A 54910-nucleotide genomic window follows, 5' to 3' on the forward strand; every position below is an offset into this window, starting at 1 on the left:
CCCGCGGAGCGGGTCCCTCCGGGCTTCGCCCGGAGCAAGCGAACGGTCGCGCTGCGCGCAACCGTTGCGCGCCCGCTCCGCGAGCGCGCCAGCCATGCCACTGCGTGGCATGGCGTCAACTCACGGGCTGCGCCCGCGAGTTAGGCGCGAGCCGCTGCGCGCCACGCGCCAGCGGCCGCGCTGCGGCCGCTCGAGCCCGAGCCCGGAACGGGGCCTCCGCTCCGCTCCAGCCCCAACCCACCCGGCCCGTAGGGGAACTGAGGAGAAAAGCGGCAGCAGTGAGAGGGGGAGGTGCGGCCGGGTCAATCCCGGGCGGGGTGAAGGGAGGTGAGGGGGCATCGGGGTCCCGAGCCTCTGAAGCTGACCTACTCCCATCGAGTGATCGGCAGCGATTCGCGTGCATCACTTTGAGGCGCTAGATAGAGTCTGGAACCGATAGGGCGCACCGCTGCACCCGATAAAGGCCGCTGGATTTCGCCATTGCATTTCACAGAAAGCCAGCACAGATAGATGCTAAAGAATTCACCTTCGCTGGACTGACCTTAGCCACAGAACGGAACCTCAGAAATGGGAACCTCGAAATTCGGTGTGCGGAGGTACCGGAGCCGAACGGCCCCTCGGGCCGGGCGGCGGAACCCACCGGTGGCGCTTGCCACGCCCTTGCTGCTGCTTGTCCGTCACGGTCGGCACCACCCGAGACTCAGAGCCGTTGATGCCGCCTACGGTCTGCGCGGACCCACGGGCCCGCACGCGAAGCCGCCCCAGCCACAGAGGGTCCGGCCCGCGCCTGCGCGAAGACCTCAACCACTTGATACTTACCGAGATCAAGAATCCGCAGGTCAGCGCGTTGCGGATAGCGCGATGTGTACCGGGTGACGGGACATATCGCGGTCGATCTGTCTCGACTGAGGGGGCACATCGGCCGGTCAATGTCAACTAGAGGCGACACGTTCCGAGCGCCTGTGTCAAGTACAGGCAACATCTGGGACGGATGTGTCTGGCGGGCCGACCGCCGGGCGGGCAGGGGGGAGATCTGTCCCCCCTGGGGGGACACAACTTGCGCGGCATGTCGTGTCGGAGCGACATCGGTTTCAAGCAGAGCTGACATACTGCTGCGCGTCCGGAGATCAACAACGTGGGAGCAGCTTCGTGTCGAGTGAGCCGCAGCGCCGCCGTCCGAGCGCCAAGGGGGCGCCGCAGCCGAAGTTGCCGCTGGACGATCCCTCCGAGGCCTGGGACCGGCCCCTACGGCCCGTCAAGGACCTGGACGACGTCGCGCGGCAGTACCCGGGCCGGAAGCTCTCGCTGGGCGAGCAGCGCAAGCCGATGGAGTTCTACGGGACGCCGGAGCAGCCGAACGCGTTCTCCATGGACAGCCTGGAGTTCTTCCTGGTGATCGCGCAGTTCTTCCGCGAGGCGCTGCCGCTGCGGCTGATCCTGCTGATGATCGCCTGCCAGAAGGCCGGCGGGCGGATCCCCCTGACGCAGGAGGAGATGGCGACCGTCCTGGACGTGGCGCGCACGAAGGTGACCGAGGCGCTGGGCGAGGTCATGTCGCACGGCATCGTCTTCCGGGTGAAGCGCGGGGTCTACCAGTTCAACCCGCCCTACAGCTACCGCGTAGCGGAGTTCATCCCGGGCACCGAGACCACGGAGCCCGAGTACATCAAGGTCGACCAGCACGTCACCCTGAAGCAGATCCGCGCGGACCAGAGCCTGCCCGAGTTGGTGCGCTTCCCTTCACTGGAGAAGATGAGGCAGGAGATCGAGCGGCTGCGTAAGGAACGGGCAGACGAGCGAGCTCGCCGGCGCCGGGAGCGGGCGCAGCTGAAGGAGAAGGGGGCCGAACAGTGAGCGGTCTGCATTTCGCCGCCGTCAACGCGGAAGGCATCGTTGCCGATCTCGATCTGCTGCCCGCGGCTTACCGCGTGCTGCTGAAGCTGCGCGCCCACAGCGAGCCGGGCGGCCGTATCGAGATCGACCAGGGCACCATCGCCCAGATGCTGAACCTGAGCCGGACGGCCGTCAACGCGGCCCTGCGCGACCTGGACCTGGCGCTGCTGGTGAAAAAGCAGCGCGCCGGCGTCTACCAGCTCAACGCCATGCTCGCCGCCTACGCCTCCCCCGAGGACGCCATCGCGGCCGTCAAGGCGATGCCGAAGGACGAGCGCCTCAACTCCACCGACTTCGTCGACCGCTACCGCAGGGCCGTCACCGCCTACCAGGACCAGCTCGCAGAGAAGCGCCGGCGCCGGGAAGACGCCAAGCGTCGCCAGAACCTCAAAGCCGTCTCCTGACCCGGCCGCCCGGCCCGGCCGGGATGGCACTACGGCGCTGCACCCCACGGTGCAGCGCCGTTCGTGTGTCTGGTGTCGGTGTCGACACCAGAGGTCCCTGCCTGGAGGGACAAAGGTCCCCGCGCGCAGGGACAACCGGGGGCGCGGCGCCGCTTTCGTGTGCGGGCAGCGAGTCTCAGATTCGTACGCACGGTTCCCGTGGGCGGGAAACGCCCAGGTCGGGAGCGGGGCGAAAAGAATCATGAGTGGCCCCCTTCCCTAGGTGTATGAAGTTCCATACAGTCTGTATTGAAGTTCATACAGCTGCGGGAGGACTCTCCGTGTTAGTCACCCTCGTCACCGCCGCCCTCGCCATCGTCGCCACCCTGCTGGGCGCGATCGTCTCCGGCCGGTTCCAGGAGCGCGCTGCCGAACGCGGCGTCCGCGCCAGCCACGGCGAGGCGATCCGCCGTGACCGCCTGGAGGCCGTCACCACCCTTGCCTGTGCCATCAGCAACCACCGCCGGGCGATGTGGATGCGAGGCGACGCCGTCCTCAAGGAGGCCGGCACCGAGCGGATCGAGGCCCTGCGCGGCGAGAGCCACATGACCCGATCCGCGGTCACCCGCCCGCTGGTCGCGCTGCGCGTCCTCATCGAGGACCAGGCCGTGCGCGCCGCCGCCGACCACATGGTCACGCTGACCTACGCGATGCGCGACGCCTACGCCACCACCCAGGAGCTGACCGCCGCCCGCGAGGCCGCGAAGGTCGCCCACGACACCTTCGTCGACGCCGCCGCCGGCTACCTCGCCCGAACCGCCTGACCGCGCCGCACCCGCGTGCCGTCGGGGCCATCGACTCGGAATGTCATCGCTCTCCGGCGGCCCCACTCACCACAGCCTCCCCCTCGCATCGACGCACCAGATCGGAGTCCTCATGGAGCAGCAGTCGAAGGCCCTCGCCCGGATCAGCAGTGTCGAGACGTCGGCCGAACGGACCGCCGGCACTTCCGGCGGCGAGGACCTGGCCGTGCTCGCCCCGGCTGCGGCCGCCGCGCTCAACCTGCTCGCCGACGCCGTCCGGCGCGGCGGCGCCGACCACGACGACATCGTCCAGGCCCTCAAGGCCGCCGGTGTCCACGAGGCGTTCGCCAGCGTCTTCGACGCCGCCTCCGAGCGCGTCATGGCAGCGGTCGACGACCCGTACGACTTCGACGACCGGCTGCACGCCGACAACCTCGCCGGGGCCGCGGGCGACGTCCGCCGCGCCTTCGAATGGCTCTAGACCCCGCCAGCACCCGCCACCGCCCCACGGGAAGGCCACCGATGACCACCGAGCCCGAGCACCCCGACGACCACCAGGAGCAGCTCCTGGTCCCGCTCGCCGCCGAGGACGTCGCCGTGCTCGGCAGCGACGGCGAGCAGCTGGCCGCGCTGCTCGCCACCGCGTTGCACGGCCTGGCGCTGCTGCGCAGGGGCCGCGCGAGCTCCGCCGAACTCGCAGCCGCCATCGACGGCACCACCGCCCTGCTGGAGCGGCTGGAGGCCGTACGGGACGCCTCCTTGCGCCAGCCGACGGCCAAGGACATCTCGCACACCGAACTGGCAAGGGCGATGCACCTGGAGAGCCGGGCGACCGCGCAGTCCCGTCGGCGCACGCTGCTGAACAAGCCGGTGAGCGACCTGGAACGGTGGGCCACCGACCCGGCAGAGTGACCCAAGCAGCAACGGGCCCGTTGCCCGAGCAGCACCCTTGTGCCGCCTGGCCCGAGGGCCGGAGTGCCAACAGCCCTCCGGCATCACGAGCAGCACTCCCCTCGCCCCCGAGCAGCAGCCGACAACACCGAGCAGCGGCCCCCACTGCAACCGGCGCTGCACCGTGCAGCACAAGCAGCAGCGCCCCGGACGAGGGTGGTGTCCGGGGCGCTGCTGCGGGGTGCTCGGGAGGCCCTACGCCTCAACGTACGCGACGATCGTGATCGACCCCAGGGCCGTCACGTAGTAGATCACCCGCACGCCGTCGATCTCGTCGACGTAGTCGCGCAGCAGGGTGCCGGGCACCTCGGTGCCGAGCGCGGGGTTGACGCTGATCGCGACGATCGCACGGTCCAAGCGGTGCGTCTCGTTGGCGGTGAGCTTCGCCAGCTGCGTGAGCGCGGGCTCCACCAGGATGACCCGGGAGCGCCGCGCGCCGTGCTCAGGCGACACGGGCCTGCCCGTCGGCAAGGCGGGCGAGGTGGGCGTCGCGGGCGACCTCCCACGGCACGCCGGCCTCCGGCGAGGGGTAGCCGTTCTCAGCGATGTCCTCGAGCACGGAGGCGAGGACGTCGACCCGCGCGCGCTGGTCGGCCGCGTACTTGCGGACCGATTCGGCGGCGGCTTCGTCGATCGGCTGGCGGTCGGGCGCGGCGGCCGGCTCCTGGCTCATCGAGGGCTCCCGGGGCGTCTCTGGCGTGTGGTCTCACGGTATCGCCGGGGCGCGGCGCCGGTCTGCGGTACGGACGAAACCCCCGCCCGATGACACAGATGAACAGTGACACAGATGGTCACGACCACCTGGGAAAACAGGGGGTTGATGACACAGGTCGGCGCCGATGACACAGATCCGCGGCCCCCGGCTGGACCCAGGACCCAGGGACCCAGGTTCGACGGCGCTGCTGGGTCCCGTCGGGCGGGTCAGGCCGGGGTCATTGGCCGGACTGCGACAGGCCTTCCACGAGCTGGGTGACGACGTCCAGGATCGACTTCCCGAACGCGGTCGGGGCGATCAGCACGCCGAACGTGAGGCAGATGACCACGGTCATCTTCTCGTCGAACCGGCTCCGGGCGTGCGTACGGCGGCGCAGCCGCACCACGATGATGATGGCGAGCAGCACCGCCACGTTGATGGTCACGATCACGTGCCCGGACCTCCCGTAAGTCCACAACTGCCCTGCGAGCACCGCGCGTTCACTCCGGTGTTCTTGTGTAGCGCGAAAGGACCACGACCGCTCCGAGGTTGACCTCGGTTGGCGGCAAAGCGGGCCCTCCTGGCTTGAATGCGCAGGTCAGGGACGCGGCGGGCGGGGGTGAGCGAGGCCTGCGGGCGCGAATACGGACCGTGACTCGCGGGTGGTCCGGCGGGGGCGCCCTGTCACGCTGTCACGTTGTCACGCGGATCCGCCCTGGAGGGGGGTGCAGGCCCGATCCACGCCCAGAAAATCGGACATTAGCGGGCATTCTCGCGGGCACTGTCACGCTCCAACCGGGGAGCGTGACAGTGGCGTTGGAGGTGCGTGACAGCAAATCCCGTCACGTTCGGTGAGCGTGACGGGTGCCGGGCGCTGTCATGTCACAGGGTTACAGGTCACCTCACATGAACCTGTCCACCTGGGAAAACGAGGGTTCGACCTCACAGGTGAATAGGGCATTCGGGCTCACAGGTTCCCGCTTGTGTCACAGGTGGGCCGGGAACCTGTGAGGTCGACTCTCCGTGATCAGATCCGGGCCGAGGGCCAGATGTGCGGGCCGCGGCACTGCCCGCAGGCGGCGCAGCCGGCGCACTCCGTGCAGAACTGCTTCGGGACGCGCGGGCACCAGCAGATCGGGTTGTAGTCGGGGTCGTCCTCGCCCTCGAACCAGGGCTCGCCCAGCGGGGGCCGGTAGTCGACGTGGACCTCGCCGTCGGCCGTCAGGTCTTCGTACCGGGTGCCGCAGCCGGTCGACGTCACCCACGTGGCGATCACGTGGTCGGCGGCGCTCACCGGCTGCTCCGGCCGCGGGCCTCGATCCAGGCGGCGAGCGCGAGCACGGCGTCCGGGTCGGCCTGCGCCAGGCGCACCGCGTGACCCGCGTCGAAGTCCTCCAGCGTTCCGGTCCGCGCCATGGCCCGCAGCAGCGCGCTGTGCGCCCGCACCGACGCGGGGACGGCGTCCAGGTCGCTCGGAGGAGCCATGCTGTGGCCCTCCAGGATGCGGAACATGCCGTAGAACTCGCCGTACTCGTTCAGGTAGTCGAGGGCGTGGCGGTCCTCGGGCTCGTGCAGTACGAGCGGGCCTTCGGCGCCGTAGCGCCCCTCGGTCCTGCCGAGCAGGCCGGCCTTCTCCAGGGCCATCAGCATGTGGGCGCGTTCGGGCAGCCCGTTGGAGTGCAGCCACTCCTGCCGCTCCTGCTCCAGCTGCAGCTCCCGGTCTTCGGCTTCGGCGGCCGCGCGGGCTTCGGCTTCGGCGGCGAGCTCGTCCTGGACGACGGCGTCGGCCTTCGGGTCGTACGTCCCGCCGGTGGTGGCGAGCAGCTGCGCGATGCGTTCCCACTCCGCGACTTCGGCCGGGCCGCGTGCGTCGTCGGCCAGGTCCTCGCGGTCGCGGTCGATGTGCTGCTGCAGCCGGGCGTCCTCGAGCGCGGCCGCGGCCTCCGCGGCGGTCATGCCGGTGGCGCGCCGGCGGACCCAGCTGCGGCCGACCTTCGCCCGGTCGACCGGCTGGCGGGGCGCGGCCGCGCCGGGCGCGGGTACGCGGGGACGCCGGGTGGATCGGGGAACAGGGGTGCTCACACGAGCCTCCCAATCGTTGCGGAAACGGTGACGGGAAATCCGGCTGCCGCGCGGTGGGCGCGGCAGCCGTAGACAGGTTTATAGCAGCCCTGAATTCGGCGTGCCTAAAACTTGATATCGAGCCACTCCACGTCCGCGAATTGCACCTCTATGCCCGCGCGCCCGCCACCGCCTTGGCGGAAATAGGCGTCCGCTATGGCCTCCGCAACCAGTGCATGCAGATCCTTGTCCGTCGCTCCGGACTCCTGTGCCGCCAGGATGGCGCGGGCGTGGGAGGACGAGACGGCCACCATGATGTCCCGCACCCGGCCCGCATCCGAGGTTCCCTCGGGGCCGAATCCGAAGTGGGCGCGGCAGGAGATGACGAACCCGGCAGAACTGCCCGCGCGCTGCCTCGCCTGTGCCCTGACCTGCGGTTGCCACTGTGACTCGGTCTCCTGTACCAGAGCCTTCTGGAGGCGCTTCTGCGGCTTCCTGATCGCACCCGAGCGGTAGCGCTCCACCGTGCGGCGGGAGACGCCCAGGCGCTCGGCTACGGCCTTCGTGGAGCCCTTCGCGCGCGTGAGGAGGAATTTCATCTGAGCTTGCGCGGATTTCGGTGCCGGACGGGTGAACAGGGCCCGTTCGGCGCGTCCGAGGCCGTCGAAGAGCTTGTGCCGGAGCAGGGCCGACGCCCTGGCGCGTTGCTGATCATCCATACCGAGCAGCGTCGGGCCGGTCGCCTGTGGACAGAGGCCAGCGGCTGAACGAACTCTCGCTGCATGTCGGAGGGGTTGACGCCGCAGGTCAGCGGGTCTTGGGTGGAGGGTCACGTCCAGAGCAAGGGGGCTGGCCATGGAACTGCTCAGGTTGTCCGACCGACTGCCGCAGTGTTCACGCTGCCGGGGCGATCTCATCATGAGCGGTGTGGCGCCCCAGGACGACGAACACGGACGTCCTATCCATCTGGAGCTGTGCCCGGTCTGCGACATCGGCGGCGTCGACCGCCCGGCGGCCGGCCTTCTCGTCCAGTGGTTCGCGAACGACGGCGGTCATGACGTGAGCCGCGTCCAGGAGGGCGCGCACCTGCTGATGGAGTTCACGAAGGAGTGCATGGCCGCACACGGCTGGTACTGGCAGGAGACGCCGCCCGAGCAGGGCTGAGCCGTCGGTCGGCGGAGCGGCCGCCGGATCGAACTACTGTTGGGCCGTGGCGTACGACTATCCCGACGATCTCCTGACCGCGCAGCGGGACCTCAACCAGGTGCGGGCCGACCTCGCGGCCTTGTACGAGCGGCTGCCGTACTCGGTGGAGCCGATGCAGGCCTGGCAGCGTCCCGAGGGCTACTGGCTCGCCACGTCCCGCGCGTATCCGGACTCGCCGGGCTGGTCGGAGCAGGAGCAGCAGGAGGTTGCCGCGCTGCGGGAGCGGGAACGCGACCTCACCGCCGTGATCCTCACGCACGCCTTCTGGAACGACGTGGCCGGCCCCGAGCGTCCCGACGCCCGCAGCAAGCTCAGGCACGCCCTCGAGGCGGCCGCGGACCGCCAGGAGCAGGAGGCGTAGCTGTGGCGGACACGCCGTCCGAGCCGCCGCCCATCACGGTGGTACTCCCGGACGGCCAGGAGGTCACAGGACGCCTCCACGAGCGCCAGCAGACGCCCGAGGGCTGGCTGTTCCGTATCTCGGTCCCGGCCTGGCAGAACACCGCTGAGGGGACCGTGGAGCCCGCCTGGTACACCGTGTGGGTGCAGGCTCCCGCCCACGTGAAGCGCGTTGAGGGAGCCTCGTACGACGACGTGCCCACGACGTACCTGAAGACACCGCCGTCGCGGTCAGTGCGTGACGTCCTCGGGCCGCGCCGGCCGACGGGCTGGGTGCTGCAGAAGCTGGACGCCCCCGGGCCCGACCGTGGCGTCCTGCACACCACTGACTGTGCAGAGGCACCGGAAGGCGCGCCGGTGCTCAATCTGGAGCGCGCCCTGGACACTGCCGAGAAGGCCGGCGTGAGGCTGTGCTCGCTGTGCGGTGCCGCTCAGGAGTTTGAGCCGTTGCTGAGCGGATTCGACCGGGGCTTCGATCCAGACAACTGAGCCTCCCTCGAGTGGGCCCACTGGCACGGCTGCCCGCAGCACGTGGTTCTCGGAGACGTGTGCCGGTTCGGCGAAGCCGAGAACGGGGGCACGGCACGCCGCCGGCAAAGAGATCAGCAGCCGACTTGCCGTTGGCGAACGGCGGGTTGTTGAGGAGAAGGCGGGCCTGCCCCAGGGCAGGCCCGCCAGGGTCTCAGTGCCGGGTCTCCCACCACAGGATGATCAGGGTCACGGCGCCGCTGCCGAGCTTGTACGCCGCGCCCTGTAGGAACTCACCCGGGACATTCCGTCCCTGCTGGACCGCCCATTTCCCCAGGTGGCGGATGGTTTCGATACATCGCCTGTCCCAGCGGGACGGGTGCTTGGGCTGGCGTTTCGCGTTACTCTCGTCCATACGGAGTTCCTCTCGTTTTCGGGCGTGCTGGAACACCGCGCAAGGAGCCCTCCCAACTCAGAGGCCTAGGAAACCTGTTGGGATGCAGGGCTCCTTTTGCGTGGAACAGCAGTCTAGTGATGCGGCACGGACACTCGGGTCAACGAAGTCACCTGGCAGGTGGGCTCGTTGACTCTGGTTGCCTCTGGTTGTCACTAGTTGACTCACTGACCCTCAGTGCCTAGAAAATCGCTGGTCAGGAGACTGCAAGCATGAGGCTGTGAGATCCGCCATACATGCTTCGGATTGCTGAGGCCGCGGAAGGTACGACTCCTCGTCTGGATACGCAAACCGTCGCAGCTTCTGGGTGTGCACCAAGCCGTGGCGGTGCCCGCTGAGTTCAGCGTCGGGTGAAGTCGTGCAGCTGGTCGGCGAGGCGCCGGTCGGGGCGCCGGACGATGATGCACGAGCCCGTCTTGTTGGTGGCCAGGCGGTCGACTTCCATCTCCAGGACCCCGGTGGGGGCGTTGGTGCGGCTGGAGCCGGTCTTGCGTACGTACGTCGCGACGGCTTCGAGGGTGGCGAGGAAGGTGCTGTCGGGGGCCTCGGAGTCGAGGACGTCGTCGGTGACCTCGTGCAGCCAGTGCCGTGCCTCGCGGGTCTCGCCGAGGGCGAGGTGGTGCAGGTGCAGGCAGTAGGCGGCGGCCCGGTGGCCGGCCCCGGCGGCGAGCTGCCACCAGAACTGGGCGCTCTCGCGGTGGTCGGTCAGGTGCAGGAGGCACGCGAAGACAAGGGCGCCGTCGACGTCCAGTTGGCGGTCGTCCGTGAGTGTCTCGGGTTCCTGGGCGAGGCGGTCGACGTGGTCGGCGGCGTCGGGCTTGTTGAGGATCCAGCGGCACACGACGGACAGCCGTTGCCCGGCCTGGGCGGCGCGGACGGTGTCCGGGTGCGGCTTGGCGGTGGCCGCGGCCGCGTCGGCGGCGAGGCGGCGCAGGGCGGCGCCGACGTCGAAGCCGTCCCGCGGCCCGGTGGGGATGCGGGCGTCGGCCAGGAGTTCATCGATGGCGGTCACTGTCCTGCCCCCTTCTTGTTCTTGCTGGGTGCCGCGGGCAGGCCGAGCCGGATGCGCAGGCGTTCCTTGCCCTTGCGGCCGTGGTAGTCGACGGTGCGGGTGTCCAGGCCCATGTAGCGGGCGATCCGCTTGGTGGGGTAGCCGAGCAGGTGGCGCAGGACGATGACGGTGAACTGGCGGGTGGGCAGTTCCAGGATCGCCTCGTACAGGCCGCCGGCGCTGCTGTTGAGCTCCAGTTGGCTGCGGACCGCCTCGAGGTTCTTGGCTATCGGGCCGTTGATGAGGAAGGCCGGCGGGCGTCCGTCCTCTTCGAGGTGGCGGGTGACGCCGCGGTGCAGCACGGCGAGTGTCTGCTGTTCGAGGTCGCCCTGCTGCAGTAGCTCGTCCCAGCCTCCGAGGATCTCCAGGAACACCTGGTGGACCACGCGTTCGGCGGTGCGCCGGCTGCCGAGGTGGATCTCCGCGAAGTCGTGGAAGAACTCCTGGTGCCCCAGGTAGAAGCCCTCGAAGTCGAGGGGCAGATCGGGGGGCGGGGCCTGGACGGGCTGGCCGTGGCCGCCGTCCTGGGGCGATACGTCAGTGGTGACGTCGCCGTTGCCCATGCAGTCCTCCAGGCGGTGAGCACCGGTTCCTCTCCGTTGAGGCCGGTGGGTTTGGACGCGGGCCAACTGGCCTGCGTGAGCCCCTCGTTGGGTGGGGCTCTCACGCACCACCCTGTCGTTTTTGGGGTCCTGAAACTCATGCGACCCTCGGAAATTGTGACTCTGCGATCTTCTCCATAAACGGAACGTGATTACTATGCTGGCTTACGTGTTCGAGAATGGGGCCTGAGCTGCAGTGATGCAGAAAGCCGCGAAAGTTCTCATTTCAAGAATCGTCGGACTCGTGGCATAGCTCACACTGTGCTCGCTACTGCGCGGACATCTCGTGAAGCGCAAGCCGTCACAGGCGGCCGTGTGTGCGCACAACCGATCCGCCGTCACCCGTTCGAGTAGGGGTGTCGCTGCTGACGACCCGGCGCTGGTGAGGCCTCGTCGAAGGGCGCCGGGCGATGATGTGACTTACCGCCCGAGCGGGTGAGCCAACCGCCAAAGCCCCCGCTGGAGGAGACCGCGCCCGATACGAAGATCGCGAACCTGTTGGTGATCTTCGAGAGGAACCCCGCCCGTGCGTCTCCCCCGCGCCATCGGCACCGCGGCCGCCGTCGTCTCCACGCTCGCCGTTCTGCTCACCCCAGGCGCCGCGCACGCCGCTCCCGGCGACAGGATCGCTCTGCCCGTCCGCGACGCCCTCACCGCACTCACTGTCCGGGACGAGGACCGCACCGGCTACGAGCGGACCAAGTTCCGCCACTGGACCGACGCCGACCGCGACGGCTGCAATACCCGCTCGGAGGTGCTGATCGAGGAAGCCGTCACTGCCCCCGAACAGGGCGCGAACTGCGCACTGACCGGCGGCTCCTGGTACTCGCCCTACGACGACACCTACTTCACCCAGGCCCGCGCCCTCGACATCGACCACCTGGTCCCTCTCGCGGAAGCCTGGGACTCCGGCGCCTCCACCTGGACCGCCTCCGAACGCCAGGCGTACGCGAACGACCTCGACGACGCCCGCGCCCTGATCGCGGTGTCCGCCGCCAGCAACCGGTCCAAGGCCGACCAGGACCCCAACACCTGGCAGCCGCCGGCCACCGGCTACCGCTGCACGTACGCCACCGACTGGGTCGCCATCAAGACTCGTTGGGGCCTTGCCGTCGACCCCGCTGAACAGACGGCGATCTCCGAGATCCTCGATGCCTGCCCCAACGCCCCCATCGAGGTCACTCTCGCCCGCTGACCGTGCAGATACGCGCTCGAGGGTTCCGAACCCGTGGCTCGGGACCCTTTCGGCGTCTGCTCCGCGCATGGGCTTCAGTCTTGGCTCGACACCGGCGAGTAGGCCCCGCCCAGGGCCGACTTCGGACGAACGCACGGGAAGTCGCTCACGCGTGCGGATGCGGGCTGGGCGGTGTCAGACCCCGCTGCCACCATCCGGCCATGGCCCAGATCAGCCCCAAGCTCGCCCGCACCTTCTTCGCGGACATCTCCGCCGGCTCCCCTGTTCCGCTGGACCCTGACGACCTCCTGCACATGGTTCATGTGCGCCGTCACGGCCACGTCGTCTTCGGCGACATCGCGGTGCGCTGCTTCAAGCACAGGTCGAAGTGGACGTACGACGAACGCGAGATCCGCCGCGCGGCCCAAACGTTCGCGGACTTCCGCCTGGACGTCGACGACGTGGTGGAGGTGCCACTGCCCACCTTCTTCGACGCCGATGACGGCGACGACCATGGCTTGGGGTACCGCGGCCCGGCCTCCTGGCGGTCCCGGATCGCGTCGTGGCTGTTCTGGGAGGCCCGCCGCAAGGATCAGGAGGGGCGGCCGTATGAAGAGTGGAACGACAACTGGAAGCGCCTCGGGGCCAACGGGCTGCCCGGAACGCTGACGTGGGGCGAGTTCGTCGCGGCGCGCAGCGGGATCCGGCTCCGGGAGAACATCGCCAACACCCGGCCGCTGGATCTGATGACCTGCTCCGGCGGCAGCCTGTTTCTGCCGCGGGCCTACTCCGAGCTCCTGGACCGCTGGGAGCAGGTGGACGAGGACCTGGTCGGCCGGGCCCGGACCTGCTCCCGATGCAGCGAGCAGGGCCCGCGCTGGGGCGGCTGGCGCACGCAGACTCCACTCGGCTACGTCACCCTGTGCCCGCCGTGCTCGGGTGCCACCTTCCAGCGGTACACCGGACACCTGCGCGGCGTCATGTACGACTCGCGCCGCATGCGCAGCATCCGCGCCGACGACTACCTGTGCCGGCTGTGCGCCGAACGCCGGGCGGCCGCGTGGGATCACTGCCACGACCACGGCTACCTACGCGGGCCTTTGTGCGGCAGCTGCAACACCTTCGAGGGCAAGAGCGACCCGCGCCACTTCCTCGAGGAGAAGGAGGGGGCCGCCCTGCACCTCCTGGAGTGCCAAGGCTGCCTCGAAGGGCGGATCCTGCCCGGCCGATACCACGTCGGCCTCGTCCAGAAGCATCTGGAGGCAACCGAGCGCCACCGCCACCGCAGCCGCCCGTGCCGACGCCAGCCGTGGGCCCGGCACGTGGAACTCGCCCACGGGGCACACCACTTCGAGCTGGAATGCTGGCAGCACAGCACGACGTGGACGAAGGACGTCACGGTGCCCGACATCCTGGCCCTCGTACGGGACTTCGTCGACCAGGCGCTCGCCGCGTGGCCGGGCACCGTAACCGTGCCTGCACAAGCCGCGTTGGGCACACAGACGCGTGCATGAACATCCGACCCCCCGCGGATACGCGTGTGAGGCCCCAAACCAGCGCAGCAGCGCGGTGCGGGGCCTCACGGGCATCCGGCGGTCAAGATCGCAGTACGGTCAGCGGCGCGTCTCCCACCACAGGATCAGCAGCGTCACGGCGCCGCTGCCCAGCTTGTAGGCGACGCCCTGGAGGAAGTGGTGGTGGACACCGTGTCCACGGCTCCCACCCCATTTCCGCAGGTGAGTGCTGATGGACGAGAGCCATCTGTCCACACGGCGTGGGTGCTTCGGATCTAAATTCGCGCTAGGCTCGGGCATGCGGTTCCTTGCGTCAGCGTGCGTTTAGGGACACCGCGAGAGGAGCCCTCCCAACTCAGAGGCCTGAGAAACCCGTTGGGACGCAGGGCTCCTTTCACGTTCTGCGGAGTCTATAGGCGAGACGCTGATCGGTGTAGTTGCTCATGCGGGAATGCCCGCACAAGACAACACTCTGCCTACACTCTGCCTACCTTCTCCCGCACCAGCGACACATCCATACCGGAAAAACCGCAGCTCACAGATGTTGATGTGATCCCGGTCACCATCAAGCAGTGAAACGGCATTCGCCAGTCTTCCCTCCTGCGGGAAACGCAGGAAAACGCAGACTCCAATGCGCTCCAACGTAATCCATTGCATTCCATTTCATTGCGTCGCGATGGGATGTAATGAAATGGATTACAGAGGGTTACGACAGGGGCACCGGACTGGAGGCCGCCTCGAAGCCGAGGCCTCACGGTCAGGTCCTCGCAGGAATATGAAACGCCTCGTCCCCGGCAGCTTCAATGCCGGGGACGAGGCGTCTTGGCGAGCTCAACTACAGCTCGATCTGGATGTGCTCCACGTCGGTGAACTCCACGCCCAGGCCCGAGGCCCGGGTGTTGCCCGCGCGGAAGTACATCTCCGCCAGGCCCTCAGCGGCGATGCGCTGAAGCTGCTGCTCGTTGGCGCCGGCGTCGCGGGCCTCGAACAACCGGTCCGCCCAGCGCGGCGGCAGGGCCTGGGTGATGTCGCGGATTCGGGCGTCGTCGGTCGTGCCCGGCGCGGCGGTGAACCCGAACCGCGCGCGGGTGTAGACGACCAGGCCGCCCGTGGACGCGGCCTGCTTCTTGGCCTTCGCGCGGATCTGCGGCTGCCACCGCCGCTTGACCTCACGCTCTATGCGGTCGCGCAGGTCGCGTCGGGGCCGCTTGAACTTGCCCGCGACGTACCGCTCCACGGTGCGCTGGGACACCCCGAGGGCGTCCGCGGCCGCCTTGGTGCCCTTGAGCTGCTTGACCAGGTACTTCATCTGCGCCTGGGCGCTCTGCGGGATGCGGCGGGTGAACGCCCCCTCCAGCGCGGCGTCCAGGCTGTCCCCGATCGAGTCGGCCATGACCTGCTACTCCCCTTCTCCGGCGCTCTGGTCGGTCTTGATGAGGTTGGCGAGGTTGAACACGGCGCCCGCCTCTTCGAACTGGGCTTCCGCCCACAGCACGGTCTGGGTGCCCTGGTGCTTGACCATGCCCGGCGAGACACCGAGCCGGAACGTGCCCGGCACCGGCTTGCCCTCGTCCGTGTACGGCAGGACGTCCAGCGGGGACGGCCCGGTGGAGGGGTAGACGATGCAGTCCGTGCCGATCGCGACCGGGTAGCGGCCGGTCGCCACGGCGGTCTTGAGGATCTTGCGGTGCATCCCGATCCGGACGGTCGCGAGCACGGCGGCCCGGATGTCGGGGCGCCACGTCTCCCGCTTCAGCGCCGGCCATTCCTCGTAGTACGGCACCGCTCCCCGGCTGCGCTGCCGCAGCTTGCCGATGCCGCCCTTCGCGGTCGACTTGATGGCGTTGAGCAGCAGGGCCATGGTCGGGTCGGCCTGCTTGTGCACGGCCATCGCGTCCAGGAACTCCTGGCCGCCCATCTTCGTGGTGACACCGAGGTCGGCCATGGTCTCCACGTAGGCGTCGCGCAGCCGGTTGTACCAGGGGTCCAGGTAGCGGCCGGACTCGAGACGTACGTGCGCCTCGATCGGAGCGACGTCGAAGCCGAGCTCCTGCGCGTAGGCGACGGTGGGGGTGGCGTACCAGGCCGGGCCGGTCGGGCGGTCGCCCTTCGGCGTGAACGGCGAGGGCAACAGGTCGCCGTCGACGGTGCGCCCGTCGATCTGCACGCGGGACAGGTCGACGTGGCTCAGGTCGACCAGCCACGAGCCGGGCACCTTCGGGTCGAAGACCGGGTTGCCGGTCAGCCGGGTGGGGGCGCCCAGGCCGACGGTGAGCCCGTTGGTGGCGGCCGCGAACGCCATGTTGACGTCGATGGCGACCAGGTACGGCAGCATGCACTCGTCATCGGTCAGCGGCCGGCACCAGTCGTACGGCTCCTCCATCAGCATCTGGGTCGGGGTGCGCAGGTGGTGGCGCTCGAACTTCCCCTTCAGGAGCGGGTGCTCGTCCGGGACCTCGCACTCCACGTGCTCGTACACCGCCGTCAGGGCGTCGGCGTTGAACGCCCGTTCGAACTCGCCGGTGGCCTCGTTCTTCTCCGCACGGGTCGGCGGGCGCAGCGCGGTCATCAGCTCCAGGCCGGTCGTCGACGTGGTGCCGCGCGGCGTCATCACCCGCTGCGCGTACGTGCCCAGGTACCGGGCGAGGTCGGCTGGGTGCATGCCCGGCAGCTGCGGGTCGTCCTTCTTGTCCCACTCCCGCGCGTCCAGCGCGTTCCACGACGGGATGCACAGCTGCACGCAGCGCCGCCTCGAGCCCTCCGGGTCGCGGAACACGCGCGCCCACGGCCCGAACCCGCGCTGGGTGAGCTGCAGTTCGGCCCGCTGGATCTGCTTGACCACCTTGTGGCTGTCCTTGAGTCGGCCCGCGCGCCGTTCCTCGTCCGACAGCGCGGCGGGCAGGCCGTAGCGCTCCAGCGCGGCCGGGGTGAGGACCAGGATCGGGTCGGCGTCGCGGCCGTTGCGGTGCAGGCGGGCCTGACCGAGGCGGGCTTCGGCAATCGTCCAGTCGACCAGGGCCGGGAGGGACTTTGCGGGCACGTCCAGGACCAGGCCGCCGACGCAGTACGCCGACACCTGCCCGTCCTCGCAGTCGACGACGGCGAGGGGGCCGTTCTCAAAGCGCGGGTCCACGGCAGCCGCCGTGATGGTCTTCGCCGCAGCCTTCTTCGCGCCCGGGCGCCGCGACGTCGACGTTGGCCTGGTGGTGCTCGCCGCCGGTCGGGCGGGCGGCTTCGCGGGGGCCGGCGCCGACGGAGCGGGGACTGCCGGAGCGGACTCGGCAGCGAACGTCTCGGGCACGGCAGGTTCGTCGGGCGCCTCGCTGTCGGGGGCGGGGAAGCGTTCGGCCAGCTTCTCCAGGAGCTTCGCGTAGGCGGCGCGCTGCGGCGGCCGCGGCTCGGTCCGGCCAGCCTCCCAGTTCCCGACCGCCTCACGGCGCGTGTCGAGAGCCTTCGCGACCTGGGCCTGGCTCAGCCCGGCAGCCTCGCGTAGACGCCTGCGCTCGGCAGGCGACGGCAGGTCGTCTTGGGCGACCTGTTCCAGCAACGCGTCCACGTTGCTGAGCAGCTCGTTCTCAGTGGGCACAGAGCTCACCTCCACTAGACACCCTACACCAATCGCGCATTGGATCGCTCATTGATTCGCGCGTAGATCGCTCGTGATGTTAGGTTGATCGCGCAGCGCAGGGCGGGAGACAGGAGGCGTGGTGGCAGGACGAGATGGGGGCTCGGTGGTGCTCTCCGAGCAGGAGAGCTTTGACGTGCTGCACCGCGTGATCCTCCCGGCTGCGACTCAGGACGCCGTCGCCCAGCGTCGGCCGGTCGTGGTCGTCGTCGCCGGGCAGCCAGGAGCCGGGAAGACGCTGATCGCTGACCTCGTCCAGGCGGTGCTGGACCGGCGTGGTGGCGCGGTGCGGGTCGGCCGGGACCTGTACAAGCCGGTCCACCGTCACTACGCCCACGCCCTGGCGGCCGACGTCCGTACGGCCGGAGCCCTGGTTCGCCCCGACACCGCGCGGTGGCAGGCCGCCGTCGAAGCCCACGTCCGCGAGATGGGCTTCGACGCCGTGGTGGAGTCGGCGCTCGCCAACCCGGACGACTTCCGCGACTCCTCCACCGCCTACCGCGCGGCCGGCCACCGAATCGAGGTCGTCGCCGTGGCCACCTCGGAGGCCTTGAGCCAGCTAGGCATCGTGGACCGCTTTCTCACCGAGGCCGCCACCGGCAACGGCCGGTACGTGTCCTGGCAGAACCACGACAGCTGCGCGAAGAACCTGTTGAACACCCTCGCCGTCATCGAGGCCGAACAGCTCGCCGACCGCATCACCGTCGTACGGCGCGACGGCACTCTGCTGTACGCCAACGAGCTCACGCCCGACGGCGACTGGCGTCGCCGCCCCGCAGCGGACCGGGCGGTGCAGGTGGAACGGGCACGGCCCTGGACGGCCCCCGAGACTGCCGTCTTCCGCCGTGAACTGGCCCGCACCGACCGGCGCGTGCACACCGAGCTGACCGAAGAGGACAGGCGCCTGGCGGTACAGCGCGACAGCGAACGCGCGGCCGCCTGGTCCGAGCCGGTCCGCCGCACCGCACAGCCCACCCCGGCGCCCCCCGGGGTCGCCTATCACCGGCTGTCCGCCGACGAACACCGCTGGATCTTCGACGAACTGATCACGCCGACAGTTCTGGCGAACGTCACGCCCCGGGATGATCCGCGTGCCGTGTACGTGATCGGCCAGCCCGGGGCGGGCAAGCTGCTGGCCGCCAGGATGGTCCGGCGCGCGATGCGGCCCGGCACGACCAAGCTGGTCGGCGACGACTTCAAGGCCGCGCATCCGGACTACCGCCAGATGCTCCGTCAGGATCCCCGCGGTGCCGGCGCGGCCATCCGCACCGACTACAAAGCGTGGTTCGCCCAGGCGGAAGAGTACGTGCGCACGCGGCGCGGCGACCTGCTCATCGAGTCCTCTCCGGGCGGCGCGGACGATGTCCTCGACAGCGCCCTCGCCTGCTCCCGGGCCAGCTACCCGGTGGAGTTGGTGGTGCTGGCCGTGCGGGAAGCGGACAGCCGCCTGGCCACCGCCCTGCGCTACGCCCGGGCCCTGCAATCCGGAATCACCGCACGGTTCACCACCCGCGCCGGGCACGACTGCTGCTACCGGGCCGTCGCCGACCTCACGGCGGCCGCCGAAACCCACCCGGCCATCACCGCGGTGACGGTGATCCGCCGCGACGGCCACGCCCTGCTGCGCCAGGAGCAGCCCGCCGCACCCGGCCGGGCCTCATGGGCGCTGGCCGCCGAACGGCAGCGCCCCTACACCGAGCAGGAAGCCGCCCACTTCATCCAGCTCTACCAAGGACTGCGCAAGGCCCTGCCCCAGCACCGCGACGAACTGGACGACATCGCCGCCCTGGCCCGCCCCCTGATGCCCGCCGGGTTCCAACGTCTGCGGATCGCCGCGCACCACCCGGACATACGGCTGCTGCCCCTGCCGCGGACGGTCTACGACTCCAGCTCCCTCAGCCGCGCCGCGTAGAGCGCAGCAAGGCGGTCCTCCTCCTGCGCGTCGGCATCCTCCAGCCGCTGCAGATCCTGGTAGGCGGCCGTACGGCCCGCCGTCAGCTGCGCAAGGCGCTCCTCATCGGGCAGCGGGGCCCGCCGCTCGGCAGCGATCTGCTCGGTGTACCAGTGCACTACCTCCTGCACGATGTCGGCCGCATGCTGGTCCTCTCCCCCGCCCAGGCCGGAGAAGTCGGGCTCGTCTGGTGTACCGGGCATGGCAAACCCCTCATTGTTCTGATCTTGATCGGATGGGTCATTGTCCTCCCGGCCCGCCTGCCCGCAGTTCGGTGCCGCCACGGCGCCCGAGGTGCGGGCAGGCCTGAATCCGTCGCCCGGCCGGGCCGTGGCAGCGGGGCGGGCTCCCCAAATCCCGCAGGGCGGGCATAGGTTGACCTGCGAGTGATCATTTTTCGGGGGTGGATGTGACAGGCGGCCGGGATCTCAGGGCACTGTTCAGCACGAACGACCGCAGCGTGCAGGCCGCGGAGGCGTTCACGAACCGGCAGACGCAGTGGGAGACGGTCGCGGCCGCGCTCACCCAGCACCTCCAGCGCGTCGGTTCCCCCGGCTTTGACCCCGAGGACCTCGAGGTGCCCCGCAGGCACGTGCTCGTCTTCCACGGCGTCGGTGGCATCGGCAAAACGACCCTGTCCAGGACGCTGGAAGCGGCGCTCGCCGACGCCGGACGCCGCCCCGCCCAGTGGGGCGCGCCGGGCTGGCCGGCCGACCGGATCCTGCCCGTACGCATCGACCTCGCCCGCTCCGCCGGCACCGACTTCGAGCAGATCGTGCTGACGATCCGGGCCGCCCTCACCAGGGTCGGGCGCCCGCTGCCCGCCTTCGACCTGGCACTGCGCCGCTACTGGGAGGCCAACCACCCGGGCGAGCCGCTGGAGGAGTACCTGCGCCGCGCTGGCCTCGGCTCCCGGTTCGGGCAGGCGCTGCCGCAGCAGATGCAGTCCGCGCTCGCCGACGTCGCCCAGGCGCTCATGCTGCCCGGCACCATCGGCTCGGTCGTCGGCCAGGTCACCGGCGCCCTCATCGGCGCGCTGCGCGAACGCCGCCAGACCGTACGCGCGCTCGCGGGCTGCGCCCGGCTGGCGGACCTGCTGGAGGCCGAACCCGACCTGGAAGCCCTGTCCTTCTACCCGCACCTGCTGGCATGGGAGCTCGCCCGCCTTCCCGAAGGCAAGAAGGTCGTGCCGGTCGTCCTGCTCGACACGTTCGAGGACATCGGCGACCGCACCCGCCGCGACCTCGAGCGGCTGATCCAGCGGACGGTGTGGCTGCTGCCGAACGCCTTCTGGGTGATCACCGGACGCTCCCGCCTGCAGTGGGCCGACCCCGCGCTGCAGGGCCAGCTCGACTACACCGGCCCCGCAGCCTGGCCCGGCCTCGCCCACACCGCCGTGCCCGCCGCCCGCACCCCCACCAACGTCGGCGCGGCACGGCAGGTGCTGATCGGCGACTTCTCCCCCGAGGACTGCGACGACTACCTCGCCCGCCGCCTCACCCGCGACGGCCAGCCCCTGATCGGCGAGCCCATCCGGCAGGTCATCACCGCCCGCTCGCACGGCCTGCCCCTGTACCTCGATCTGTCCGTCGCCCGGTTCCTCGAGCTGCGCCGCAGCGGCCGCACCCCGCAGCCGGCCGACTTCGACCACGACTTCCCCGCCCTGGTCTCCCGCACCCTGTCCGACCTCACCGCCGACGAACGGCACGTCCTGCGCTCGGTGAGCCTGCTGGACGCCTTCGACGTCCCCCTCGCCACCCGGGCCGCCGGTCTCGCCCACCAAGGCCCCGCCCAGCGGCTGACCGAGCGGCCCTTCGTCCGCGAGGCCCCCTTCAGCCTGTGGCCCTTCCACCTCCACGGCCTGATCCGCTCCGCCGTACGCAACGCCGAAGACACCACCGACGACCGCTGGACCGAGACCGACTGGCAGCAAGCCGCCCAGCGCGCCTTCACCGCCCTGGGCGAACAGCACCAGGCCGCACCCGGACCGGACCGGCTCCTGCTGATCGTCTTCCTGCGCCAGGGCCTGCGCCTCGCCCGCGACCACCGACTAGACCTCGGCTGGCTCACGCCCGCCGCCTGGACCTACGTCAGCGACTCCGTGTGGGAACCCCTCGCCCCACCCGACACCGACAGCACGGGACTGGACACGGCCGCCGACGCCCTGGTCGAACTCCTCAGCGCGCTCGCCCGCCGCCAGCACCAGCACCGCTCGCACACCGTCGCCCGCCTCACCACGGTCATCGACAGCCACCTGCTCCCCGACGACCTGCACCACATGGCCTTGTACTACCGGGCCAAGGCCCACCGCGACCTCGGGGACAGCCCGGCCTCCCGCGCCGGCATGCAGGCCGTCGCCGACGGCCAAGGCCGCCTCGCCCCCGCCGCCCGCCGCGGACTCGCCCATCTCGCCCGCATGGCCGGCGACTTCCCCACCGCCCTGGCCACCGCCCACACCCTGGGCTGGGAAGGCCGCCACCACCGCGTCGAAGGCGACATCTGGTGGCCCCACGGCGACATGGACCGCGCCGCCACCGCATACGCCGCCGCACGCGACGAAGCCGAACACCACAATGTCACCGGTGAGCGCGGCAACAGCCAGGCCCACCGCGCCTTCGCCCTGGCCTTCACCGACCCGGCCGCCGCCGACGACGAACTCGCCCTCGCTGAGCAGCTGCTGGCCGGCGTCGATCTGCGCGCCACCACCCTGATCACCCATATCGCGGCACTCGCCCGCGACGCCGGCCGCACCGACGCCGACATCGACGACCGCGCCCAGGTACTGCGCGCCGAGATCCGTACAGCGGGCGTGACGTACACCGAGCTCGCCCTGGACCTCGCCCTCGCCTTCCACCACGCCGTCCGCGACGACCAGGGCCAGGTGGCCATGACGATCACCCGGCTGCGCCAGAACACCCGCGGCGGCGACTTCGCCTACTACAGCGACATCGCCGCCTACATGGCCGGCCTGGCTCCCTCCCCGGCGTCCGGCGCTCGATGGGTCGACAGCGAGCCAGCCACCCGCCAGCGCTGGCACGTCCTGGTCACCAACCGCCGACAGCACCTCCACACCCAGCGATAGCTCAAACGTCCGCTCCTGCGGCGGTGCCACTCGGTACAGATCGGGCTCGGTGTCATGGCTGGCACGGTGGGGCCGTCATGACGTCCAACTGGTCAGGTCAAGCAGTAACGATGATCCAAATAGAGAGACCTGCTCCAGCCGCGGCGATGACGCCATGGAGCGCGATCCACACCACGTACAGCCGGATCTTCCGCAAGCGGGGAAAGCGTGCACGCTGCTTGTCGGACGTCGCTCTCAGGGCAGGCTCAATGTCCAGATCCGGGAACTGCTCTGCGATCTTCTTCCGCAGCCCTCTGGCCTGTCCAACGTGAAACGCGCAGCGCTCATGGAACTTGAGGCAGGCGAACACTCCGTAGAGACCGAGCACCATCATCGGAAGCGTCACAACGAGCATGGATGGGCGAAGGCCAATCTTGGCGATGAAACCCAAACCCGCTGCCACCACGACGGTGATGATGTTAGTCAGCGTTGCCCGCTGACTCTCCGTCCACCGATCTGCCTCTCGCTGCTCCTTCCAGAGGTCAAGCAGGACGTCGATGCCGTCGGCCATGTCTACCCCGGTGCTACCAAGATCGCTCCAGACGCGGTCACACCTATTCTGTGCAGCGGCTCTATAGGCAGATCACCTTCGCGTGATCTGAATGGGTGATTGATAGGCATATTGGCCAAGCTGACTAGATTCCGCCTGGTTATGCAAATAGCGTATGGCTCCGCGTTCCCCTACCCAGGCGGAGTCGGCAGCATGACGTTCGAAACACCTGAGTACGACGATAGCGCCCCCTTCGAAGTGTCTCGCTCGCCTGAGTCGGCGCTTCCGCGTCCCGAAAATGAGGGCGTGAACGTCTGCCGAGTCTCTGCGATTTCGATGATGTTCAGCGGTGACGGCACGGGAGTGCGGGAGGTAGCCCCCGAGCTGGAAGAGATGGGGTTCTCTCAATCTCTGGCCTCCGGAGAGCACGTATGGCCGCAAACCCACCCTCTGGAGCAGTTCCCAAACCTTCGACAGCAGGGCTACGAAGAGGAGGGAAGGAACCGCGTATCCATCTGGCAGGGACTCAACGAAGATCCCCAGCCGCGATCGGCAACCGCCTATCTGGTGGCCGTCCTCGGCAGCGGCCTTGAAAGGGAGTCAGCGGCTGCAGCAGCCGCCCTCTGGCGCCAGACCGGCACGCTGGAAGGGGTCCCCAGGGAAGCCATTTGGGAGGCGTGGCACCACTTGCTCCACAGGCGGTGGCCTCTTGAACTGGCCCCATGGTTTCCAATGCTGGACGGGCCGCCGGGGCTAGGTATGGAGGGTGCTGATCCCGACGAACCGGGATCCTATCTTCCATGGGACGCTCAACTGTGGACCCGAATGTTCGATGAATCGGTGCCGAGAACGGACCCGCTGACCGCACCGATTGTTATCCACTGGCTCGCCCGCTGGCGCCTTGAACTCGCGCTTCGATCAACTGATCCTGTAACGCGCTCACTGGCCATGGCGGTGCTTCCTCAGGAAGAGGGAGGTTCCCCGCCTCCGCCCCAACGTGCGGCACCGTCAACGTCAGCAAATGTCTCCACCATGATCCACGGAACGTGGGGTTGGGAAGGAGACTGGTGGCGTCCAGGCTACGACTTCCACTCGTTCATGCTTCCTCATCGGCCGAACCTCTACAAACGTAGTGGAACACCATTCGGCTGGAACGGCAGATACAAGACGAGCGCCCGCAGGACGGCTGGTACCGAGTTCCAGAAATGGGCCGCCCAGGAGGCTCAAAACGGACTCCAAACTCTCTTCGGGCACAGTTACGGCGGAGAGGTTGCATCGCGTGCGGTGTTGTTGGGGACGCCGGTGCGTGAGCTCGTCCTTTTGAGCACCCCAGCCAACAAGTGCGTCAGGGCCGCCGTCTCAACGCCCGGCGTTCGAGTTGTGGACGTACGTCTGCGGTTCGACCCCGTGCTGTTCCTTGCGAGAACTCGGCAGAGAGTCCCCAACCAACCGCACGTAGCTGAGGTCCTGTTCAACAGATGGTGCCTCGATCACGGAGCGACCCACCAACCAAACATGTGGGTCACTGAGAACGTCATGGCCCGTAGTGGACTCTGATCGCTGTCCCGCTTCGTCGTGCGACGGCGGGGGCCGCCCGGCGCAGCGGGGCGGCCTCCTGGTGCGCGGGAAGCGCGCGGTAGCAGCCGGTGGATGTCGCCGGTCCTGCACTACGACGCGGCGCGCGCAGGGAGCGGCCACGGGGGAAGCGGTGAGTTGACCTGGATGCGCTTGCCGAACTTGTCGCGGATGTCGAGCTGCCCTGCATCTGCCTTCCGCAGCAGTTCGCCTGCGTTCTTCAGCGCCATGACCACCCGGGTGCGCAGCCGCATGTGGTGTGGGAGGGCCAGGGGCACGAGGGCCTCGATAGCTGCCGGGTTGGGCACCGAGTTGTTGCTCAGCTGGCGGACCACCTGGTCGAACGCGATGCCGAGTTTGCCCGGCAGCGGGACGTCCGACCGGTGGAAGGAGGTCATCAGCAGCGTCAGCATGTCCTCGAACGCGCTCCGCAGGGCGTTGACGCTGCTGTAGGACACCGCGCCGGCGACCAGCAGGCCGCGGCCGCGCTCCAGCCGCTCGAGGACGGCCCTGAGCATCTTCAGGTCGAGGTCGCCGGCGTAGCGGTGGCGCTGGTCCACGCGGCTGAGCAGCTTGCCGCCCTGCACGCCCTCGTTCGGGTAGAAGCGGCTCAGCGTCTCGAACCATGCCTCCTGGCTGCTCAGCGAGTGGACGCCGCAGCCGATGAGGATCTGGTAAAGGACTTTCGCGCGCAGTGGGCGGGCGCCGCGCAGGACGGCCCCGTAGGTGGCGTGCGAGTAGCCGGGAGCCTGCTGGGCGAGGGTGCGGTGGCTGAGGCCGTTGAAGTCCAGCAGGGCCTGCAGCAGAGCGCGCAGTTCGCCCTCGTCGGCGGCTGGGGACGGTGTGAGCGTCCCGCTGCGCTCCCAGCGGCTCAGTGCCTGGCGGCACAGGTCGCCGGAGAGCCCGGCGGCCGCCAGGCGCAGGTGCTCCCAGCGCTGGCTGAAGTCCTCCGGGTCGCCTTTGCAGGCCAGGACGTAGCCGTTGACGGCCGCCCAGCTGGGCAGTTTCTTGCCCGCGTGGGCGTTGGACAGGGTGGCTTGAGAGAGTCCGCTGTGCTCGGCCATCAAGGCAAGCGGAGGGTTGCCGGCCTTCTTGCGCAGCGCCTGCAGATCGCGGGCGAAGGCCACGAGCGGGTCGTTGCTGTTGGGCAGGCGGTTCATGGGGCGGGCCACGGCGTCGTCTCCTTCCCGAGCCCGGAGGCGGAGCCGGGGCCCGTCACGGGACGGGCCCCGGCAAGGGCATCGGTCAGAGCAGACGCTGGCGCAGTTCGGCGGCCAGCACACCGCCGGCCCCCAGCACGGCGAGGGCCTCCTCCAGCTTCATGCCCCGGGCGAGCAGGGCGATCAGCGCGGCCAGGAGGATGACCAGCAGGAGTAAGGACACCAGCGGCGAGGCCTTCGCCGGGGTATGCGCGCAGGGCCCGTTCTGCTCGGCAGGAACAGGCTCAGGAAGCAGCTGGGACAACGAAGTTGACTCCCTCGATGAGACGTCAGGTACCGAATCGCTCCGTGCAACGTGCTCAAGTGCCTTGCAGGGCACCGGTGTTCACTGCCAGTGGTTGCAGCCACAGACGGCAGCGTCACCCACGCTACCCATGCCTACGCGCGAGAAAGCTGCTTTAGTTCCAGTTGGAGGCAGACAGTAAATAAAGGTCGGCCCTGTTATTTAGGGCCTGGAACGGAATTGTTTAAAGGATGACTCGCCTCCGGATTGAAGAACCCGGAGATCGTCAGCTGGAGTATGGAAACTCCCAGGTCAGGCGCAGCGGCTGAGGTTCTGGAGAAGTTTCCTGCCTACATCTCCTTGCGAGGTTAATTATCCCCGGCCATTCTTGAGTCCGTTCCCTCGTGCGCGTGCACACGCGTCCGTGCGCGCACATAGAGGAGACGCAGGTCCAACGCTCCGGACATGCATCGCTGAACGCAGGAGGCCCCGTTGCAGCGGGGCACCTCCGCACGGTGGCACGGCCCCCGGGTCAGCCACTGGGCTTCCCTCCTCCGACGATGACAACTCTCGCGGGGACGAGGGCGTACTACAAGAGGGCAGGGCCCGGCGAGCCATCGCCGGGCCCTGTTGCGTGAGAAGGCTGGCGTTGCCGTAGAGCGCGCCCGCACCCCGCAGCCACCGACGCCAGGGCGAACGGCAGATCAGCCTGTTCTGCCTCTGCGGGGTGTGTTCTCAGGCGGGACGGTGCGGGCCGCCGAAGTCCTGGTCGGTGAACGTGCCGAGCAGAGGCTTCGCAGTGACAGGAGCGGCGTGGGGTTCTCCGCACACGGGGCCGTGCTCACTGTCGGGAGTGACCCAGACGCCGGCCCACCGTGGGTGGCGGTCGGTGATGGGTTGCCCGCAATCCGCGCAGAGCACGACGGGGACACCGTGCTTGCGCAGTAGGTCGGCAAGTCCGGTCCGCTGGAGCTCGGGGACGTGGTCGTAGTAGCCGAGCCAGCCGGACATGGTCTGGGAGGTGTTCCACACGGCGGTATCGCGGGTGTCCTCCCAGGTGGTGTCCGGACCGACCGCGTGGAGAAGACGCCACCCGAACACCGGCATGCCTGGCCCGTGCGGCTCCGGCTCTTCACGGAAGGACTGCGGAACCGCGGCAGTGTAGTCGGGACGAACCTCGCGGATCTCAGCCTCCAGGACCGGCCGGACCACCGTGTGAAGGTCGTCCAGGGCGGCGAGCACTCCGGCCTCCAGCATCTCTCGCCCCTGCTCCCCGGCCTGGTGCCAGGCACACAGCAGGATCTCCTCAAGATGGCCACCGACGAAGACGGCCTGTTCGACGGCGGCGGTGCCGTCGTCGGCCAGGAGGACACGGTGGCGCATCGTCGACCCGTCGACGCTGCCCGTCCACTCCACGGGCTCGCCGGCCTGCACGGCCTTCACCCCGTCGGCAGGCGTGGGAAACCGTTCAGCCATGGCCTCGGGCAGGTCGAGGTCCTCCTGCGGGGCGTCGTCCCAGTCCACCAGCCCGAAGCCTGCGGGCTGGGCTGGAGCGGTCCGAACCGAGGTTTGCCTCCGGGGCGCCTTGCGGTCCTTCTTGCGCTTCTTCGGCATCGTCGCCAATCTCCTTCACCTTCGCGGCCGCATGGCCTCGATCCTTGCATTCGGCAGCGGCCCTCAGGGCCCCGTCGCTGGACTCAGCAACAACAGCCCGGGCAGCTTCTGGTCAGGCCGTGCGGTCCAGCTCCACCGCGCCGGCTGCGCCTTCGAGTTGTCCCGCCACGGTGCTGTCCTGCCGGGCCGCTCGCTCGGCACGGGCCCGCCGCAGTGCCAGGGCGCGGGTGGCTTCGGATTCACGGCGGCGCTGGACACGGGCCGCCTCGAGCGGGGTCGGCTGGTCATCCAAGGACACCTCCGGCTCCGGGAACGCCCGGCGGCTCAGCTCGCGCATCGCGCGGGTCTGCCGCTCCACTGCTTCTGCGATCCCCGGGTCCACCCGCCGCGCGGGCGCGACGGCCTGGTGCGCGGCGAGCGCCTGGCGGTAGCCATCGGACGCCAACTCGCGGGTTTTCACCGGCGCTTTGGGCCCGGCTGCGGCCGCCGGGGCAGGCTCCGTCGCACGGGGCGCGGGTGCGCCACCGACCGGCAGGACCCGGGCGGTGTGTACGGCGTCAGTGCCGACCGTGCTGTTCGCCGTGGCGACGATCCGGGCGCTGTTCAGCCGGAGCTGTGTGGCGTAGGCAGGTGAGTCGGGGCGCAGATCCAGCTGCCTGGTCTCCGGGTGGAACGCGACGGCCGTGACGTGGCTCGCCAGCTGTGGGGAGATGGCGGCCGCGATGTCGGGCCAGCGGTCCAGGACGGTGCCGCCAGCGGCCGGAACCTCCCAGGCTCGGTCGGCCATCAGGCCCTGGAGCACGGCGGCGAAGCCGGTCGGCTCGCGCCCGTCACGCCGTACAACCCTCTGCTGACGGCGGCGTGGGGCGCGGGCCTCGCTGTCGCCGCGCTTCTTGGCGGCCTCCCTGGCCTGGCGCAGGGCGACCCGGGCGAGGTCGACGCCGGACAGCTCCGGGGTACCGCCGCCGGTCTGCTCGGTGGAATTGATCTCGGGCACGTCGTCCTCCTACCGGTATCGGATGGTCGTCAGCGAGCTGTGAGCGAGGCGGTCGATCTGGCGGGCGCGGCGTACCAGTTCCTCGCCGAAGATCCGCACCGCCGTCTCCGGGACGAAGGACGTGATCAGCGTCGTCTCGCCCCCCATCAGCTCGCCCTCGGCCGCGGCGATCAGCGCGGTGATCTCTTCGTCGCCCGGCTCCAGACCCGCGTCCTGGCCGTCGCCGACGTGGTCCTGGTCCTGGTGGCGGCCGCCGTGCTCCAGCTCCCTGACCTGGTCGAACGCAGCCTCCACCTCGCGCAGGACGGCGCGGCTGACAGGGGGCTGCCAGTCGCCCTCGTACCGCTCGGTGCGGGCGCGGACCTGCCGGATACGGTCACGCCGCGCGGCCTCGAGGGCGCCGCGCCACTGCTCGATCGCGTCGGCGCGCTTGGCGGGGGTGTCGAGGATGTTCTCCGCGCCCGCGAGCAGCACGGCGAGCAAGCCGGAGCCCCGACGGACGTGGGCCGCCTCGCCGCGGAAGTGCAGCCATGCCTTCACGTCGGTCACGGTCCAGCCGGCATCAGCGACGTTCCGGGCCACCCAGGCGATCCGGGGCACCGAGCAGCCGCGCAGCCAGTCCAGCTCCTGGGTGAGCTCCCTCGCCAGCTGGAAGCGGCGGCCGACCGCGTTCAGCTTCCGGCGACTGCCGGCCTTGGCCTTGGACTTCTTCGGGGTGGGGGACTTGCTGACCCCGCTTGCGAGCTTGCTCTCAGGGGGGAGGGAAGTAGTACCCGCAGTGGAAAAACCTGAGGTACCGACCTGCATTGGGGTGCAACGGGCCTCATCCGAAACAGCCGTCACACCCCCCTGCTCAGCACCCCTCCGTGCACCCCTCGCCGGGCCCTTCGAGCGCGGCTTTCGGACCTTCCGGGCGGCCTTCTTCGCCAGCTTCGCCATCAACTCCCGGCCGGCCTCAGCGATCCCGGTCATCGCTCGCGTGTACGCGGGCGCGTCCTCATCCCGCAGCACCGTGCGGATCCCCAGCGCGACGTCGAACTCCACTGGGACCATCCGCGCGAACTCCGAGGCCTGCGCCGTCTCCCCGGACACCCGGGTCCCGCGCACGATGTACGCGAGCAGCCCGGCCTCCCGCAGCATCCCCAGGTGGTACTCCACCGAGCGCTCCGACAGGCCGGTGCGGCGCACCAGGTACCCGATGCCCGGACGGCACGGGAAGAGCTGCGCGAGCTCCTGGGCGACCCGCACCGTCGTCGGCCCGAACGAGCGCGGCCCATGCGACCGGTGCCGCCGCGGGTCGTACAGGCCGGACCCGGCGACCCAGTGGACCGCCTGCATCCACGAGTAGCCCTCCGGTGCGATCCGGCCCGTCGACGTCGACAGCCACTGATCCGCCTCCGGCACGTACAACGTCGCGGGCAGCACGGAAGCCGCGACATCGTCGACCGACGGACGCGGGGCGGGAATCACCGCGGCGACGGGGGCCGCCACGGCGCTCACCGGGCACCCCGGAGGAAGGGCAGAACATGATCCATCCCAGGACCATGGACCAGATCACCTGTGGATAGATTCCGCTCAGCCCCGGCTACCCCCGGCGTTCCCGCCCGGCGGGCAACAATCTTGGAACCCGTCCCGCCACACGGGACGACGACCTCGCGAACGCCGCCGCCGACCCAGTGGTCGATGACCTCCGAGAGCGGGTGCACGAGCGGGCCGGCCGACACCGCGGCCGCGCTCGCCAGGACACCCCCCAAAGCGCTGCTCTTGTAGGTTCCTACCGGAAATCCAACTTCCGGTACGAACCGCCTATACCGGTACGAGCGGGATGTCGATCCCGTCACGCGGGAAGATCGCCGCGCCTGAACCGGTGTGAAACGGACATGCTCAAGCTGACAGGGGACACCACTCTCGGGCACTATGAGAAACGACCTGCCTTCCATATGCGCGGACCGACCAAGCCCCTCGGGGCCGGCCGAGCCGGGTGTGCGGATGGGTTGGGTACGCCCCCTTCGTGAGAAGCGGGCGACACCGATCGGGTGGGGGGAGATTTCTCCTCTCGTTTCGGCGGTGGTGAACCGCAGGGCCCCTGTCACAGGGCCCCGCGGATCGGTAGGGCACCGGCCGTTGTCAGCGACCGGGGTCTTGCTTGGTGGCCCTTGTCAAAGGGGCAACCGACCCGCTTGTCAGGCGGGGTTTTGCAGTGGAAATGAAGTGGCTCGATGAGCCGAGGTTCGGAACCGGGTGTCAAGCCGGGGCCGAGCAGCCGATCCGGGGTGTCAAACCCGGTCGGAGCGAAGGGCCGCGCGAGGCCGAGTGGATTGTCAGTCCGCTGTCGTGGCGCGCGCGGCCGGTGGCGTCACGTCACCCCGACCCCCTTGATTCCGAGGCTGGCGTCGGGCTGCCGTCGTGCAGCCCAGCAGCGTCGGGGAACCGCTCCGCGAGCCGCTTGAGCAGGTGCATGTAGACCGCGCGGTGAGGCCGGCGGGGATGGGTCTGTCCCAACTCCCACCGAGCCACGGCGAGGCGCTTCACGCCCACAGCGTCCGCAACCTCCTGCTGGGTGAGGCCCGCAGCGAGACGCAGCTGCTGCCGCACGCGCGGCGGCGGCAGGACGTCATCGAGGAGCGCGTCCACCCGTTCCAAGGGGTTCGCGTTGGACATGACCCAGCCTTTCAAGATCGATGATCTCCTGAAAGATACACGACGGGAGTGATCTTTGCCATCGTCGAACGATGCATAGGCAGCGGCGTGTTCGGATTCGACCTGGTCCTCAGCGAGCCTCGTCCTGCTGGCGCAGGGCACGATCCCTGTCGCCATCACCAGCTCCACTCGTGGGCGAGCGCGGAGAACAGCACGCTGTCGCGCCACTGGCCGTTGGTGAAGACATGGTCCCGAAGCGTGCCTTCGCGGGTGAACCCGAGCTGCTGCACGACCGCGATCGAGGCCGCGTTATCCGGGCCGATCGCCGCGGTGATTCGGTGGAGACCGAGTTCCTTGAATGCGTACGTGGCCAGAGTGCGGGCCGCGTCCGTCGCATAACCGCGGCCCCACTCCTTCGCTGCGATGGCGTAGCCCAGCTTCCCGGCCCGGACTCCGCTGAGCCCAATCCGAGCGAATCCGATCACGCTGTCGGCACCGCGCTCGGTCACCCCGAGATAGAACTCGGTCCGGGGCTCTTGCTGAGCGCGCTCGATCGTGCCCTCGATCATGGCGACGGCCTGAGCACGGTCGCGGCTGTCGAAGCTGAGCCACGTCGTGACCTTGTCGTCGCCGATGATCGCCAGGACATCATCGACGTCATCGCGGGTGAACTCCCGCAGAACGACCTGGTGCCCGACGATGCGGATCGGATACGTCAACGGTGAACTCCTAGCTGGGAAGGGACTTGAGCGGCGTACGGGTGAAAGCCTCGATCTGCTCCTGGAGCTCCCCGCCGGCTTCGGCGAGAGGCGACTCACCCAGCGCGCGGTGAACCCGCTGGGCGCAGTGGACGATGCCGTTGATCCGCTGCTCCGGTAGGAGCTCGAGCACGGGCGCGACCGCTTCTGCGGCGCCCTCCAACTCGCCCGCCCGGATCCGAGTGATAGCCAGGGCGCTGCGTGAGCCGGCCTGGTCCCCGAACGCCCACTCTGGCGAGCTGGTGTCCTCGTAGGCGTCGACGGCCCTAGCCGCGTAGTCAGCGGCGGCCGTGGTCTGAGATGGCAGCAAGGAGAGGGCTTCGGCCGCGTAGTAGATCTGCCGGTTCCGGCCGAACGTGCAAAGCCCGCCCAGCTCGTCGACCTCGTCCTCCTGCACGGCGTCCCATGCGGCCTCAGCACGCTCGATGGCGGCCCGGGTCGCATTGGCGTTACCGAGGGCGGCCCAGGCGCGGGCTTCGCTCACGGGGAGCCACACGCTGGCGGTGCTGTTCGGCGCGAACTCCGCACCGGACTGGGCGTACTTGACGGACTCGCGCGTGCGGCCAGCCCAGTATGAAACCAGCGACTGGATGCCGCGGATCCACGCTCGGAGGCCGTTGTGGTCCGCGTTGTCCGCGCAGACGAACGCCGTCCGGGCCTGGGTGAGCGCCGCGTACGGGTCAGCGAGGTCGTGCGAGGCCTTCGCGAGCAGTCCACCGGTCACGCCGGCCAGGAAGTAGAGCTGCCGGGCTTGGCTCGGTCGGCGCTGTTGTTCGAGCAGCGTGAAGAGGGTGTCCTGGGTGGTGAACAGATCGGGCAGCAGCTCCGTGAGCGGCTTCTGCGGATAGTCGGTCGCCAGGCGCTGCACATCCTCGTGCACCTGCTCCAGCACATCGGTGGTGAGGTCGGTCTGGCCTGCCGTCAGGGCAAAGCTCTTCGCACGCCGCGCTGCCATCTCAATCAGCTCCTTGTCCGCGGTGGGCCGACCGGTGGCAACGACCAGCCCAGTAGTTCCGGCAGTCGCCGCTGGTAGGACCCCGTCCCATGGGGCGAGGAGCTGCTCCAGCGGCCTGTCGAACATGGCTTGCAGGACGCGACGCATGACCGGGGTGGTGTTGGTGCGCTCGCCACTCGCGAGCCGCCGAAGATGCCGAGTGCTGAGGGTGACGTCCTCCCCCAGCTCCCCGGCTAAACGAGCGAAATCGCGAGCGACTTCGTCGTACGTCTTCGGCTGCTGGCGCAGCAGAAACTCCAACGTGGTGCGCGGATCTCCCTGCTGGGCGCTTCCGGCCACCGCTCCTCCCGAGTCACGAAATCGTGCTCTGCGGACTTCAGTGTCGTGCCGCGGCGACGGCTAGTCAGCAGAGCGAGAGCCCTGGTCCGGCAGCGGTCCTCTTCATGTCCCGGACTGGTCCGGGACGGGACCGCTGCTGGACCTCGTTTGGTCATGCTCCCCCATCAGACGGTTGTGATCAGCAAATTCATGCGATCCAGCGGCGAGTTGAGGAGGGGCACCATGACCGACAACCGGCATCTGGTGACCGACGCGCACGGCCGCTCCACTGACCTCACATCCAACGCCCCCGTCACCGGCTGCCGTTGCGGTGAGCGCGCACCGCTGCGGAAGACCCGGCACTGGGCCCGAGCTGCTGTAGCCATCACGGCGATCCTGACCGTTGGCCTGGTCGTCTCGGTCCTGCTCCTGGTGGTCCGCGATGTTCTCGTGGCGGTGACCGGAAGTAGTGTCACTGGTCTCCTCCTCAAGGCCCTGTTCGCGTCGTCCGACCGGCGGGAGCAGTGAGGACTGTGCTCGAGCTGGGAACCTCAGGCATCGAACGCGTAGTCCAGGACGTACGCGGCACTGTCGAGTGTCATCTCGTTCACCTCTACTGCGCGGCCGTCGGCGTCGAAGGCCGTGCGGCAGAGCTTGATCACTGGACGCTCCAGGGGCATCTCAAGACCTTCGGCTTCTTCGGCCGTGGGAAGGCGGCAGCGGATCTCCTCTCGGAAATGGGCCGGCGCGTGGCCGATTTCTCCGAGCCGGGCGTATGTGCCGCCTTCCCCGGTGTCCACGCGGGTGATGGCAGTGCCGTCGACCAGTTCGAATGGCAAGTACGAGGTGGCGAGCATGACGGGGCGCTGCTCCAGGACGAAGCGTCGCGAGCGCGCGCACACGGATCCGCGCTCTTCAAGATCGAGCATGCGGGCGATGTGATCTGGCGCCTCGATCGTGTCGACGCGGACATCGATCGTCACGGGGCGTTCCTCGTCAGCGGACCAGATGGATTTGCCTGCGTCCCAATGTGCGCGCGCCAGCCGCTGAATGCCGTGGCGCCGGATCGGGCGGAACGAAATGACCCGGGCGCCGGCCCCCTTCTTTGTCTCAACCAGACCCTCGGTGCGCAGGATTTTCAGCGCCTGGCGAGCGGTAAGCGTGGCGACGCCGTACTGCTCCGCCAGGGCCGACTCGCCGGGCAAGCGATCGCCGGGGCCGTACTGGCCCGATTCGATCGCCGCCTTCAGGTCATCGGCAATGCGCTGGTACTTCGGCCGCTGCGGGCCCGTCTCACTCGCCATGCGTCTCCCTACCTCGCTAGCGATCCTACGGCCGCTTGTTACCGAGGCGTCGGAAGGGATGCCTTGATCCGAGCGGGAACCGCCGGGGGATCTTACCTCGTTAACGTGCACCTTGACATCGCTAGCGAGGAAAGGTGTACTGAGGGCGCAACGAACCTCGCTAACGAGGTGGTTGCCGAGGCGCCGTCTCGTGACTGCTTCGCCCTGCCCAGCCGCCATCGGGACGCCTCCCGAGATCTCCACTTCCGAGAGGAGCACCACTTCATGAACACGATCTCCGCCTCCGCTGCCGACCTCAGTGAGCACTTCGACAGCGAGACCTTCGAGCTCCTGGAGGCCGTCGTTGATGGCATCGAGATTCCCGAGTTCGAGGTCGACCTGGACATCGCGTTCGGTACGCCGCTTGAGATGTACGAGTTCGTGACCCCGGGTGAGCTGGCCCGCTTCGACGCAGCGGCTGGCCCGCGGGGCGGCCGCACCAAGGCGCAGGACGAGGTCGGATTCGAGTTCGCGGCCCGCAGGGACGCGGCCCGGGACATCGTCGCGGCCGACCCGTCGATCACCGAGCTGGTCCGCGAGCGCCTGGTCGACGCGCTCATCCCCCACGCCGCGCAGCTGCGCATCGCGCCGCCGGCCGCCGCGTCCTTGCCGATCGCGGCCTGACTCCCCCGCACTGCCCCCGCCGGGTCTTCGGACCCGGCTCCCCCACCCGGAACCGCCCTGCGGGCGGCGCCGGATGAGGGAGCCGGACACGGTCCCCGACAGCACCAACGCCCAAGGTGAAGCCCGCCCTCGAGGTGGGTGGACCTGCGGAGTGGCCGTTCTTTCTCAACTCCATATGGAACATCCGGAGCCATGACTTGCTGGCGCCTCCGAGCAAGAGATCTGCGGAGGGGCGTCGTCAGGTGAGTCCTCTGGTCAACCCGGCCCGGTCCGCAGGGGATGCGGACCGCCAGCCCGCAGGCGAGATGCGGGACAGGCAACAGCGACAAGCCAGCCCTGCCGCGCAGACAGCTTCCGAAGCACCTTCTCCTCCTCCGCTCTCGGGCGGACGAGTGATCCGACGCGCGGTGACACAAGGGCGAAGATCGCGGGCCCCGTAGGTAAGCAGTACGACCGGTTCGAGTCCGGTCCGGGGCACTGCGGCCACGCGCCGCTCGGAGCAGGGCATCCCGCCCGCCCGAAACGACGACAACCCCCAAGGGATGAGGCCCCACGGGGGTTGTCCAGGACCTTGCTGGAGGCCCTGATGCTGATCAGCATCGCACGCCCGCTCGGCAACACCGACTCCGACCCGGACATGGACGAGGCCCTGCGCCGCGCCCGAGGCGGGAAGTGATCGCCGTGAACTGCCGCCACCAGACCCCGTGTCCGCCGGCGAGCAGCGCCGACCGCGAGGCCGCGCACATCGTCTCCCACCACCCCGAGCAGGGCTGGTCGCTGCTGTGCAACGGCGTCCTGGTCTTCGACGACACCGGCGAGCTGCTGCCGGACGGCAGCGTCATCGCCCCGCACCGGCCGCTCGCTATCGCGGCCTGAACCCCCGGCGTTGCCCAGTCGCCACCGGCCCGCCCTGCGGCCCGGTGGCGGTGGAGAGCGACGGAAGTTCCCTTCCCCGCTCGTTCGGCCCTCCCCGCGATGGCTGAGGAGCACATCCCCAACTCCCCTGTCCCCAGGAGGACTCAATGATCACCATCCCCGTCGCGCTGCTCTCCGGCGGCGCGGTCTGGCTGCTGTGGAAGGCGGACCTGGCGATGGGCGCCGTGATCGCGGCGCTGATCTGCGGCTACGCCCTGGCCACGTCCCCGATCGCCGGGGCGATCAACGGCATCGGCTCCGGCATCGCCACGGCGGTGCAGAACGCCGGCGACAACAGCCAGGCCAGCGGCAGCCGGTGAACCTGCCGTCTGCCCGTGGCTCCGGGCCCCCGGGTCCGGAACCGCGGGGAGGTGACAGAGCCCCCGCCCGCACAACCCCCTGATCCCTCTCCGGAAGGACTCCCACCCACATGAGCGACGACACCGGTAGCTCCGAGGTCAAGGTCGGCTCGGACCTCCACAAGATGATCCAGCAGCTCGAGAAGATCGAGTTCAAGACCGACCGCGACCTCTACAACTACGCGAAGCTCCTGCGCGCGATCGGCTTCGAGCTGTACACGCGCGTGGCGTTCGACGCCGACATGATCACCGCGATCCTCAGCCAGTACAAGGGCAAGTGGTACACGTTCGGTCTCCAGTCCAAGATCCGCGCGAAGCTGGTCGGCGCCCACCTCAAGGCGGGTGCGTCGGCGGCGAAGGTGCTCGGACTGGCGGGCGTGAAGATGTACGCGAGCTTCGTCAAACACTTCATCCGGCCCGAGCAGGAAGCCGAGGCCGAGGCCCGCAAGGGCAGGGGCTCGAAGAAGCCCGGGTTCTCCATCGGTGACAAGCCGTCTGACACCGCCGGGAAGCCCGGCGAAGCAGGAAGGGCCGCCTAAATGGCACGCCGCGCATCTCGTTCGAAGAAGTTCGACCCCCGCAGCGACGAAGAGATCCAGGAGAGCCGCGGTGCCCGGCTCACCTACGGCGGGCCCTGGGCGGTCACCGTCCTCGGTCCGCTCCCCGTGGAGCTCGCGCACGTCGCGCTCACCGGCAACCCCACCGCCCTGGCGCTCGCCTCGCTGGGGCTGGCCGGCACCGGCGCGGCCGTGTGCCGCCTGATGTCCCACATCGACGCCAAGGCCAAGCGGCCGAAGGACCAGCGGATCTGGCACCAGGTCAACACCGGTGTCGTCACCGCCGCTGCCACCCTGGGCACGGTCGTCGGCGTCGACACCCCGGCGACGGCTGCGGCCTGGTTCCTCGGGGGCGTCGGGATGGCGGCCGCGAACAACCTCTGGAGCAAGTTCTACAAGGCGGGCTCTGAGAAGAGCGCCAGCCGGTGGGAGAAGCTCGAGTCGGAGATCGGCCTGGCCAAGCACGAGCTGAAGGAGGCCGCCTCCAACGGCAAGGGCACCGTGATCGCCACGGTGGAGGCCAAGGACGGCGCGACCGCCGACGACCTCGCGCGCAGGATCCCCGCGATGGCTTCGGCCCTGAAGCTGGGCAAGGGACGCATCACCCACACCGTGGACGATGACGACTCCTCCCAGGTCACCCTGCGCGTCCAGGTCGCCGACCTCCTCAAGGAGGGCTTCCCCTGGCGCGGCCCGTCCGCGTTCGGCGCGTCCATCGGCGACGTTCCGATCCGCACCGGCCGCTACGAGGACGGTGAGGACGTCCTGCTCAACCTCACCGGCATGCTGCGCGACCCGGGCCCGCTGTCCAACGGCAACGTTGAGCACTGCATCGCGATGGGCGTGAACGGTGCCGGTAAGACGCAGGGCAACCAGCTCATCATCACCGAGGTCGGCACCCGCACCGAGGCCTCTGTGATCGTGATCGACTGCTCGAAGTTCCAGCAGGACTTCGGGCACGTCCGGCACGGCATCGAGTGGCCGATCGACAAGAAGGACGCTGCCCGGCGCTTCTTCAAGATCCTGCCCAACGCGATCGAGAAGCGCACCGACTTCCTCGCCGCGAAGGGCATGTCGAAGTGGGAGCCCGGCTGCGGCCTCAACTTCCTCGTCATCATCGGTGAGGAAGCCGCGGACTTCGCCGCCGACAACGAGCACTACCAGAAGATCCTGCGCACGGCGCGCGCCGCCGGCATCTGGATCCTGACGTCCATCCAGCGTGCGACGCACAACAACATGGACACCGACTCCCGCGCCAACTCGCCCGCTGGCCTGTGCTTCGGCCTGCGGGACGGCGCCGACTCCCAGTACTGCCTGCCGGACGAGGCAGTGGAGGCCGGCGCCTGGCCGCAGTGGGGCAACCGCAAGCCGGGTTACCACTACGCGGCGGGCCTGGGCATCCCGGAGGAGCGGTGGCACGTCACCGCCCGCACCGAGCTGGCCAGCAAGCGCGACCAGGCCGACGCCATCACCGCGGGCGCGGCGATCCGCACTCCACTGGACGCGATCACCGCTGAGGCGTTCGGCGACCTGTACACCAACCGCACCACGTACGACGCCCCCCTGCTGCCCAAGGAGGAGGGAGAGGAGAACAACCCCCAGCAGCAGGCGGCTCCGGCCCCCGCCGCCCCCGCGGCCTCCCCGGCCGCGGCGGCGCCGGCCTACTCCGGACCGCCAGAGGAGGAGATGGACGACGTGGACGAGGACACCATCGCGCGCGAAGTCGAGGAGCTCAACGAGATGCTGCAGAACGTGCTGGACGAGGACCCCGAGCCCGGCGAGTACGACCACCTGCGCATCGAGGACGAGATCGAGGCCCCGGCCGACGACGCCCCCGTCCTCTCGCTGGGCGGTGACGACGACGCCGACAAGCTCACCAGCGAGCAGGGCCGCCAGGAGCTCTACAAGCGGCTCGACATGTGGGTGCGCGAAGGCAAACTCTCGTTTGCTCCCCGCGAGGTCACCGACATCCTCCTGCGGGTCGGCCTGGCCGACACCAAGCGCTGGTTCTACCGCGAGCGCGACCGCCTCATCGAGCGCAAGGTGATCTCCGAGGACGAGTCCGAGGAGGGCTTCGGCCACTACGACATCCTCCGCTCCCCCCTCTCCAGCGACAACGGAGAGTAGTCAAAACCGGGTACGCACGGTGCGCAGCGTCGCGCACCGTGCGCACCCGTCCCCGCCCCAGGTAGGGACTCCGCACCCTGGCCGCGCACCACCCGATGCGTACCGGTTTGTCCCGCGCGCACGGTGCGCGCCAACGCCGTGCGCACCTTACGGAAGGTAATCGAATGGCAGACCGCCCCGAGGCGCCGCCACCCTTCACCAAGGCCCAGAAGTGGGCCATCGGCATCGCCGGAATCTTCTTCGCAGGCCTCGCCGGACTCGGTGGATACGGATCCTTCGCCGCCGTCGAAGACGTCGCCCGCACCTACGGCTTCGGATCTCACTCCTGGATCGTCCCCATCGGCGTTGACCTGGGCATTCTCGCCCTCCTGGTCGTCGACCTGGTCCTGGAGCAGCTCGACATGCCCCTCGCCCCCCTCCGGTGGCTCGCCTGGGCATTCACGGCTGCAACAATCTGGTTCAACATGGCGGCAGTTGATACCGATTTGCCCTGGCACGAGCGCATCACCGGCCAGGGCATGCACGCCGCCATGCCGGTGCTGTTCGTCGCGTTCATGGAGGGCGTCCGGCACGCCGTACGTCGCCGCACCGGCATGGTCTCCAACCGGCGCATGGACGGCATCCGCCTCAGCCGCTGGTTCCTGGACCCCATCGGCACGTTCGGCATCTGGCGCCGGATGGTCCTCTGGGAGGTCCGCTCCTACCGGATCGGCCTGATCCTGGAGCGGCACCGCCGCAAGGAGATCGGGGACCTCCGGTCCCGGTACGGACGCCGCTGGCGCAGCAAGGCCCCCGCAGAGAAGCTGTGGCCCCTTCGCGGCGGCATGCTGGACCTCGCCCTGGAGCTGACGGGGACCACAGCGGGGACCAACCCCGCCGTCGACGGGGACCACCCCGCCCTCCCGGCCCCCACCACGGACACGACGGCCCCCGCCCTGGCCCCCAGTTCGGGGGCCACGGTCCCCGAACTGGCCCCCGCACCGGCTCACCCGGTCCCCGCCCCGGCAGGGACCACCGCACCGGCTCACCCGGTCCCCGCCCCGGCAGGGACCACCGCACCGGCAGGAACCGCCACCAGCGAAGAGACCGGCCCCCGCACATCCGGGACCGCCGCCGCACACACCCACACGGCGGGGACCATCACCGTGAAGGTCCCCAACGACAGCCACACCGACGGGGACCACACCGGCACCGAGGGGACCACCCCGGCCAACGCGGCCCCCGCCAACGGCCCCCGCCCCCAGCACCCGGGAGCCACTGGCCCCGTCGCTGAGAGCCGCTACCCGGAGATGGACCTCTCCCAGGGGGCCAACTCCCGCGCCCGCGAGTACAGCGCGGCCCCCGCGCGGCCCGACATCGACGACGTCAAGCTCGCCGAAGCCCGGGACCTCGCGCGCGGCATCATCCGCGCCGGATCCAGCAAGGTCTCGCGCCGCTCGCTCAAGGCCGCCGGCCTCACCGGCAAGACGGAGACGGTCCAGGCGCTCGCCGATCTCCTCAACGAGGAAATCGCCAACGGCGAGCTCGTCCTGGACGAGACCGCGTAACGCCCCGGCATGAACCACGAACCGGAGGAAGACACCGTGGACTTCACGTTCGACTTCACCGAGCAGCGGGACGAACCGATCGAGCTGCCGCTCGCGGACGGCCCCACCCACCCGCCGACGATCCTGCTGCGGGGCCAGGTCATGGCCTCGCGCTGGCACACGCTGACCGACTGATCCCAAGCCGAGCTGTTGAAGCCAGCTCGGCTCGATCGGCTGCACAGCAGGAGGCCCGCACCGACACCGCCGGTACGGGCCTCCTGCTGTCCGCAGATGTTCCGACAGCTCCAAGGGCTCCGAGGTGTTGAAGCCACCCCGGAGCCCCTGAAGAGGCCGGAGCCTCCCCGGGCGATCTCACGCCAAATGACCCGCCCGAGCTCCCCATCTGAGGAGGACACCATCATGCCGTCCTACGGCGAGCAGCCCCAGACCACATACCTGCCGACTCCACTGCCGCCCCAGTACGGGCAGGCACCCGCCCCCGCGTACGGCCAGCACGTCGTCCCACTCCCCCAGGGCACGGTCGTCTACCCGCCGACCGCCGGCCTGGACGGCGTGGTCGTCGTCCCCGGCCCGTACGGCCAGCAGACGGCCTACTACACGCCGCCGCCCGCCCCGGCCCCGCAGCCGCTCGTCTCCCCGCTCCTGATCAAGGCCGCCCTGGTGGCCTTCATCGTCGGCATCGGCGGCGTCGGCGTCTTCTTCCTGATCCACGCGATCGTGGAGCTGGTCAACGCGCTCGTCACCCTCGGGCTCATCGGCCTCGCAGGCCTGGGCGGCTGGATCCTGCTGAAGCTGTTCACCACCACGGGCACCGGACGCGGCGACACCATCAACGTCAGCGCCAAGGGCCGCTCCCGCGTCCAGGTCCACACCGGCCGCGGACACAACCGTGGCCGTCGCCGCTGAACCCAAGTCCCCGGCCGATGAGCCGGTCGTCCGGGACATCGACCTGTACGGCAACGGCGACACCTTCCCCACCTACGGCTACCTCAAGGTGCCTGGCGCGGCAGAGATCCGCAAAGCCGCCCGGGGCGAGGGCCCCGTCCCCGCAACCGGGTTAGCCACCCGCCGCCAGTTACGCGCGATGGGCCTGTGCCCCGGCGGCCACGAGCCCGTCGCCCAGATGGTCTGGCGCACCGGCAAGCGCATGGCGTGGCTGTACAGCCTCGAGCTCGCCAAGCCCAAACGCGTGCCGACGCTCGCTCAGGAAGCCGCGCTCGACAAGGCCATGGCCCGACGCCAGACCTGCCCGAAGTGCCGCCGACGGTACTTCCGGTGCCTCCCGCTCAAGACCCTCGGCAGCTGCCTGGAGTGCCACGACGGCACCCCCGCCGACCCAGCCGACTACGTCTCCGCTGCCACGCAGTGGCTGACGGCTGCCTGATCCACCCGGCCCGCCCCACGGCGGCCCGGGTGGTGAGGGGGAGCCGGACAGCCCGGCCATTCGACCCCGCACAACCCTGCCCGTGTCGCAGTCGACCACCGCGAAGGAGAAGACCCGGTGACTGACCCCACCGCGCCCCGCGAGCCCGAACCCACCGTCCCGCCGATGGAGACGATCGCCGACAGCGACCGCCAGCCGCCCCGCCGCAGCCCCGCCCACACCACCACCGTGCCGAGGCCGGCGCCCATACGGACCCGCGACGACATCCCGCCCGGCGCCCTCGCCGTCGGCGCGATCCTCGGCACCGCAACCCTGATCCTCATCCTCAAGTGGGGCATCCCGAAGGCGATCGACTGGTACCACCACCAGGACTGGGCGTGGTTCACCCAGTGGACCGCCACCGTCTCCGACCCCGTCCACGCCTACCTGAGCGCGCACACCACCGGCCTTCCGCTGACGGCCTCCAGCGCGGTCAACATCTGGCTGGGCGTCGGCGCCGTCTCCCTCGTGCTGGCCTGGTTCACCGGCGCGGTCGGCGCCCGCCTGACCTACACCGCGCACGGCGCGGCCACCGTGTACATGGTGTGGGCGTCCTCACCCGCCGCCGGCCGCACCGTCGCCGCCGCGCTCGCCGTGCTGGCCTGGACGATCGGCTCGCTCTTCGCGCTGCGCGGCCTGTCCCTGCGCCCCGTGATCGTCCTGCCCGGGTGCGCCCGCCGGTCCTGACGGCTGCCTGAGCCACCCGTACCGCCCCACGGCGGCCCGGGTGGTGACGGGGAGCCGGACAGCCCGGCCGGAAGGGAACTCGCCCATGACCGCCGCCCCCGACATCGCGCTCCCGGCCGCGCACGGCCTGAGCAAGAACCTGGACGACGCGTGCAACGACGTCGAAGCGAAGATCGCGCGGACCGACTCGAAGGCCTCGTTACTGCTGGCCTTCGACGGCGCGGTCCTCGCCGGACTCGCCAGCGTCGCCGACAAGGACCTGCCGCTGTCCGCCCAGGTCGCCGGCGGACTCGCCGTCCTCGCGCTCGCGGCCGCCGCCGTGCTGCTCCTCCTGGTCGTGCGCCCCAACCTCGGAGGCCGGGGCCGCGTCGTCCAAGAAGGCTTTCCCCGCTGGGCGCAATTGAGCGAAGACGACCTGCTCAACGCGATGCACACGGACACCCGCGCCACCCGGGTCAGGTCGCTGTCCCTCATCGCGGTCGCCAAGTTCGAACGCCTGACCCGCGCGGTCGACACGATCCTCGCCGCGCTCGCCCTGCTCCTGGCCGCCGCCGTCCTCGCGGCCGCCGGATGAGCAGCTGGCCGTACGCGCTCGTCCTGGTCCTCATCGCCGTGGCGGCCACCGCCGCCGCCCGGCGCACCCACCAAGTCGACACCGACAAGGAGTAGCCCCGTGGCCCTCACCCTGTTCGCCCGCCGCCCCGCCCCCGTCGAACCGCCGGCGCCCGAGCCCGCGCCGTGGCCGGAGATCGGCGAGACCTGGAAGCCCGAGGGCGTCAACGTCGTCCAGCGGTACTACAACCAGGCCCACGCCGTCGTCCTCGTCTACACCGCCGACGACGGGAAGACCGGCACCTACTACGCGGTCGCCTGCCTGGGCTGCCACTTCGCCTCCGCGCAGGACGGGCGGCGCAGCTACAACACGCGCTACAGCCTCGCGGACGCCGCGAAGACGGCCAACGAGCACGCCACGACCTGCCGCGCGCTGCCCCGCGACCTCCCCGCCCGCCCGGACGACGACACCGCGCGCGAGCAGCTGCACGCCTGGGTGCGCGGCGTCCGCCGCCGCAAGGAAGACGTCCAGGTGTGGATCTCCGACCTGGACCTGATCCGCCTCACGCTCCAGCGCACCAACGACTGGATCGTGGGCGTGCTCCAGCAGCTGGCCGTCGACCAGCCGGAGATCTTGCGCATCGAGCGCAGCCAGTACAGCGACTACGTCTCCTACTACGCACGCCGCCTCCCGGAGGACTGGCCGGCGCTCTCCGTACGCCCCCGCCCGCCGCGCGTCGGCGGCCGGGGCCGTGCGGTGTCCGCCCGGTCAGCAGAGACCAGGCGACCGGCCCTCCCCTGGAGGTCACCGTGCCCCTCGCCCGCCGCTCCCTGATGGACATCGCCGCCGAACGCTTCGGCTGGCGCCGCGCCTACGGCACCACCACCCAGGTCGACGAACTGCTCACCGAGCAGACCGAGACCGCCTACCGCGCGGCCGCCAGCCACACCGCCCTGGCCACCGCGAAGAACACCGACGTCCTCGCCGTGCAGCCCGGCGTCGTCGACGCCCGCGGCCGCGTCCTGGCCGACGTCCTCTTCCTCGAGGGACTGCTCGCCGGGGCCCGGAACAACGGCCTGGCCCCGGAGCTCATCGAGCGCCTGGAGGACGTCGTCGACCACGGCCACGAGCTGACCGTGCTGCTCGCCGACACGATCCGCACCACCGCCGCCGCCCACACGGACGGCCGCTGAGACGCCCGGGGCGGCCGCAGGCTTCCAGACCCGGCCGCCCCGGAGCAACACCCCTCCTCCCACCAGAGCGCAATCCGACAGAAGAAGGAGCACCCCAATCATGAACCGAGCCGTACGCCGCGCCGCCATCACCGTCGCCGACGCCGCCACCGAAGGCCTGGACATGGCGACTGTCGTGATCGGCGGCGCCATCGGCGCCTGGGCGGGCTACACCTACTACCCCGACACCTGGTCCGGCGACTGGCGCCTCGCGGCCACCGGAGCCGTCGCGGTCGTCGCCGCCGTCGCCATCAGCAGCATGGCGGACCTGTTCCTCACCCCGCTGCGCCGCCTGATCAGCAAGGCCCGCCACAACCGGCCGCAGACCAGCAGCTTCACCGCCCCGGCCGCACCGGACACCCTGGACGAGGGCCTGGCTCAGGTCGTCGCCGCGACCGAGGACGACGCCGCCCACCGCGCCGCCAGCGCGGCGTTCCACATCGACCGCGGCGACAACTTCCTGCGGGACGAGAACCGGTGGCGCGGCTACGAGAACGGCGAGGCGTCCTTCCACCTGGCCCCCGGCGTCTGGCTCCACTACGCCAGCACCGAGGCCAAGTACGGCGGGGATCACCGCTTCACGCTGCTGACCGGCGACGGTGACGAGCCGGTGACCATCACCAGCATCGACCAGATCCGCCACCACCTCGCCGCCCGCGCCGCCGGCCTCCCGGCCACACCGGCCACGGCCGCCGACGCCAGCGAGGACCGCGACGAACGCGACGTCCTGCTCGATGACATCACCGCCAGCCTGCACGCGAACTGACGGACTGCCCGTTCCGCCCCGACCCGCGCTGTGCGGGCCGGGGCGGTGCGGTAGCCCCTCAGCCCGCCCGCCCCCGGAAGGACACCCACGTGCAGTTCTTCAAGAACAAGCAGCCGGACCAGATGACCATCCGGCGCTCCGGCCTGTTCGTCTCCAAGAAGCTCACCGCCGACATCGAGGCCGCCGCGCCCATCGCCCAGCGCCTGGTCCGCGAGCACTACGGCCGCCGCCCGGTCGTCCCCGTCGAACTCGTGGTCACCAAGACCAACAAGCTCTCCGGCCTGGTCGCTCAGTCGTTGGGCGTCGCCGCCGGCATCAAGTACGAGGTGTGGCGCGACAAGGTGCTGTCCCTGACCGCCCGTCCCGGCGACATCTACGCCGTCACCGTGGCCGGTCCCCAGAACTCGATCCGGATCTTCCTCAACGCCCAGCGGCTGCGCCGCCGCAAGGGCCAGGAGGTCGGCCCCACGCTCGTCTACGCGATGGTCGAAGTCGACCAGCTGTGCCGCAAGGGCGGCCCCGACGCGCAGATCGCCCTCGCCCGCCACGAGATGGGCACGCACGTGCTCAACAAGGCCGCCCTCAAGAAGCTCTACAAGGAGCTCGTGGCGCGCGAGGACGAAGCGGAGAAGGCCACCCAGAAGATCATGGGCAAGGTCGTGCGCAACCACCGCCGCCAGGAGGCCGAAGCCCAACGGCAGGTGCCCGCCGCGGCCGCCGGACGGTCCTGACCCTTCACCGTGCTGCCCCGGCCCCGGCCCCGACACCGGTCGGGGCGGCGCGGTGCCCGGTCAGCCCGCTCCCAGGAGGATCCGTTGCCCCGCACCATCACCAAGGCGGCCCCCGACCGCCTCACCGCCGTCCTCGCCGACATCCTCGGCACCGACTGGACGCTGCCCACCGTGCCGGAGTGGCCCGCTGTCTTCACCAGCGAGACCGCCGACCGTGACCTGACCTGCTACCCCGACTGGAAGAACGGCCGGATCATCTTCGAACTGTCCCCGGCCGGGGCCGCCTCTGGCGATTTCGACCGCCGCCAGTTCGCGAAGTACACCCCCGACCTGACCGGCCACGAGCACATCCACGCCTGGCTCGCCGACGGCGACCTGGCCGCCGTCGCCGACGCCCTGGCCGTGATCCTGGAGCGGCTGATCGAACTGCCCCTCCCCGAGCGCACCCCCCTCGCCGACCCGCTGCAGACCCAGCGCGAGCGCCTGGCAGAGCAGGCCAGGGAACTGGCCGCGAATGCCTCGTACTTCGCCGCTGGCCTCATCTGGTCCCAGCCCGTCGGCGACGACGCGCAACGGCTCGCCACCCTCGCCCAGGGCCTCGCGCACACTGCGACCCGCGTGGACGAGCTGCGCGGCCACAAGAACCCGCGCCGCTGACCAACCCGCCCGTCACCAGCACGTTCCCGACCACGGAGGAACTCATGGCACGCAGCGCCCGGCCCCCCGTTCAGTACATGGCGACCCGGCCCGACGGCACCGTCCCGCCCACCGACAACCACCTCGCCCGCTACTACAGCGGCCTGGGCGAGACGATCCCGACCGTCAACCTCGCCGACCACATCGGCCAGGTCATCGACCACCCCAGCCCCGGCCAGCAGTGGTACACCGACAAGCCGTTCTCGTACTTCCACATGTACACGCGCCCCGGCGAGATCCTGGAGCGCATCGAGGAGGGCTGGCCGATCCGGCTGTTCGTCGTGGAGCCGCTCGGTGAGACCGGCAACTGGGGCGGCCGCTACTACCCGTACTGGCTGATGTCCCAGCAGATCCGCGTCGTGGAGGAGACCGGGGCGTGGCAGGCGTTCGGGCACCGCGGCGAGCAGGTCCTGGCCGTCCTCGCGCAGCTGCCCGACCTCGCCCGGCAGTGGGCCACCGAGTGGGCCGCCGACCCCGAGGGCACGCGCCGGACGTACCAGGCGTGGGAGCAGCGGGTGGACGACACCCACGCGCTGACGCAGTGGGCGTACTGGCGGGCGCAGTCCTCCCGCCGCGCGGCCGGCCTCGCCACGGCCAACCGGCTCGCCGGGGACGCCGCCGCCCAGGCCGTCACCGACGCCGGCGCCGACCCCCACACCGTCGCCCTGATCCAGCTGCGGGCCCGCTGCCTGGTCGCCGGTCAGCTCATGCACGACCGCATCCGCAACGGCGAGTACGAGCAGTCGATCCGCGCCCTGCTGCTCGGTGCCGCACTCGACACCCCCGCCCCCGTCCCGGCCTGAGCAGGAGTCACCAGATGAGCACCGCCACTACTGACGAGACGATCCGCTACACCGCCGACGTCGTCCTGCTCGCCGCCGGGCACGTCCTGCTGATCGAGCGGGGCTGGGACCCGTTCGAAGGCTGCTGGGCGCTGCCCGGCGGCCACGTGGACACGGGGGAGACCAGCCTGGCGGCCGCGGCCCGCGAACTGGAGGAGGAGACCGGCATCACCGTCTCGGCCGATGACCTCCGGCAGGTGGGCGCCTTCGACGACCCCGGCCGCGACCCCCGAGGCCGGTACGTCAGCGTCGCCTACACGGCCACCCTGCCGGTACCGGTCAGGCCGACGGCCGGGGACGACGCCACCGCCGCCCGCTGGTGGCCCCTGAACGCGCTCCCGGATCTCGCGTTCGACCACGCCGACATCCTGGCGCGGGCCACGGCCGGCTGAACCTTCCTCGAGGGACGCGGCGTTCCTCCGTGCCGCCCCGGCCTCACCTGGTCGGGGCGGTCGCGGTGTTCCGCCACGACCAGGACCAGGACCGGAAGGAGGGGAGGGGCATGCCTCAGTCGTACTGGGAGGTTGACGTCCCGACCAAGAACAACGACCAGGGGCGGCGTCTCCACGTCTTCGTCGGCCTGGCCGACAGCCCCATCACCGCCCGCGAGGCAGCGCACGACGCGTACGACAAGGCGCTGCTGCTCCACCAGGCCGGGCAGGAGATCCCGTTCGAGTTCGTCAGCGGTTGGGGTGCCCGGGGGCTGCGGCCCGACTGGGACCTCGACTGGAACAAGGCGACGGCCGCTCCGTGGGTGAACCCCCACGGCCTGCTCGGCACACGCCGCACGTTTTGAATCCGCCCCGGGACAGGCGTCAAAGGCGTCCAAACCAGCCGCCTGCCCCGGGCCACCCATCCCGTACGAAACGAGAGGGAGACACCAGTATGGCCTCCACCGTGCGCGTACACGGCTCGTCCGGACAACGCGCCCTGATCATCACCTCTCTCGCGGTGCCGCTGACCGGCTGGACCGTCCACGCCGTCACCCTGCACCGCAAGCTCGCTGCCGCGCGGCGCGACCCGCTCACCGGACTGCTCGGACGCGACGGCTACACCGCCAAGGCCCGGCAGATCACCGGCCGCTACGGCGACAACTCCCTGGTGGTCATCGTGGACCTGGACCACTTCAAGGAGATCAACGACGGCCCCGGCGGGCACGCCGCCGGCGACCGCGTCCTGGCCGTCACCGCGCAGCGCCTCACCGCCTGGGCGGGCAGCCGCGGGGCGGTCGGCAGGCTCGGAGGGGACGAGTTCGCCGTCACGGTGCGGATCGGAGCCGCCCGCCGCGAGCTCCGTCTCGCGCAGCTCACCGCCCTGCTCGCGCAGCCCGTGGACATCGACGGCGGCGACCTGGTCGACGTCGCTGCGTCGATCGGCGCCGCCTCCCCCGACGTCCTCGGCACGACGGACCTGGCGCAGTTGCAGCGGGCCGCCGACGCCGCGATGTACGCGGGCAAGCACACCGGCCGCGCCGTGCTCGCCGATCGCTCCCACGCCACCGTGCCGTCCATCAACGGCCGGCGCGACGGACGGCCGGGCACCGCGAGCCTCGGGGCGGCAGCATGAAAGCCCCCACCCTGTACGCCCCGGACTTCATCCGCGGCATCACCATCAAGCAGCCCTGGACGGCGTGCATCGTCCACGGCGACAAGCGCGTGGAGAACCGGCCGAAGCCGTGGGCGCCGGGCTGGCGCCTGCTGCACGCCGGTGCGCACAAGACCATGGACCGGGCCGCTCTGCGCGACCCGCTCGTGGCCCGCACGATCCGCGGCCACGAGCTGCACTACAGCGCGGTCCTCGGTGTCGCCCGGATCACCGGCTCCCACACCGACGACGGCGACCCGTGCAGCCCGTGGGCACAGACCGGCTGCTCCCACCTCGAGCTGGACGACGTCCACGCCCTCCCGCTGCCCGTGCCCTGCACCGGGGCGCTCGGGCCCTGGCGCGTCCCGCTGCCCGTGTTCGAGCAGGTCCTCCTCCAACTCCCCCACCTGAACGAGCTGTTCCCGGAGGCCACCTCATGAGCCGTCCCGGCGTCGCCCACCCGACCGCGGGCGCCGACCCCGACCCGCGCTTCCCCTTCCCCCACAGCCCCACCCCGACCCGCTGCCAGCTGGAGCCGACGCTGTTCGACTTCACCAACGGCGACCGCACCACCGACCGGGCGGCGACGGACAAGCGCCTGGAGCAGGCCCGCAAGGCCTGTTCCCGCTGCCCCATCGTCAACTCCTGCCTGCGGTGGGCCCTGGTCAACAAGCCGGTCACGCGGTTCGGCATCTGGGCGGCCACCACCCCCGGCCAGCGCACCGCCCTGCGCAAGCGCATGGTCGACCGGCTCGGGCCGGACTGGATCGACGTCCTCGCCCGCCAGGACCAGGCCCGCCGTCAGCAGGCCGCCGCCGCCCGGCACACCCCGCTGACCGTGGACCAGGCGCGCATCGTCCGGCTGGACCGCCAGGTGAACGGGCCGATGCCAACCCACCGGCTGGTCACCCCCGAGCTCCAGCAGCGCAACCGCACCCGGCTCATGGCCGGCCTCAAGGCCGCGTCGTAGGGGGCCGCGATGTTCACCGACTGGACGGAGGCCCTCGCAGCCGAGGGCCTGCCCATCGACCCGACCACGACCGAGCAGGAAGCAGCCGCGGCCCGGGTCACCGCCCGCAACGCCGGCAGCAAGGAGGACCTGGTCCTCCTCCTGGACGTCCTTGGCCTGCCCGGCGACGACGACACCCTCACCACCCTGCTCCCCCTCCTCCCCAGCTCCGAAGGAGACCCCGACATGCCGCAGACGCAGACCTCGAAGACCCCCAACGCGTTCGAGGCAACCGCGCTGTCCATGTACTACGCCGACGCCACCACCGCTGAGATCACCGAGGCCACCGGCCTGACCGAGGACGAGATCACCGCCCTCGTCAGCGCCCAGGAGGAGAAGACCGAGGCGATGCTCGAAGCGGAGGAGAAGGGGGCGGCGGCCACCGCCGAACCGGCGGCCACGGACACCGTGTCCGGCGACTCCGTGGAGCAGCTGCTCGCGTGGGCCGAAGCGCACCCGGTAGCCAGCATCCGCAACAAGGCCGCCCGGGTCCGCAGCGACCTGACCGAACTGACCGCCCGGCACACCATCGACGACGCGCAGCGCAAGGCCGAAGAGCGTGTCGCCACGCTCAAGGCCGAACTGGACAAGGCACAGGACGAGCTCCGGGCCATCAAGACCGGCACCCTGCCCAGCCCCACCGCCACGGCGGTGGCGGTGCCCGCGCCCACCCCGATCCGGTCGGGCCTGGGCAGCGGCCGCCCCAAGGAGGAGCTCGCCGACATCCGCACCTGGGCGCGCGCCAACGGCCACAAGGTCGCGGACGCGGGCATCGTCGCGAAGAAGATCCTGGACGCGTACGACGCCGCCCACCAGGCCCCGGCCGCGAAGGCGAGCTGAACCATGGGAGCCGACGCGATAGCCCTGGACGGCTTCCTGGACGAAGAGAGGGTGCCCGGCCACGGGTCGACAGCACGCTTCAGGATCGTCGTCAGCCCGACGGACGAGCGCGCGGACGAGATGGTCATGCCCTGCACGGTGACCGACCCGGCCATCGCGGCCGCCGTGCTGCAGGACCTGGTCCCCGGCGACCTGCTGCGCGTCACCGGCTACGTCCGGGCGCCCCGCACCCCGGACGAGCCGATGTGGCTGGACGTCACCACGCTCGAATTCCTGCGGGAGGCACCCGCCCAGTCACCGGAAGGCGTCGATGACGGGGAGCTCGACTTCCTCACCGCCGACGCCGGCGACATCTACCAGCGGACCGGAATCAGCGTCCACGTCGCCGACTGCGGGCTGTTCGAACGCCACGGCACGTATCTCCTCTGGCACGACGGAGACGTGGCGGTCACGAGCGTGTGGGCCCACACCGGCGCCTGGGTCGGCGAGACCGACGACGCGGACCGGATCGGCGACCTGATCGCCGACTACGAGCGTCGCCCGGCCGACGGCTGACCGGAGACGCCGTGCCGATCCGGCCCGAGAACATCCTCCGCTACCCGCCCGACTGGCCAGAGATCAGCCTGGCCATCAAGGAACGGGCCGGGTGGCGGTGCGAGTGCGAGGGCGAATGCGGCCGGGGCACCCACCCCGGCCGCTGCCCCAACGTCCACGAAGGCGATGCGTACGGCACCGGCAGCATCGTCATCCTCACCACCGCCCACCTCGACCACACCCCCGAGAACGTGGACCCCGCGAATCTGCGCGCGATGTGCCAGGGCTGCCACCTGCATTACGACGCTGGCCACCACGCCGTCACCCGCGCCCAGACCCGCGCCCGGGCCCTCGCGGATGCCGGCCAGCTCGCCGTCGACGTCGGCGCGGCCGCCACCCCGGTCATGCCGCCCACCCGGCCGCAGGCCCTGGCCATCGTCCCGGCCCCCGCTACCGAACAGCTCCTGCTGGACCTCCCCGAACCCCTCGAAGGGACCCGCCCGTGAAGCTCACCGTCGAACAGGGCCACCTCGCGGCCGCCGTCGGCTACGCCGCCCGCAGCCTCCCCGCCCGCCCGCCGATCCCCGTCCTCGCCGGCCTCCTCCTGGACGCCACCGGCGACCGGCTGCGCGTCAGCGCCTTCGACTATGAGGTCAGCGCGGACACCAGCTGCTCCGCCACCGTCACCGAGAACGGCCGCGCCCTGATCTCCGGGCGGCTGCTGTCGGACATCATCGGCACGGTCCGCGGCGACGTGCACCTCGAACTCACCGGCGCCCGCATGCTGCTCAAGGCCGGGGCTGCCCGCTTCACCCTGCCGACCCTGCCCCTCGAGGAGTACCCGGCCCTGCCCGACCCGGGCGCCACCGCCGGCACCCTCGCCGGGCCCGCCCTCGCCGAAGCCGTCGCCCAAGTCGCGTGCGCGGTGAGCAAGGACGAGGCCCTGCCCGTCCTCACCGGCATCGGCCTGCGCCACGACAGCAAGGCCGGCACCCTCACCCTCTACTCCACCGACCGCTACCGGTTCGCCGTCCGCACCCTTGCGTGGAAGGACGCCGACCTGCCCGACTGCACCGCCGTGATCCCCGCCAAGGCCCTCACCGACGCCACCAAGGCCACCGCCGACGACACGACCGTCGACCTCGCCCTGCCCACTGGCAGCTCGGGCCTGTTCGTCGTGCGCAGCGAGAACCACACCACCACCATCCGCGCCCTCGAGGGCGAGCTCCCCAAGTACGAGTCGCTGTTCCCCACCGAGTTCGCGGCCACCGCCACCGTGGAGATCGCCGCCCTCAAGGCCGCCGCCCAGCGCGTCGCCCTGGTCTCCACCAAGAAGGAATCCCCGATCAAGCTCACGTTCTCCGCAGACGGCACCCTCGTCCTGGAGGGCGGCACCAGCGACGACGCCCAAGCCGTCGACAACGTCGACGTCAACCTCGACGGCGGCGAACTGAGCATCGCCTTCAACCCCACGTACCTCATCGACGGCCTCAATGCCCTGAACGCTGAGTCCGTCCAGTTCCAGTTCGTGTCTGCCACCAAGCCCGCCGTCATGCGCGGCGCCGGCACCGACGACCAGGCACTGCGCTACCTCCTCATGCCGGTCCGTCTCACCGGCTGACCCCAGGACCGGAGGCACTCCGATGCCCGACACCCCGCGCACCGTTCTGGAGCGCTTCCCCGCCAGCGGCCCCCGCGGCTCCTGGCCCGCAGAGGAGTACGCCGCACAGCAGCGCTCCCAGGGCCAGCCCGCCCAGGTCGTCATGCACCTCCCCTCGGACACCTTCCTCGTGGTGACCGACACCCCCACCGACCACTGACCCGACCCATCCACCTCCGCACGCAGAAAGGCCACCCGTGCGCATCAAGGTCTCCATCAATCCGCTCCACCCCGACGGCACCGTCTGCACCCACGCGATCAAGCCCTCGGGCAAGCCCCGCGACCCCAACTCCGGCTGCACCGGCCGCAGGAACTACCAGGTCGTGTGCAGCGAGCACGGCGACGTCGGCGAGCCCCACGGCCTGCGCGTCCTCGCCGAACCCGCCCAGAGCGCGCACCGTGACGAACACCGCAAGGCCCTCGCCGCCGCCACCGACTGACCCTCGCCCACCCCCAAGCGCCCGGGGCGGTCGTCGACCTCGAGTCCGGCCGCCCCGGCGCCCTCCCGGCACCGTGAAGGGAAACCCGTGCAGCAACCCCCGATCGAGCTGACGTCGTTCGGATACCTCCACCAGCCGACCGGCTTCGGCGGACAGCCCATCCCGCCCACCGCCGACCGCACCGAGGACGTACGCGAGCGCCTGCGCGACCCCGCCGCCGCCCGCGACATCCTGGACTTGGATGGCCGCCACCCCCGCGTCCAGGCCGTCGTCCTCGCCACCCCCGGCGCCCCCGAGCTGCTCGACAACCTCACCGCCTACGCCCTGCTCCCCGCCGGACCCCGCCGCATCGCGATCGGGTGCGGCGGGGGGAAGCACCGTGCATGCGCACTGGTCGAACTGCTCGCCCCGCGCCTCCTGGAGCACGGCGTCCCGGTCACCGTCCGGCACCTCCACGCCCACCTGCCCCGCGTCGTGAAGGACCAGACGCCGGGACAGCCGCGGTGGAAGCGATGCGGCCACGGCCCCGGACAACTGCACCCCGGCGACAAGGCGGTGGTCGACGCCTTCAAGAAGATGCTCACCGCCCGCAGGGACCCGGCCCCCTTCACCGAGGGAGACGACGTCGCCGTCCAGGTCCCCAACGGAGTCGAGCGCGCCCGCCTCGAACCCCGTCAGGACCTGAGCTCCGAAGTCGTCGAGTTGGTCCTCGTCCACCCCGACACCGGCGAGATCCTCACCCGGCCGATGCCCTGCCCCCGCACGCTGATCCTCGGACCCTGGGACTACGCGTACCGGCCCCTCACCCACGCCGCCGTCGGCCACCAACTCCCCGACAGCGCCATGAGCGAGCCGATACTGTCGCACCTGGCCGGCCAGCCCGCCGACGGCCCGAAGGAAGGGTGAGCATGGCCCCGACCACACCGCCGTCCTTCCCTCCGCTGCCCCCGGTCGACGACGCCAAGGCTGCCCTCGTCTGCGACGAACGCGCCTGGCCGTACCGGTCGGCGTGCGCGGCCGGCGGGGGCATCGCCCACCTGCGGGTGTGGAACGCCAGGAACGGCCACGTCGCGATCGTCACCGAGACCGGCCTCGGAGCCTCCACCACGAACAGCGCGGAGGAGATCTGGGACGAGCTCACCGCCCGCTTCCCCGGCACCCTGGTCGTGCTGGAGCACTGGCCCGCCGGAGGCGGAGACGACCACGACCGCCTCGATCAGGTCGGCATGGAAGGCCGGCGTCCGACCTGGCGCCGGATCTGGCCCACCGCCCCCGCCAACCCCGACCACCACCTGTGCCAG

At 70.3% G+C, this 54910-nt stretch carries 67 protein-coding genes (1 of these 67 cut by a window edge); 44 read left to right on the forward strand and 23 right to left on the reverse strand.

All coding sequences use genetic code 11. The features are described from left to right. Positions 1–1149 precede the first annotated feature (1149 nt). From ACH4ZA_RS36065 to ACH4ZA_RS36085, 5 genes are all read left to right on the forward strand, one after another. Positions 1150–1854, forward strand: a complete 705-nt coding sequence (locus ACH4ZA_RS36065) for a hypothetical protein (RefSeq protein ID WP_391318278.1) — start codon at positions 1150–1152, stop codon at positions 1852–1854. Next, entirely contained in the window at positions 1851–2297 is a 447-nt protein-coding gene (locus ACH4ZA_RS36070; RefSeq protein ID WP_391318280.1) for a MarR family transcriptional regulator, read from the forward strand. Before ACH4ZA_RS36065 ends, ACH4ZA_RS36070 begins: the two co-directional genes overlap by 4 nt. A gap of 320 nt (positions 2298–2617) precedes the next feature. Next, the gene (locus tag ACH4ZA_RS36075; protein WP_398433342.1) at positions 2618–3100 is read left to right on the forward strand and encodes a hypothetical protein; all 483 of its coding nucleotides are present in this window, start codon (positions 2618–2620) and stop codon (positions 3098–3100) included. Positions 3101–3212: 112 nt separating this feature from the next. Next, entirely contained in the window at positions 3213–3560 is a 348-nt protein-coding gene (locus ACH4ZA_RS36080) for a hypothetical protein (protein WP_398433343.1), read from the forward strand. 41 nt (positions 3561–3601) lie between these two features. Next, entirely contained in the window at positions 3602–3991 is a 390-nt protein-coding gene (locus ACH4ZA_RS36085) for a hypothetical protein (protein WP_398433344.1), read from the forward strand. A 234-nt stretch (positions 3992–4225) separates the two neighbouring features. Here ACH4ZA_RS36085 and ACH4ZA_RS36090 read toward each other — a convergent pair whose 3' ends face one another. The 6 genes from ACH4ZA_RS36090 to tpg (ACH4ZA_RS36115) form a co-directional block, all read right to left on the reverse strand. Next, entirely contained in the window at positions 4226–4483 is a 258-nt protein-coding gene (locus tag ACH4ZA_RS36090; RefSeq protein ID WP_037680663.1) for a hypothetical protein, read from the reverse strand. Then, positions 4473–4703: a hypothetical protein gene (locus ACH4ZA_RS36095; protein WP_398433345.1), complete on the reverse strand. Its 231-nt coding sequence runs from the start codon at positions 4701–4703 to the stop codon at positions 4473–4475. The genes ACH4ZA_RS36090 and ACH4ZA_RS36095 overlap by 11 nt, the downstream gene beginning before the upstream one ends. Before the next feature lie 259 nt (positions 4704–4962). Then, the gene (locus ACH4ZA_RS36100; protein ID WP_078948051.1) at positions 4963–5175 is read right to left on the reverse strand and encodes a hypothetical protein; all 213 of its coding nucleotides are present in this window, start codon (positions 5173–5175) and stop codon (positions 4963–4965) included. Positions 5176–5751: 576 nt separating this feature from the next. After that, positions 5752–6018, reverse strand: a complete 267-nt coding sequence (locus ACH4ZA_RS36105) for a hypothetical protein (protein WP_398433346.1) — start codon at positions 6016–6018, stop codon at positions 5752–5754. Continuing rightward, complete coding sequence (locus ACH4ZA_RS36110) at positions 6015–6806, reverse strand: hypothetical protein (RefSeq protein ID WP_398433347.1); 792 nt, start codon at positions 6804–6806, stop codon at positions 6015–6017. Before ACH4ZA_RS36110 ends, ACH4ZA_RS36105 begins: the two co-directional genes overlap by 4 nt. 104 nt (positions 6807–6910) lie before the next feature. Further along, a complete protein-coding gene (gene tpg, locus ACH4ZA_RS36115) occupies positions 6911–7504 on the reverse strand; it encodes a telomere-protecting terminal protein Tpg (protein WP_398433348.1) in 594 nt (197 codons plus the stop codon). A 136-nt stretch (positions 7505–7640) separates the two neighbouring features. On the opposite strand from tpg (ACH4ZA_RS36115), the gene ACH4ZA_RS36120 reads away from it, so the two are divergent. Genes ACH4ZA_RS36120 through ACH4ZA_RS36130 form a run of 3 tightly spaced genes read left to right on the forward strand, consistent with a single transcriptional unit; the run spans position 7641 to position 8879 of the window. Continuing rightward, positions 7641–7949, forward strand: a complete 309-nt coding sequence (locus ACH4ZA_RS36120) for a DUF6300 family protein (protein WP_398433349.1) — start codon at positions 7641–7643, stop codon at positions 7947–7949. Between the two features lie 46 nt (positions 7950–7995). Then, the gene (locus ACH4ZA_RS36125) at positions 7996–8352 is read left to right on the forward strand and encodes a nucleic acid-binding protein (RefSeq protein WP_398433350.1); all 357 of its coding nucleotides are present in this window, start codon (positions 7996–7998) and stop codon (positions 8350–8352) included. A gap of 2 nt (positions 8353–8354) precedes the next feature. Then, on the forward strand, positions 8355–8879 hold the full coding sequence (locus tag ACH4ZA_RS36130) for a DUF6233 domain-containing protein (protein WP_398433351.1): 525 nt from the start codon (positions 8355–8357) through the stop codon (positions 8877–8879). 193 nt (positions 8880–9072) lie between these two features. On the opposite strand, the gene ACH4ZA_RS36135 is transcribed toward ACH4ZA_RS36130, so the two are convergent. From ACH4ZA_RS36135 to ACH4ZA_RS36145, 3 genes are all read right to left on the reverse strand, one after another. Further along, positions 9073–9273: a hypothetical protein gene (locus ACH4ZA_RS36135; protein ID WP_398433352.1), complete on the reverse strand. Its 201-nt coding sequence runs from the start codon at positions 9271–9273 to the stop codon at positions 9073–9075. A gap of 379 nt (positions 9274–9652) precedes the next feature. Beyond that, entirely contained in the window at positions 9653–10324 is a 672-nt protein-coding gene (locus ACH4ZA_RS36140; RefSeq protein WP_398433353.1) for a hypothetical protein, read from the reverse strand. Next, the gene (locus ACH4ZA_RS36145) at positions 10321–10926 is read right to left on the reverse strand and encodes a sigma-70 family RNA polymerase sigma factor (RefSeq protein WP_398433354.1); all 606 of its coding nucleotides are present in this window, start codon (positions 10924–10926) and stop codon (positions 10321–10323) included. Before ACH4ZA_RS36145 ends, ACH4ZA_RS36140 begins: the two co-directional genes overlap by 4 nt. 565 nt (positions 10927–11491) lie before the next feature. Between ACH4ZA_RS36145 and ACH4ZA_RS36150 the strand changes: the two genes are divergently transcribed. Together ACH4ZA_RS36150 and ACH4ZA_RS36155 are read left to right on the forward strand one after the other, a co-directional pair. Then, positions 11492–12160 carry an HNH endonuclease family protein gene (locus ACH4ZA_RS36150; RefSeq protein WP_398433355.1) on the forward strand — a complete coding sequence of 223 codons (669 nt, stop codon included), beginning with the start codon at positions 11492–11494 and terminating at the stop codon, positions 12158–12160. Positions 12161–12360: 200 nt separating this feature from the next. Then, the gene (locus tag ACH4ZA_RS36155) at positions 12361–13653 is read left to right on the forward strand and encodes an endonuclease domain-containing protein (RefSeq protein WP_398433356.1); all 1293 of its coding nucleotides are present in this window, start codon (positions 12361–12363) and stop codon (positions 13651–13653) included. A 99-nt stretch (positions 13654–13752) separates the two neighbouring features. Here ACH4ZA_RS36155 and ACH4ZA_RS36160 read toward each other — a convergent pair whose 3' ends face one another. The 3 genes from ACH4ZA_RS36160 to tap form a co-directional block, all read right to left on the reverse strand. Further along, positions 13753–13908 (reverse strand): hypothetical protein, encoded by a 156-nt coding sequence (locus ACH4ZA_RS36160; protein ID WP_024126136.1) that lies wholly within the window; start codon positions 13906–13908, stop codon positions 13753–13755. Between the two features lie 580 nt (positions 13909–14488). Continuing rightward, the gene (tpg, locus tag ACH4ZA_RS36165) at positions 14489–15046 is read right to left on the reverse strand and encodes a telomere-protecting terminal protein Tpg (protein ID WP_398433357.1); all 558 of its coding nucleotides are present in this window, start codon (positions 15044–15046) and stop codon (positions 14489–14491) included. A gap of 6 nt (positions 15047–15052) precedes the next feature. Then, complete coding sequence (tap, locus tag ACH4ZA_RS36170) at positions 15053–17239, reverse strand: telomere-associated protein Tap (protein ID WP_398433358.1); 2187 nt, start codon at positions 17237–17239, stop codon at positions 15053–15055. A 121-nt stretch (positions 17240–17360) separates the two neighbouring features. Between tap and ACH4ZA_RS36175 the strand changes: the two genes are divergently transcribed. Then, positions 17361–19190: a zeta toxin family protein gene (locus ACH4ZA_RS36175; protein WP_398433359.1), complete on the forward strand. Its 1830-nt coding sequence runs from the start codon at positions 17361–17363 to the stop codon at positions 19188–19190. On the opposite strand, the gene ACH4ZA_RS36180 is transcribed toward ACH4ZA_RS36175, so the two are convergent. After that, on the reverse strand, positions 19157–19432 hold the full coding sequence (locus ACH4ZA_RS36180; protein WP_398433360.1) for a hypothetical protein: 276 nt from the start codon (positions 19430–19432) through the stop codon (positions 19157–19159). The genes ACH4ZA_RS36175 and ACH4ZA_RS36180 overlap by 34 nt on opposite strands. A 206-nt stretch (positions 19433–19638) precedes the next feature. Between ACH4ZA_RS36180 and ACH4ZA_RS36185 the strand changes: the two genes are divergently transcribed. Next, positions 19639–22311 (forward strand): tetratricopeptide repeat protein, encoded by a 2673-nt coding sequence (locus ACH4ZA_RS36185; RefSeq protein WP_398433404.1) that lies wholly within the window; start codon positions 19639–19641, stop codon positions 22309–22311. A 97-nt stretch (positions 22312–22408) separates the two neighbouring features. Here ACH4ZA_RS36185 and ACH4ZA_RS36190 read toward each other — a convergent pair whose 3' ends face one another. Beyond that, positions 22409–22861, reverse strand: coding sequence for a hypothetical protein (locus ACH4ZA_RS36190; protein ID WP_398433361.1), 453 nt, complete (start codon positions 22859–22861; stop codon positions 22409–22411). Positions 22862–23053: 192 nt separating this feature from the next. Here ACH4ZA_RS36190 and ACH4ZA_RS36195 point away from each other — a divergent pair, with 192 nt between their 5' ends. Further along, complete coding sequence (locus ACH4ZA_RS36195) at positions 23054–24397, forward strand: hypothetical protein (RefSeq protein WP_398433362.1); 1344 nt, start codon at positions 23054–23056, stop codon at positions 24395–24397. 110 nt (positions 24398–24507) lie between these two features. Here the strand turns inward: ACH4ZA_RS36195 and ACH4ZA_RS36200 are convergent, their stop codons facing one another. The 8 genes from ACH4ZA_RS36200 to ACH4ZA_RS36235 all read right to left on the reverse strand — a co-directional run bounded on the left by ACH4ZA_RS36200 (position 24508) and on the right by ACH4ZA_RS36235 (position 33161). After that, positions 24508–25587, reverse strand: coding sequence for a hypothetical protein (locus ACH4ZA_RS36200; RefSeq protein ID WP_398433363.1), 1080 nt, complete (start codon positions 25585–25587; stop codon positions 24508–24510). A 73-nt stretch (positions 25588–25660) separates the two neighbouring features. Then, entirely contained in the window at positions 25661–25798 is a 138-nt protein-coding gene (locus tag ACH4ZA_RS36205; protein ID WP_398433364.1) for a hypothetical protein, read from the reverse strand. A 795-nt stretch (positions 25799–26593) separates the two neighbouring features. Beyond that, positions 26594–27472: a hypothetical protein gene (locus ACH4ZA_RS36210; RefSeq protein WP_398433365.1), complete on the reverse strand. Its 879-nt coding sequence runs from the start codon at positions 27470–27472 to the stop codon at positions 26594–26596. Positions 27473–27584: 112 nt separating this feature from the next. Then, positions 27585–28460, reverse strand: coding sequence for a DciA family protein (locus tag ACH4ZA_RS36215; RefSeq protein WP_398433405.1), 876 nt, complete (start codon positions 28458–28460; stop codon positions 27585–27587). Positions 28461–28478: 18 nt separating this feature from the next. Beyond that, a complete protein-coding gene (locus ACH4ZA_RS36220) occupies positions 28479–29969 on the reverse strand; it encodes a winged helix-turn-helix domain-containing protein (RefSeq protein ID WP_398433366.1) in 1491 nt (496 codons plus the stop codon). An 861-nt stretch (positions 29970–30830) separates the two neighbouring features. Continuing rightward, positions 30831–31130 carry a helix-turn-helix transcriptional regulator gene (locus tag ACH4ZA_RS36225; protein WP_398433367.1) on the reverse strand — a complete coding sequence of 100 codons (300 nt, stop codon included), beginning with the start codon at positions 31128–31130 and terminating at the stop codon, positions 30831–30833. A 155-nt stretch (positions 31131–31285) separates the two neighbouring features. Then, on the reverse strand, positions 31286–31828 hold the full coding sequence (locus ACH4ZA_RS36230; protein WP_398433368.1) for a GNAT family N-acetyltransferase: 543 nt from the start codon (positions 31826–31828) through the stop codon (positions 31286–31288). Between the two features lie 10 nt (positions 31829–31838). Next, the gene (locus ACH4ZA_RS36235; protein WP_398433369.1) at positions 31839–33161 is read right to left on the reverse strand and encodes a hypothetical protein; all 1323 of its coding nucleotides are present in this window, start codon (positions 33159–33161) and stop codon (positions 31839–31841) included. Positions 33162–33383: 222 nt separating this feature from the next. Here ACH4ZA_RS36235 and ACH4ZA_RS36240 point away from each other — a divergent pair, with 222 nt between their 5' ends. Continuing rightward, entirely contained in the window at positions 33384–33668 is a 285-nt protein-coding gene (locus tag ACH4ZA_RS36240) for a hypothetical protein (RefSeq protein WP_398433370.1), read from the forward strand. Between the two features lie 23 nt (positions 33669–33691). Here the strand turns inward: ACH4ZA_RS36240 and ACH4ZA_RS36245 are convergent, their stop codons facing one another. Next, the gene (locus tag ACH4ZA_RS36245; RefSeq protein WP_398433371.1) at positions 33692–34444 is read right to left on the reverse strand and encodes a GntR family transcriptional regulator; all 753 of its coding nucleotides are present in this window, start codon (positions 34442–34444) and stop codon (positions 33692–33694) included. A 264-nt stretch (positions 34445–34708) separates the two neighbouring features. Here ACH4ZA_RS36245 and ACH4ZA_RS36250 point away from each other — a divergent pair, with 264 nt between their 5' ends. The 30 genes from ACH4ZA_RS36250 to ACH4ZA_RS36395 all read left to right on the forward strand — a co-directional run. After that, complete coding sequence (locus ACH4ZA_RS36250) at positions 34709–35107, forward strand: hypothetical protein (protein WP_398433372.1); 399 nt, start codon at positions 34709–34711, stop codon at positions 35105–35107. Positions 35108–35788: 681 nt separating this feature from the next. Further along, on the forward strand, positions 35789–35983 hold the full coding sequence (locus ACH4ZA_RS36255; RefSeq protein ID WP_398433406.1) for a DUF5999 family protein: 195 nt from the start codon (positions 35789–35791) through the stop codon (positions 35981–35983). 146 nt (positions 35984–36129) lie between these two features. Next, the gene (locus ACH4ZA_RS36260) at positions 36130–36342 is read left to right on the forward strand and encodes a hypothetical protein (RefSeq protein ID WP_398433373.1); all 213 of its coding nucleotides are present in this window, start codon (positions 36130–36132) and stop codon (positions 36340–36342) included. Positions 36343–36452: 110 nt separating this feature from the next. Further along, positions 36453–36920, forward strand: coding sequence for a hypothetical protein (locus tag ACH4ZA_RS36265; protein ID WP_398433374.1), 468 nt, complete (start codon positions 36453–36455; stop codon positions 36918–36920). Beyond that, complete coding sequence (locus ACH4ZA_RS36270) at positions 36921–39065, forward strand: hypothetical protein (RefSeq protein WP_398433375.1); 2145 nt, start codon at positions 36921–36923, stop codon at positions 39063–39065. Between the two features lie 164 nt (positions 39066–39229). Next, complete coding sequence (locus ACH4ZA_RS36275; protein ID WP_398433376.1) at positions 39230–40612, forward strand: DUF2637 domain-containing protein; 1383 nt, start codon at positions 39230–39232, stop codon at positions 40610–40612. Positions 40613–40621: 9 nt separating this feature from the next. Continuing rightward, positions 40622–40786, forward strand: coding sequence for a hypothetical protein (locus ACH4ZA_RS36280; protein ID WP_158973288.1), 165 nt, complete (start codon positions 40622–40624; stop codon positions 40784–40786). 225 nt (positions 40787–41011) lie between these two features. Further along, positions 41012–41518 (forward strand): hypothetical protein, encoded by a 507-nt coding sequence (locus ACH4ZA_RS36285; protein WP_398433377.1) that lies wholly within the window; start codon positions 41012–41014, stop codon positions 41516–41518. Beyond that, positions 41502–41996, forward strand: coding sequence for an RRQRL motif-containing zinc-binding protein (locus ACH4ZA_RS36290; protein ID WP_398433378.1), 495 nt, complete (start codon positions 41502–41504; stop codon positions 41994–41996). The genes ACH4ZA_RS36285 and ACH4ZA_RS36290 overlap by 17 nt, the downstream gene beginning before the upstream one ends. Positions 41997–42113: 117 nt before the next feature. Further along, positions 42114–42722: a hypothetical protein gene (locus tag ACH4ZA_RS36295; RefSeq protein ID WP_398433379.1), complete on the forward strand. Its 609-nt coding sequence runs from the start codon at positions 42114–42116 to the stop codon at positions 42720–42722. 85 nt (positions 42723–42807) lie between these two features. Then, positions 42808–43296: a Pycsar system effector family protein gene (locus ACH4ZA_RS36300; protein WP_398433380.1), complete on the forward strand. Its 489-nt coding sequence runs from the start codon at positions 42808–42810 to the stop codon at positions 43294–43296. Positions 43297–43395: 99 nt separating this feature from the next. After that, positions 43396–44109 (forward strand): hypothetical protein, encoded by a 714-nt coding sequence (locus ACH4ZA_RS36305; protein WP_398433381.1) that lies wholly within the window; start codon positions 43396–43398, stop codon positions 44107–44109. Continuing rightward, complete coding sequence (locus ACH4ZA_RS36310) at positions 44085–44468, forward strand: hypothetical protein (protein WP_389775727.1); 384 nt, start codon at positions 44085–44087, stop codon at positions 44466–44468. Before ACH4ZA_RS36305 ends, ACH4ZA_RS36310 begins: the two co-directional genes overlap by 25 nt. 100 nt (positions 44469–44568) lie before the next feature. Then, complete coding sequence (locus ACH4ZA_RS36315) at positions 44569–45273, forward strand: hypothetical protein (protein ID WP_398433382.1); 705 nt, start codon at positions 44569–44571, stop codon at positions 45271–45273. An 89-nt stretch (positions 45274–45362) separates the two neighbouring features. Continuing rightward, positions 45363–46004 (forward strand): hypothetical protein, encoded by a 642-nt coding sequence (locus ACH4ZA_RS36320; RefSeq protein ID WP_383393103.1) that lies wholly within the window; start codon positions 45363–45365, stop codon positions 46002–46004. An 84-nt stretch (positions 46005–46088) separates the two neighbouring features. Continuing rightward, entirely contained in the window at positions 46089–46661 is a 573-nt protein-coding gene (locus ACH4ZA_RS36325) for a hypothetical protein (RefSeq protein ID WP_398433383.1), read from the forward strand. Between the two features lie 44 nt (positions 46662–46705). After that, a complete protein-coding gene (locus ACH4ZA_RS36330) occupies positions 46706–47503 on the forward strand; it encodes a hypothetical protein (RefSeq protein ID WP_398433384.1) in 798 nt (265 codons plus the stop codon). A 14-nt stretch (positions 47504–47517) separates the two neighbouring features. Beyond that, complete coding sequence (locus tag ACH4ZA_RS36335; protein WP_398433385.1) at positions 47518–47934, forward strand: NUDIX domain-containing protein; 417 nt, start codon at positions 47518–47520, stop codon at positions 47932–47934. A gap of 110 nt (positions 47935–48044) precedes the next feature. Next, complete coding sequence (locus ACH4ZA_RS36340; protein ID WP_398433386.1) at positions 48045–48338, forward strand: hypothetical protein; 294 nt, start codon at positions 48045–48047, stop codon at positions 48336–48338. 89 nt (positions 48339–48427) lie between these two features. After that, entirely contained in the window at positions 48428–49108 is a 681-nt protein-coding gene (locus tag ACH4ZA_RS36345) for a GGDEF domain-containing protein (protein ID WP_398433387.1), read from the forward strand. Then, positions 49105–49566, forward strand: a complete 462-nt coding sequence (locus ACH4ZA_RS36350; protein ID WP_398190346.1) for a hypothetical protein — start codon at positions 49105–49107, stop codon at positions 49564–49566. The genes ACH4ZA_RS36345 and ACH4ZA_RS36350 overlap by 4 nt, the downstream gene beginning before the upstream one ends. Beyond that, positions 49563–50096 carry a WhiB family transcriptional regulator gene (locus tag ACH4ZA_RS36355; protein ID WP_398433388.1) on the forward strand — a complete coding sequence of 178 codons (534 nt, stop codon included), beginning with the start codon at positions 49563–49565 and terminating at the stop codon, positions 50094–50096. The genes ACH4ZA_RS36350 and ACH4ZA_RS36355 overlap by 4 nt, the downstream gene beginning before the upstream one ends. Before the next feature lie 9 nt (positions 50097–50105). Then, complete coding sequence (locus ACH4ZA_RS36360) at positions 50106–50975, forward strand: histone-like nucleoid-structuring protein Lsr2 (RefSeq protein ID WP_398433389.1); 870 nt, start codon at positions 50106–50108, stop codon at positions 50973–50975. Positions 50976–50978: 3 nt separating this feature from the next. Beyond that, positions 50979–51530, forward strand: a complete 552-nt coding sequence (locus tag ACH4ZA_RS36365) for a hypothetical protein (protein ID WP_383393084.1) — start codon at positions 50979–50981, stop codon at positions 51528–51530. Positions 51531–51541: 11 nt separating this feature from the next. After that, positions 51542–52015 (forward strand): hypothetical protein, encoded by a 474-nt coding sequence (locus tag ACH4ZA_RS36370; RefSeq protein ID WP_398433390.1) that lies wholly within the window; start codon positions 51542–51544, stop codon positions 52013–52015. Next, positions 52012–53130 (forward strand): DNA polymerase III subunit beta, encoded by a 1119-nt coding sequence (gene dnaN / locus ACH4ZA_RS36375; RefSeq protein WP_398433391.1) that lies wholly within the window; start codon positions 52012–52014, stop codon positions 53128–53130. The genes ACH4ZA_RS36370 and dnaN overlap by 4 nt, the downstream gene beginning before the upstream one ends. 22 nt (positions 53131–53152) lie before the next feature. Continuing rightward, positions 53153–53329 (forward strand): hypothetical protein, encoded by a 177-nt coding sequence (locus tag ACH4ZA_RS36380; RefSeq protein WP_398433392.1) that lies wholly within the window; start codon positions 53153–53155, stop codon positions 53327–53329. Between the two features lie 37 nt (positions 53330–53366). Continuing rightward, entirely contained in the window at positions 53367–53609 is a 243-nt protein-coding gene (locus ACH4ZA_RS36385; protein WP_398433393.1) for a hypothetical protein, read from the forward strand. Positions 53610–53696: 87 nt separating this feature from the next. Beyond that, positions 53697–54515, forward strand: coding sequence for a hypothetical protein (locus tag ACH4ZA_RS36390; protein ID WP_398433394.1), 819 nt, complete (start codon positions 53697–53699; stop codon positions 54513–54515). A 2-nt stretch (positions 54516–54517) separates the two neighbouring features. Continuing rightward, positions 54518–54910 carry the 5' portion of a hypothetical protein gene (locus ACH4ZA_RS36395; protein WP_398433395.1) on the forward strand. It continues 57 nt past the right edge of the window, so the window shows 393 of its 450 coding nt (coding positions 1–393); it begins with the start codon at positions 54518–54520; its stop codon lies off the right edge, out of view.

This window comes from Streptomyces sp. NPDC020597 (genome assembly GCF_044335095.1).
Classification (GTDB): Bacteria; Actinomycetota; Actinomycetes; order Streptomycetales; family Streptomycetaceae; genus Streptomyces.

Excerpts from the sequence above, each read along its gene's own strand:
- ACH4ZA_RS36080 (WP_398433343.1), top strand. The coding sequence starts at position 3,213 with ATGGAGCAGCAGTCGAAGGCCCTCGCCCGGATCAGCAGTGTCGAGACG.
- ACH4ZA_RS36085 (WP_398433344.1), top strand. The coding sequence starts at position 3,602 with ATGACCACCGAGCCCGAGCACCCCGACGACCACCAGGAGCAGCTCCTG.
- ACH4ZA_RS36095 (WP_398433345.1), bottom strand. The coding sequence starts at position 4,703 with ATGAGCCAGGAGCCGGCCGCCGCGCCCGACCGCCAGCCGATCGACGAA.
- tpg (WP_398433348.1), bottom strand. The coding sequence starts at position 7,504 with ATGGATGATCAGCAACGCGCCAGGGCGTCGGCCCTGCTCCGGCACAAG.
- ACH4ZA_RS36120 (WP_398433349.1), top strand. The coding sequence starts at position 7,641 with ATGGAACTGCTCAGGTTGTCCGACCGACTGCCGCAGTGTTCACGCTGC.
- ACH4ZA_RS36135 (WP_398433352.1), bottom strand. The coding sequence starts at position 9,273 with ATGGACGAGAGTAACGCGAAACGCCAGCCCAAGCACCCGTCCCGCTGG.
- ACH4ZA_RS36145 (WP_398433354.1), bottom strand. The coding sequence starts at position 10,926 with ATGGGCAACGGCGACGTCACCACTGACGTATCGCCCCAGGACGGCGGC.
- ACH4ZA_RS36155 (WP_398433356.1), top strand. The coding sequence starts at position 12,361 with ATGGCCCAGATCAGCCCCAAGCTCGCCCGCACCTTCTTCGCGGACATC.
- tpg (WP_398433357.1), bottom strand. The coding sequence starts at position 15,046 with ATGGCCGACTCGATCGGGGACAGCCTGGACGCCGCGCTGGAGGGGGCG.
- ACH4ZA_RS36180 (WP_398433360.1), bottom strand. The coding sequence starts at position 19,432 with ATGCCCGGTACACCAGACGAGCCCGACTTCTCCGGCCTGGGCGGGGGA.
- ACH4ZA_RS36190 (WP_398433361.1), bottom strand. The coding sequence starts at position 22,861 with ATGGCCGACGGCATCGACGTCCTGCTTGACCTCTGGAAGGAGCAGCGA.
- ACH4ZA_RS36195 (WP_398433362.1), top strand. The coding sequence starts at position 23,054 with ATGACGTTCGAAACACCTGAGTACGACGATAGCGCCCCCTTCGAAGTG.
- ACH4ZA_RS36210 (WP_398433365.1), bottom strand. The coding sequence starts at position 27,472 with ATGCCGAAGAAGCGCAAGAAGGACCGCAAGGCGCCCCGGAGGCAAACC.
- ACH4ZA_RS36225 (WP_398433367.1), bottom strand. The coding sequence starts at position 31,130 with ATGTCCAACGCGAACCCCTTGGAACGGGTGGACGCGCTCCTCGATGAC.
- ACH4ZA_RS36240 (WP_398433370.1), top strand. The coding sequence starts at position 33,384 with ATGACCGACAACCGGCATCTGGTGACCGACGCGCACGGCCGCTCCACT.
- ACH4ZA_RS36245 (WP_398433371.1), bottom strand. The coding sequence starts at position 34,444 with ATGGCGAGTGAGACGGGCCCGCAGCGGCCGAAGTACCAGCGCATTGCC.
- ACH4ZA_RS36250 (WP_398433372.1), top strand. The coding sequence starts at position 34,709 with ATGAACACGATCTCCGCCTCCGCTGCCGACCTCAGTGAGCACTTCGAC.
- ACH4ZA_RS36260 (WP_398433373.1), top strand. The coding sequence starts at position 36,130 with ATGATCACCATCCCCGTCGCGCTGCTCTCCGGCGGCGCGGTCTGGCTG.
- ACH4ZA_RS36265 (WP_398433374.1), top strand. The coding sequence starts at position 36,453 with ATGAGCGACGACACCGGTAGCTCCGAGGTCAAGGTCGGCTCGGACCTC.
- ACH4ZA_RS36270 (WP_398433375.1), top strand. The coding sequence starts at position 36,921 with ATGGCACGCCGCGCATCTCGTTCGAAGAAGTTCGACCCCCGCAGCGAC.
- ACH4ZA_RS36275 (WP_398433376.1), top strand. The coding sequence starts at position 39,230 with ATGGCAGACCGCCCCGAGGCGCCGCCACCCTTCACCAAGGCCCAGAAG.
- ACH4ZA_RS36280 (WP_158973288.1), top strand. The coding sequence starts at position 40,622 with ATGAACCACGAACCGGAGGAAGACACCGTGGACTTCACGTTCGACTTC.
- ACH4ZA_RS36285 (WP_398433377.1), top strand. The coding sequence starts at position 41,012 with ATGCCGTCCTACGGCGAGCAGCCCCAGACCACATACCTGCCGACTCCA.
- ACH4ZA_RS36300 (WP_398433380.1), top strand. The coding sequence starts at position 42,808 with ATGACCGCCGCCCCCGACATCGCGCTCCCGGCCGCGCACGGCCTGAGC.
- ACH4ZA_RS36315 (WP_398433382.1), top strand. The coding sequence starts at position 44,569 with ATGAACCGAGCCGTACGCCGCGCCGCCATCACCGTCGCCGACGCCGCC.
- ACH4ZA_RS36330 (WP_398433384.1), top strand. The coding sequence starts at position 46,706 with ATGGCACGCAGCGCCCGGCCCCCCGTTCAGTACATGGCGACCCGGCCC.
- ACH4ZA_RS36335 (WP_398433385.1), top strand. The coding sequence starts at position 47,518 with ATGAGCACCGCCACTACTGACGAGACGATCCGCTACACCGCCGACGTC.
- ACH4ZA_RS36340 (WP_398433386.1), top strand. The coding sequence starts at position 48,045 with ATGCCTCAGTCGTACTGGGAGGTTGACGTCCCGACCAAGAACAACGAC.
- ACH4ZA_RS36345 (WP_398433387.1), top strand. The coding sequence starts at position 48,428 with ATGGCCTCCACCGTGCGCGTACACGGCTCGTCCGGACAACGCGCCCTG.
- ACH4ZA_RS36350 (WP_398190346.1), top strand. The coding sequence starts at position 49,105 with ATGAAAGCCCCCACCCTGTACGCCCCGGACTTCATCCGCGGCATCACC.
- ACH4ZA_RS36355 (WP_398433388.1), top strand. The coding sequence starts at position 49,563 with ATGAGCCGTCCCGGCGTCGCCCACCCGACCGCGGGCGCCGACCCCGAC.
- ACH4ZA_RS36360 (WP_398433389.1), top strand. The coding sequence starts at position 50,106 with ATGTTCACCGACTGGACGGAGGCCCTCGCAGCCGAGGGCCTGCCCATC.
- ACH4ZA_RS36365 (WP_383393084.1), top strand. The coding sequence starts at position 50,979 with ATGGGAGCCGACGCGATAGCCCTGGACGGCTTCCTGGACGAAGAGAGG.
- ACH4ZA_RS36380 (WP_398433392.1), top strand. The coding sequence starts at position 53,153 with ATGCCCGACACCCCGCGCACCGTTCTGGAGCGCTTCCCCGCCAGCGGC.